Annotated in this window: 58 protein-coding genes (1 of these 58 only partly in view); 30 read left to right on the top strand and 28 right to left on the bottom strand. The window is 42.1% G+C overall.

Features of this window, described 5'->3' with window-relative positions; translation table 11 throughout:
- Positions 1-560, bottom strand: the start of a protein-coding gene (locus RMY32_RS09885) for an amidohydrolase (RefSeq protein ID WP_322710934.1). Its footprint begins 895 nt before the window's first position; 560 of the gene's 1,455 nt are visible here — the first part of the coding sequence; the start codon lies at positions 558-560; its stop codon lies off the left edge, out of view.
- A 213-nt stretch (positions 561-773) separates the two neighbouring features.
- Here RMY32_RS09885 and RMY32_RS09880 point away from each other — a divergent pair, with 213 nt between their 5' ends.
- The gene (locus tag RMY32_RS09880; protein WP_322710933.1) at positions 774-962 is read left to right on the top strand and encodes a hypothetical protein; all 189 of its coding nucleotides are present in this window, start codon (positions 774-776) and stop codon (positions 960-962) included.
- Positions 963-988: 26 nt separating this feature from the next.
- Here RMY32_RS09880 and RMY32_RS09875 read toward each other — a convergent pair whose 3' ends face one another.
- The 3 genes from RMY32_RS09875 to RMY32_RS09865 all read right to left on the bottom strand — a co-directional run bounded on the left by RMY32_RS09875 (position 989) and on the right by RMY32_RS09865 (position 3,231).
- Positions 989-1,555 carry a PEP-CTERM sorting domain-containing protein gene (locus RMY32_RS09875; RefSeq protein WP_322710932.1) on the bottom strand — a complete coding sequence of 189 codons (567 nt, stop codon included), beginning with the start codon at positions 1,553-1,555 and terminating at the stop codon, positions 989-991.
- 151 nt (positions 1,556-1,706) lie between these two features.
- The gene (locus tag RMY32_RS09870; protein WP_322710931.1) at positions 1,707-2,519 is read right to left on the bottom strand and encodes an alpha/beta hydrolase; all 813 of its coding nucleotides are present in this window, start codon (positions 2,517-2,519) and stop codon (positions 1,707-1,709) included.
- A gap of 217 nt (positions 2,520-2,736) precedes the next feature.
- The gene (locus tag RMY32_RS09865) at positions 2,737-3,231 is read right to left on the bottom strand and encodes an NUDIX hydrolase (RefSeq protein WP_322669806.1); all 495 of its coding nucleotides are present in this window, start codon (positions 3,229-3,231) and stop codon (positions 2,737-2,739) included.
- An 854-nt stretch (positions 3,232-4,085) separates the two neighbouring features.
- Between RMY32_RS09865 and RMY32_RS09860 the strand changes: the two genes are divergently transcribed.
- The gene (locus RMY32_RS09860) at positions 4,086-4,250 is read left to right on the top strand and encodes a hypothetical protein (protein ID WP_322697982.1); all 165 of its coding nucleotides are present in this window, start codon (positions 4,086-4,088) and stop codon (positions 4,248-4,250) included.
- A 161-nt stretch (positions 4,251-4,411) separates the two neighbouring features.
- Here RMY32_RS09860 and argH read toward each other — a convergent pair whose 3' ends face one another.
- The 6 genes from argH to trmD form a co-directional block, all read right to left on the bottom strand.
- A complete protein-coding gene (gene argH, locus RMY32_RS09855; RefSeq protein WP_322710930.1) occupies positions 4,412-5,797 on the bottom strand; it encodes an argininosuccinate lyase in 1,386 nt (461 codons plus the stop codon).
- Between the two features lie 104 nt (positions 5,798-5,901).
- Complete coding sequence (locus RMY32_RS09850) at positions 5,902-6,108, bottom strand: hypothetical protein (RefSeq protein ID WP_322710929.1); 207 nt, start codon at positions 6,106-6,108, stop codon at positions 5,902-5,904.
- Between the two features lie 107 nt (positions 6,109-6,215).
- Complete coding sequence (larB, locus tag RMY32_RS09845) at positions 6,216-7,004, bottom strand: nickel pincer cofactor biosynthesis protein LarB (protein WP_322710928.1); 789 nt, start codon at positions 7,002-7,004, stop codon at positions 6,216-6,218.
- Positions 7,005-7,112: 108 nt separating this feature from the next.
- Positions 7,113-8,894 carry an ABC transporter substrate-binding protein gene (locus RMY32_RS09840; RefSeq protein WP_322710927.1) on the bottom strand — a complete coding sequence of 594 codons (1,782 nt, stop codon included), beginning with the start codon at positions 8,892-8,894 and terminating at the stop codon, positions 7,113-7,115.
- 62 nt (positions 8,895-8,956) lie between these two features.
- On the bottom strand, positions 8,957-9,442 hold the full coding sequence (gene ispF / locus RMY32_RS09835; protein ID WP_322710926.1) for a 2-C-methyl-D-erythritol 2,4-cyclodiphosphate synthase: 486 nt from the start codon (positions 9,440-9,442) through the stop codon (positions 8,957-8,959).
- A gap of 38 nt (positions 9,443-9,480) precedes the next feature.
- Positions 9,481-10,191 carry a tRNA (guanosine(37)-N1)-methyltransferase TrmD gene (gene trmD, locus RMY32_RS09830; RefSeq protein WP_322710925.1) on the bottom strand — a complete coding sequence of 237 codons (711 nt, stop codon included), beginning with the start codon at positions 10,189-10,191 and terminating at the stop codon, positions 9,481-9,483.
- Positions 10,192-10,845: 654 nt separating this feature from the next.
- Between trmD and RMY32_RS09825 the strand changes: the two genes are divergently transcribed.
- Positions 10,846-11,709, top strand: coding sequence for a cyanophycinase (locus RMY32_RS09825; RefSeq protein ID WP_322669800.1), 864 nt, complete (start codon positions 10,846-10,848; stop codon positions 11,707-11,709).
- 174 nt (positions 11,710-11,883) lie between these two features.
- Positions 11,884-14,589: a cyanophycin synthetase gene (cphA, locus tag RMY32_RS09820; protein WP_322710944.1), complete on the top strand. Its 2,706-nt coding sequence runs from the start codon at positions 11,884-11,886 to the stop codon at positions 14,587-14,589.
- A 48-nt stretch (positions 14,590-14,637) separates the two neighbouring features.
- Here the strand turns inward: cphA and tatA are convergent, their stop codons facing one another.
- Positions 14,638-14,811 carry a twin-arginine translocase TatA/TatE family subunit gene (gene tatA, locus RMY32_RS09815; RefSeq protein WP_094348761.1) on the bottom strand — a complete coding sequence of 58 codons (174 nt, stop codon included), beginning with the start codon at positions 14,809-14,811 and terminating at the stop codon, positions 14,638-14,640.
- An 83-nt stretch (positions 14,812-14,894) separates the two neighbouring features.
- Positions 14,895-16,298 (bottom strand): serine/threonine-protein kinase, encoded by a 1,404-nt coding sequence (locus RMY32_RS09810; protein WP_322710924.1) that lies wholly within the window; start codon positions 16,296-16,298, stop codon positions 14,895-14,897.
- Positions 16,299-16,391: 93 nt separating this feature from the next.
- Here RMY32_RS09810 and cbiT point away from each other — a divergent pair, with 93 nt between their 5' ends.
- A complete protein-coding gene (gene cbiT / locus RMY32_RS09805) occupies positions 16,392-16,994 on the top strand; it encodes a precorrin-6Y C5,15-methyltransferase subunit CbiT (protein ID WP_322686646.1) in 603 nt (200 codons plus the stop codon).
- Positions 16,995-17,132: 138 nt separating this feature from the next.
- Positions 17,133-18,020 carry a phosphatidate cytidylyltransferase gene (locus RMY32_RS09800; RefSeq protein ID WP_322707807.1) on the top strand — a complete coding sequence of 296 codons (888 nt, stop codon included), beginning with the start codon at positions 17,133-17,135 and terminating at the stop codon, positions 18,018-18,020.
- Between the two features lie 355 nt (positions 18,021-18,375).
- On the opposite strand, the gene RMY32_RS09795 is transcribed toward RMY32_RS09800, so the two are convergent.
- Positions 18,376-19,089, bottom strand: a complete 714-nt coding sequence (locus tag RMY32_RS09795; protein ID WP_322710923.1) for a DUF2993 domain-containing protein — start codon at positions 19,087-19,089, stop codon at positions 18,376-18,378.
- 134 nt (positions 19,090-19,223) lie between these two features.
- Between RMY32_RS09795 and RMY32_RS09790 the strand changes: the two genes are divergently transcribed.
- Positions 19,224-19,982 carry a pseudouridine synthase gene (locus RMY32_RS09790; RefSeq protein WP_322710922.1) on the top strand — a complete coding sequence of 253 codons (759 nt, stop codon included), beginning with the start codon at positions 19,224-19,226 and terminating at the stop codon, positions 19,980-19,982.
- A 29-nt stretch (positions 19,983-20,011) separates the two neighbouring features.
- On the top strand, positions 20,012-20,824 hold the full coding sequence (locus RMY32_RS09785) for a RodZ family helix-turn-helix domain-containing protein (protein WP_322710921.1): 813 nt from the start codon (positions 20,012-20,014) through the stop codon (positions 20,822-20,824).
- 173 nt (positions 20,825-20,997) lie between these two features.
- Here RMY32_RS09785 and malQ read toward each other — a convergent pair whose 3' ends face one another.
- A complete protein-coding gene (malQ, locus tag RMY32_RS09780) occupies positions 20,998-22,512 on the bottom strand; it encodes a 4-alpha-glucanotransferase (protein ID WP_322710920.1) in 1,515 nt (504 codons plus the stop codon).
- 323 nt (positions 22,513-22,835) lie between these two features.
- Here malQ and RMY32_RS09775 point away from each other — a divergent pair, with 323 nt between their 5' ends.
- Both RMY32_RS09775 and RMY32_RS09770 read left to right on the top strand, forming a co-directional pair.
- Entirely contained in the window at positions 22,836-23,267 is a 432-nt protein-coding gene (locus RMY32_RS09775; RefSeq protein ID WP_322710919.1) for an NUDIX hydrolase, read from the top strand.
- 128 nt (positions 23,268-23,395) lie between these two features.
- Positions 23,396-24,706 (top strand): Rid family detoxifying hydrolase, encoded by a 1,311-nt coding sequence (locus RMY32_RS09770; protein ID WP_322710918.1) that lies wholly within the window; start codon positions 23,396-23,398, stop codon positions 24,704-24,706.
- 31 nt (positions 24,707-24,737) lie between these two features.
- Here RMY32_RS09770 and tumE read toward each other — a convergent pair whose 3' ends face one another.
- Together tumE and tumA are read right to left on the bottom strand one after the other, a co-directional pair.
- Entirely contained in the window at positions 24,738-25,142 is a 405-nt protein-coding gene (gene tumE, locus RMY32_RS09765) for a toxin TumE (protein WP_322710917.1), read from the bottom strand.
- Positions 25,132-25,362 (bottom strand): antitoxin TumA, encoded by a 231-nt coding sequence (gene tumA / locus RMY32_RS09760; RefSeq protein WP_292701384.1) that lies wholly within the window; start codon positions 25,360-25,362, stop codon positions 25,132-25,134. The genes tumE and tumA overlap by 11 nt, the downstream gene beginning before the upstream one ends.
- 103 nt (positions 25,363-25,465) lie before the next feature.
- Here tumA and RMY32_RS09755 point away from each other — a divergent pair, with 103 nt between their 5' ends.
- The gene (locus tag RMY32_RS09755; RefSeq protein ID WP_174708314.1) at positions 25,466-25,939 is read left to right on the top strand and encodes a hypothetical protein; all 474 of its coding nucleotides are present in this window, start codon (positions 25,466-25,468) and stop codon (positions 25,937-25,939) included.
- A gap of 680 nt (positions 25,940-26,619) precedes the next feature.
- Complete coding sequence (locus RMY32_RS09750) at positions 26,620-29,466, top strand: pentapeptide repeat-containing protein (protein ID WP_322710916.1); 2,847 nt, start codon at positions 26,620-26,622, stop codon at positions 29,464-29,466.
- A gap of 127 nt (positions 29,467-29,593) precedes the next feature.
- Here the strand turns inward: RMY32_RS09750 and RMY32_RS09745 are convergent, their stop codons facing one another.
- Positions 29,594-29,722 carry a hypothetical protein gene (locus tag RMY32_RS09745; RefSeq protein ID WP_322710915.1) on the bottom strand — a complete coding sequence of 43 codons (129 nt, stop codon included), beginning with the start codon at positions 29,720-29,722 and terminating at the stop codon, positions 29,594-29,596.
- On the opposite strand from RMY32_RS09745, the gene RMY32_RS09740 reads away from it, so the two are divergent.
- The gene (locus tag RMY32_RS09740; RefSeq protein ID WP_322669784.1) at positions 29,716-29,970 is read left to right on the top strand and encodes a hypothetical protein; all 255 of its coding nucleotides are present in this window, start codon (positions 29,716-29,718) and stop codon (positions 29,968-29,970) included. The two genes, RMY32_RS09745 and RMY32_RS09740, sit on opposite strands and share 7 nt — an antisense overlap.
- Positions 29,958-30,371 (top strand): putative toxin-antitoxin system toxin component, PIN family, encoded by a 414-nt coding sequence (locus RMY32_RS09735; protein WP_322710914.1) that lies wholly within the window; start codon positions 29,958-29,960, stop codon positions 30,369-30,371. The genes RMY32_RS09740 and RMY32_RS09735 overlap by 13 nt, the downstream gene beginning before the upstream one ends.
- A gap of 55 nt (positions 30,372-30,426) precedes the next feature.
- Here the strand turns inward: RMY32_RS09735 and RMY32_RS09730 are convergent, their stop codons facing one another.
- Positions 30,427-30,672: a toxin-antitoxin system HicB family antitoxin gene (locus tag RMY32_RS09730; RefSeq protein ID WP_322710913.1), complete on the bottom strand. Its 246-nt coding sequence runs from the start codon at positions 30,670-30,672 to the stop codon at positions 30,427-30,429.
- 496 nt (positions 30,673-31,168) lie between these two features.
- Here RMY32_RS09730 and RMY32_RS09725 point away from each other — a divergent pair, with 496 nt between their 5' ends.
- The gene (locus tag RMY32_RS09725) at positions 31,169-33,142 is read left to right on the top strand and encodes an ATP-binding protein (RefSeq protein WP_322710912.1); all 1,974 of its coding nucleotides are present in this window, start codon (positions 31,169-31,171) and stop codon (positions 33,140-33,142) included.
- Positions 33,143-33,427: 285 nt separating this feature from the next.
- Here RMY32_RS09725 and RMY32_RS09720 read toward each other — a convergent pair whose 3' ends face one another.
- The 3 genes from RMY32_RS09720 to RMY32_RS09710 form a co-directional block, all read right to left on the bottom strand.
- Positions 33,428-33,850, bottom strand: a complete 423-nt coding sequence (locus RMY32_RS09720; RefSeq protein ID WP_322710911.1) for a hypothetical protein — start codon at positions 33,848-33,850, stop codon at positions 33,428-33,430.
- A 288-nt stretch (positions 33,851-34,138) separates the two neighbouring features.
- Complete coding sequence (locus RMY32_RS09715) at positions 34,139-34,807, bottom strand: (2Fe-2S) ferredoxin domain-containing protein (protein ID WP_322710910.1); 669 nt, start codon at positions 34,805-34,807, stop codon at positions 34,139-34,141.
- A gap of 63 nt (positions 34,808-34,870) precedes the next feature.
- On the bottom strand, positions 34,871-35,128 hold the full coding sequence (locus RMY32_RS09710; protein WP_099102114.1) for an Asr1405/Asl0597 family protein: 258 nt from the start codon (positions 35,126-35,128) through the stop codon (positions 34,871-34,873).
- Positions 35,129-35,583: 455 nt separating this feature from the next.
- Here RMY32_RS09710 and RMY32_RS09705 point away from each other — a divergent pair, with 455 nt between their 5' ends.
- From RMY32_RS09705 to nblB, 7 genes are all read left to right on the top strand, one after another.
- Positions 35,584-36,138 carry a Dps family protein gene (locus tag RMY32_RS09705; protein ID WP_322710909.1) on the top strand — a complete coding sequence of 185 codons (555 nt, stop codon included), beginning with the start codon at positions 35,584-35,586 and terminating at the stop codon, positions 36,136-36,138.
- Between the two features lie 569 nt (positions 36,139-36,707).
- A complete protein-coding gene (carB, locus tag RMY32_RS09700) occupies positions 36,708-40,061 on the top strand; it encodes a carbamoyl-phosphate synthase large subunit (protein ID WP_322710908.1) in 3,354 nt (1,117 codons plus the stop codon).
- A gap of 584 nt (positions 40,062-40,645) precedes the next feature.
- The gene (locus tag RMY32_RS09695; protein WP_322686662.1) at positions 40,646-41,602 is read left to right on the top strand and encodes an RNA polymerase sigma factor, RpoD/SigA family; all 957 of its coding nucleotides are present in this window, start codon (positions 40,646-40,648) and stop codon (positions 41,600-41,602) included.
- Between the two features lie 237 nt (positions 41,603-41,839).
- Positions 41,840-42,184, top strand: a complete 345-nt coding sequence (locus RMY32_RS09690; protein WP_322669773.1) for a DUF760 domain-containing protein — start codon at positions 41,840-41,842, stop codon at positions 42,182-42,184.
- Between the two features lie 542 nt (positions 42,185-42,726).
- Positions 42,727-43,143, top strand: a complete 417-nt coding sequence (gene mutT / locus RMY32_RS09685; RefSeq protein ID WP_322710907.1) for an 8-oxo-dGTP diphosphatase MutT — start codon at positions 42,727-42,729, stop codon at positions 43,141-43,143.
- Between the two features lie 249 nt (positions 43,144-43,392).
- Entirely contained in the window at positions 43,393-43,857 is a 465-nt protein-coding gene (locus RMY32_RS09680; protein ID WP_322669771.1) for a CBS domain-containing protein, read from the top strand.
- Positions 43,858-43,949: 92 nt separating this feature from the next.
- Positions 43,950-44,615 carry a phycobilisome degradation protein NblB gene (gene nblB / locus RMY32_RS09675; protein ID WP_322710906.1) on the top strand — a complete coding sequence of 222 codons (666 nt, stop codon included), beginning with the start codon at positions 43,950-43,952 and terminating at the stop codon, positions 44,613-44,615.
- A gap of 353 nt (positions 44,616-44,968) precedes the next feature.
- Here the strand turns inward: nblB and RMY32_RS09670 are convergent, their stop codons facing one another.
- Positions 44,969-45,634 carry a PEP-CTERM sorting domain-containing protein gene (locus RMY32_RS09670; RefSeq protein ID WP_322710905.1) on the bottom strand — a complete coding sequence of 222 codons (666 nt, stop codon included), beginning with the start codon at positions 45,632-45,634 and terminating at the stop codon, positions 44,969-44,971.
- A gap of 553 nt (positions 45,635-46,187) precedes the next feature.
- Complete coding sequence (locus RMY32_RS09665) at positions 46,188-46,706, bottom strand: DUF456 domain-containing protein (protein WP_322687717.1); 519 nt, start codon at positions 46,704-46,706, stop codon at positions 46,188-46,190.
- Between the two features lie 154 nt (positions 46,707-46,860).
- Between RMY32_RS09665 and RMY32_RS09660 the strand changes: the two genes are divergently transcribed.
- Positions 46,861-47,775: a M48 family metallopeptidase gene (locus RMY32_RS09660; RefSeq protein ID WP_322710904.1), complete on the top strand. Its 915-nt coding sequence runs from the start codon at positions 46,861-46,863 to the stop codon at positions 47,773-47,775.
- A gap of 202 nt (positions 47,776-47,977) precedes the next feature.
- Here the strand turns inward: RMY32_RS09660 and RMY32_RS09655 are convergent, their stop codons facing one another.
- Together RMY32_RS09655 and rpaB are read right to left on the bottom strand one after the other, a co-directional pair.
- Positions 47,978-48,637, bottom strand: a complete 660-nt coding sequence (locus tag RMY32_RS09655; protein WP_322710903.1) for a cofactor assembly of complex C subunit B — start codon at positions 48,635-48,637, stop codon at positions 47,978-47,980.
- 105 nt (positions 48,638-48,742) lie between these two features.
- Positions 48,743-49,471, bottom strand: a complete 729-nt coding sequence (rpaB, locus tag RMY32_RS09650) for a response regulator transcription factor RpaB (protein ID WP_292866575.1) — start codon at positions 49,469-49,471, stop codon at positions 48,743-48,745.
- Positions 49,472-49,642: 171 nt separating this feature from the next.
- Between rpaB and radA the strand changes: the two genes are divergently transcribed.
- The 3 genes from radA to RMY32_RS09635 all read left to right on the top strand — a co-directional run bounded on the left by radA (position 49,643) and on the right by RMY32_RS09635 (position 52,625).
- Positions 49,643-51,172, top strand: a complete 1,530-nt coding sequence (radA, locus tag RMY32_RS09645; RefSeq protein WP_322710902.1) for a DNA repair protein RadA — start codon at positions 49,643-49,645, stop codon at positions 51,170-51,172.
- A 154-nt stretch (positions 51,173-51,326) separates the two neighbouring features.
- Positions 51,327-52,076: a Uma2 family endonuclease gene (locus tag RMY32_RS09640; protein ID WP_322710901.1), complete on the top strand. Its 750-nt coding sequence runs from the start codon at positions 51,327-51,329 to the stop codon at positions 52,074-52,076.
- A gap of 273 nt (positions 52,077-52,349) precedes the next feature.
- On the top strand, positions 52,350-52,625 hold the full coding sequence (locus tag RMY32_RS09635) for a hypothetical protein (protein ID WP_322710900.1): 276 nt from the start codon (positions 52,350-52,352) through the stop codon (positions 52,623-52,625).
- Positions 52,626-52,707: 82 nt separating this feature from the next.
- Here RMY32_RS09635 and RMY32_RS09630 read toward each other — a convergent pair whose 3' ends face one another.
- From RMY32_RS09630 to RMY32_RS09620, 3 genes are read right to left on the bottom strand one after another with little or no spacing between them, the layout of a single operon-like run.
- Positions 52,708-53,016 carry a hypothetical protein gene (locus tag RMY32_RS09630; protein WP_322710899.1) on the bottom strand — a complete coding sequence of 103 codons (309 nt, stop codon included), beginning with the start codon at positions 53,014-53,016 and terminating at the stop codon, positions 52,708-52,710.
- Positions 53,017-53,019: 3 nt separating this feature from the next.
- Positions 53,020-53,478, bottom strand: coding sequence for an HNH endonuclease signature motif containing protein (locus tag RMY32_RS09625; protein ID WP_322710898.1), 459 nt, complete (start codon positions 53,476-53,478; stop codon positions 53,020-53,022).
- Positions 53,475-53,711 (bottom strand): hypothetical protein, encoded by a 237-nt coding sequence (locus RMY32_RS09620; protein ID WP_322710897.1) that lies wholly within the window; start codon positions 53,709-53,711, stop codon positions 53,475-53,477. The genes RMY32_RS09625 and RMY32_RS09620 overlap by 4 nt, the downstream gene beginning before the upstream one ends.
- Before the next feature lie 125 nt (positions 53,712-53,836).
- On the opposite strand from RMY32_RS09620, the gene RMY32_RS09615 reads away from it, so the two are divergent.
- From RMY32_RS09615 to RMY32_RS09600, 4 genes are all read left to right on the top strand, one after another.
- Positions 53,837-55,876, top strand: a complete 2,040-nt coding sequence (locus tag RMY32_RS09615; RefSeq protein ID WP_322710896.1) for a protein kinase domain-containing protein — start codon at positions 53,837-53,839, stop codon at positions 55,874-55,876.
- Positions 55,877-55,974: 98 nt separating this feature from the next.
- Entirely contained in the window at positions 55,975-56,223 is a 249-nt protein-coding gene (locus RMY32_RS09610; RefSeq protein WP_322710895.1) for a hypothetical protein, read from the top strand.
- A gap of 4 nt (positions 56,224-56,227) precedes the next feature.
- The gene (locus RMY32_RS09605) at positions 56,228-56,557 is read left to right on the top strand and encodes a DUF433 domain-containing protein (protein ID WP_322710894.1); all 330 of its coding nucleotides are present in this window, start codon (positions 56,228-56,230) and stop codon (positions 56,555-56,557) included.
- On the top strand, positions 56,544-56,981 hold the full coding sequence (locus RMY32_RS09600; RefSeq protein ID WP_322710893.1) for a DUF5615 family PIN-like protein: 438 nt from the start codon (positions 56,544-56,546) through the stop codon (positions 56,979-56,981). Before RMY32_RS09605 ends, RMY32_RS09600 begins: the two co-directional genes overlap by 14 nt.
- Positions 56,982-57,096: the final 115 nt, after the last annotated feature.

Genomic DNA, 57,096 nt, shown 5'->3' with positions numbered 1-57,096 from the left:
GCGCGTAAGCCGCATTCACTAACGACTTTGGCAGCGACATCTGGCTGAAAGTACATATCAACAAACGTTGTTGTACCACCACGTATCATCTCCCAGCAAGCAAGCTGTTCGCCAACGCGGACAAAATTTTCATCAACGAACTTTCCTTCTGCTGGGAAGATGTAATTCTGGAGCCAATCCTGCAACGCTAAGTCATCCGCAAGACCACGAAACAGAACCATTGCTGAGTGAGAATGACCGTTGACCAGACCCGGCATCAGCACCAGACCGTCGCCTGGCAGCGTCCTGTCGGCTGTGTAAGATGCCATGATTTTGTATTGTGTATCTACCGCAACAATTTTGCCATCCCTAATGGCGATCGCCCCATTCTGGATGACGGGTTGTGCCTTGTTCATCGTTACGATAAAATCACCACCCACAATCAGTTGTACTCTTTGCTTCCCTTGAGCGACTAGATTATAGTTACTTTGAGCAATAACTATCTGACCGAAAAAGACAAACAACGTCGTACAGACAAAAAGAACTAATAGCTTATAGTATTTTGTTAGATGAGGTTTCACACTAAAATATCCTTGTTGAATTTTTGTTGTGACTTTATCATCCGTCTAATTGCTACTAATTTCACAATTAAAATTCTGGTTTATATCAATTTATCTGTAAACATTCTTCACAAATTACTAGTCTTAAATAGCGCCCTTTAATCGCTTCTTAATCACTCTTTATGGAGAAAAATACTCGTTCCTAGATAAGACTTTCATTAAAAAAGATCATTAATGAGAAATATAATATTAAGAAATAAACCTTTAAACTCAGTTATTGTTTTAATTTTAAAAATTGTTTTTGAATTTTATTCTCCCAGAACAATTCAAGCTGATGGCAAAAGCTTTGGATTTCCTTTACCAGCTTTTATCAATCTTGGAAAAGTTAAAGAATTTTTGATATTTCAGCCAACGAAAAATTAAAGTTTTATCAGAGTGACCCAAGAGGGTTAAGCTTTGGTTTTCTGAGCAGCAACTTGTCTACGCTTTATTAACCAGGCGATGCTACCAGCGAGAACTGTGCCACTTGTTGTTAATGGTTCAGGGACTGGAGTAGTAGAGGTAATATTAATTAATCCATTGTTTTGATCTATTGTTCCCTCAGTAGGATTTCTCAAAGTAAGGCTTAAACCAACAGTTCCGAACAGATAATAATCTGTACTTTGCGCGTTATCCTGACCTACATCAAAGTACCCAAACAAAGACTTAGTGGCTGTATCGTAGTTGAAGTCTAAAAAATCATAAACAATACTCGCATTAGTAATCGGAGCAAAACTATTCAACAATTTTTGACTTGGGTCAAAAAAAGAAACTGCGATGGATTGAACTTTTGAATTGTTTATGGTTCTATAACCTTGAGTTTCATTATAGGAAAATGAGCCTCTAGCTGAATACCCAGCATTACCATTCCAGTTAAAGTTGAGTGTAACTGCCTGGACTGGGACAGCTTTTAATAAACCCAAGCTCATCACTACTCCAGCAGTAATAGCGATACAAAGCTTTTGAGTTAATTCCATCAAAAAAGTTTTTCCAATTTAATAATCTGTATGAAGCCGCTTTGGGCTTAGTATAGATTATTGCATTACTTTGTTAAAAAATAATAATACCAATTCTTTGTAAAATTGCATACTTTACGGTATTGTTCAGCAACACAGTAAGTCCAAATGCTCAATTCTCTTTAATAAACTCCCGAATCTCGATCGCCACTACTTCAGCAGAAGATTCTGGTAAGTCATTTCCGGCATGGGCAATCATTTTCAACTCGACTTTTGATATTAGTTGAGCATAAACACGGCTTCTGGCTAAAGCATCTGGTGTATCTTGGCCACCTTGTAAAATAAAAACTGGGACATCGATCATATAAAGCTGCTTTTGCAGTAATTCCGCCTCAATTTCTACTTGTCGCCGTTTGAAAAGTAACTGGCAACCTATGGGATACGGCAATAGCGATTGACGCAACTGCAAGTCTTGGGCAATTTTTTCATGCCAACCCAGGATTTTAGTCAAAGGACTGAGCGATCGCAAAAATTTAACTATTAGTGGTGGATAATTCAATAATCGCCGCATCTTCTGGCAATACTCTTCTTGTCCTGCTATCTCTACGCCCTCTGGTGCTAGCAGTACCACACCATCAACTTTCTCTGGATACTTTAAAGCATAGCTAGCAGCAATCCAACCCCCAAGAGAATGCCCCACTAAATATACTTTTTCTAGCTTCACAGCCTGCAAAAATTCAGCTAGACATTCAACTTGTAAATCTATCGAATGGTGGATATTAGGATTTTCTGATTCACCAAATCCTAGCAAATCAGGTGCAAAACAATGAAAATCTTGTGCAAGGGATTCCATCACAGATAACCATTGACTGCTCTCATTCCAAGCACCATGTAAAAAAATTATAGGAGTTTTTTCACCGACTTCACGCCAGAATAGTAGCCCTTGAGAGAGCTTTCTCCGGGAGTTACGCAATAGTGTATCCATTTTATTTAGTAGTTAATTTTTAGCACCATAATAAATAGTCATTTGTCATTGGTCATTAGTCATTAGTCATTAGTCAAATTACAAACACAAAGGTGTGGTGCAATTCGTTTAGCGTCTCCTTGGGGAAGCCTATCGTAGAGGAGAGAGGATTCCTTAAATCATAACCTTGGTGGAAATAACCAATGACAAATGACAAATGACAAATGACAAAATATTATTATGCCAGTGTTGTCAAGCCATTCAAGTAGTCTTGTAACTGCCGAGTATGGTCGTGAGACATCTTTCCTGAAGGTAGTAAACTGGGAGAGAAAGCTTGGATTTCCATGACTTCTAAAGTGTCTTGAATCTCCATTGTCCCATGCACCTCGGCTTCAACCACAATACAAATTGAATGGATTCTGGGATCGCGGTCTGGTGCAGAGTAAACTCCTACTAAACGGTTAATTTTCACCAATTCTAGCCCGGTTTCCTCCATTAATTCCCGGCGCACTGTATTGGGAATATCTTCTCCCCAATCTACAATCCCTCCAGGCAATGACCAAAGACCATTGTCGCGCCGTCGGATCAGTACAATCCGACCATCGGGTAAAATTGGGATGATACTAGTGCCAGTAATGGGATGACGAAATATTATACCCAATACTGTTTGTCCAATACGCCATAAACTACGTGTGGACTCTACTGCTGCCGGAAAAAAAGCAATAACGTTCAATCTTCAAAGTTTTGTGTTGTATTCTATAGTTCCCTACCACTTACATAAGCTCAACTAATAAAAATTTTATTGAGTTTTGTTTTATACAAAAATGTTTGTGGATTGAGATTTTATTCTCACGATTTACGTAGAATATTATCAATTCTAACATCAAGTTTAATGAGAAGCACTGTACTTATATATACATGATATTTCTTGAAGCAGGTAAATTTTCAGTTTATAGCTATAGCAATCCTATTTGAGTTGTAAAAATTAACGAACCGCCAACACAAAGCATTTTGTAGAGAAGATGCCAAGAGCGCCAAGAAAAGAAAGAGAAGTTTTCACAATTAATTTAGGACTGCTATAGCATTAGTATTGCTGAAACTAGCTGTTAATAATAGATTTTTATAACACATTAAAAAAATAATATGAATAATAAGTCAAAATTCCAAATTCTGAATTCTGAACTTATAATAGGCACTTAAGTAGGGTTTAAAACCTACAATTAATTAAAGACCACTAAATCAAAAATTATACTCTATGCTTAAACTTACCTATGCTTATTGAATTTTTATAACCCACTCCTGAATTATTTCTTGATAATATTGGTTAGTTGCAAGAACAACAACTGATGAGCTAATTTACAGTCAGTTGACAGATTAAAATCTCAGAAAAGATATTTTTCATCTTACTGGCGAGGATAATTCAGAATTTTTATTGACAAGCTTATGTATAATGCGATAGACTAGTACACTGTTTAAAGCGTATTCATTGCTGCACTAGGCTAAAATTATATCAATAACATTGGTAGCTAATATTGCCTATGTGATGCCTAGTTCCTACTTTTTTGTTGTTTATTAATAGAGGTGAACATGGCCAAGCGCCGTAACCCGAAAAAAGAAAAGGCGCTACGTAACCAGGCGTATGCCAGAAAGTTTCGTAAACGGACTACGACAGGAAGAATGCAGAGAAGGTTCCAACAAAGACCACCAAAGAATGAGGAAGAAGAAGGCGCAGCAGCAGCTGACACTGAATAAGTTGTCTGCCTAAATCCTTATTGTTTGGATTATTTACCTTTTGGGGCGCACATTTATTTGTACGCCCTTATTTATATTGGGCATTGGGCATGGGGCATGGGGCATGGGGCATTAGTTATTCCCCTTGTCTCCCTTGTCCTACTCCCCAGTTCCCCAATCCTCTATTGAGCAATTTGAGCGCGGGCAGCTACGAGGGCTTTGTTTACCTGTACAAAGCCAGTACCTCCGTAACTGTTGCGGGCAGCAACAACTTGACGGGGGGAAATCGCCTCATAAATATCTGCTGCAAATGCTGGGTGTAGTTGTTGCCACTCTTCCAATTTCAAATCTTTTAGGAGTTTACCTGCGGCAATACTAGTTTTTACCACCTTACCCACAAGGTTGTAAGCTTCTCGAAAAGGAACGCCCCGTGCTGCCAAATAATCTGCTACATCGGTAGCATTAGAAAAATCCTCCGCTACAGCTGATGCTAACCGGTGGGTACGAAATTCTAAGCCTTCCCTGAGCAAAATTGTCATCGCTTCTAGAGAAGCTTTGACTGTGTTGACGCTATCAAATAGACCTTCTTTATCTTCTTGCAAGTCTTTGTTATATGCCAGGGGTAGCCCTTTCATGATGACTAACATCGCCTGGAGATGACCGAATACACGTCCTGTTTTCCCCCGCACCAATTCTGGGACATCGGGGTTTTTCTTTTGGGGCATGATACTGGAACCTGTAGCACAGCTATCTTTGAGGGTGACAAAGCGAAATTCTTCAGATGACCAAAGAATGACTTCTTCTGCAAGACGGCTGAGGTGAACCATAATCAAGCTAGCAGCACACAAGAATTCGATCGCAAAATCGCGATCGCTCACTCCATCGAGGCTATTAGCATAAATATCGTCAAAATTCAATAGTTTGGCTGTGTAGTGGCGATCGATGGGGAAAGTAGTTCCCGCTAAAGCACCACATCCCAAAGGTGAAATATTTACGCGGCGAGAAACATCTCCTAAGCGTTCCCAGTCGCGTTGCGCCATTTGAAAGTATGCCAAGAGGTGATGAGCTAAACTCAAGGGTTGGGCGCGTTGGAGGTGGGTATAGCCAGGAATCAGGGTTTCAACGTGCTTTTCAGCTATATCCAGCAAAACACCTTGAAATTCTCGCAATTGGCTTTTGATTTGTTGGATTTGGTCGCGGAGATAGAGTCTAGTATCAGTGCCAACTTGGTCATTACGCGATCGCGCTGTATGCACCTTCTTACCTACATCGCCAACAATTTCTGTCAGTCGGCGTTCAACTGCAAAATGCACATCTTCAGCATCGACACCGGGCTGAAATTTCCCCTGGCGGTACTCTTGGCGAATTTGTTCTAAACCGGCAACCAGTTGCTCTCCTTCTTCTGGGGAGATAATGCCCGTGTGAGCAAGCATTTTGGCATGAGCTTGAGAACCAGTGAGGTCATATTCGATTAATTCAATATCAAAACTTATACTGGCATTAAAACGAGCGATCGCTGGATGCAACGCTGATTCAAACCGCTGGCTCCAAGTTTCTTTTTTGGTCATAAATTATCAAAAGAATGGGCGAGAGTTAAGAGTTAAGAGTGAGGAATTATGAGTTTTTGACTCCTAACTTCTCACTCCTCACTTTCAACTCCTAACTTTTAAATTTAACCGTAGCTAGTTAGATTCCGAATCATATAGCCAATGACTAAACCAATCAACAATGCCCAGACTTGACCTGTTTGTATAAAGTGGCTCCAAAATTTTTGAATCTGACCGAGAATGTTTGGATCGGTAATTGTTTGTGCTAATGCCGTTAAATTGACAGGCAAGTGCCAATATAACTGAGATATCAAATCACTGTAATGGCTCATATTTGGTAATTAAGAGGTTGGGGCTGGCAAATTTCATTATCAGTTTATTTTTTACATCAATTACTGATAATCTACTGAAATACTGCGTATAACTTTAATGTCTTAACTCAAGATCCAGCCGATGCCAACCGCAATTTCTCGGCAGTTCGCAAAATTTGCCCCGCTAAAACTGCTGCACCAAAACCATTATCGATATTTACTACACCTACTCCCGTAGCACAAGAGTTAAGCATTGTCAATAGAGGTGCTAAACCACCAAAACTTGCCCCATAACCAATGCTGGTTGGTACGGCAATCACGGGACAACTTGCTAAACCTGCGACAACGCTGGGTAAAGCGCCTTCCATCCCCGCCACGACAATCAACACTGATGCTGACTCAATCAGGTGGCGGTTACTTAATAAGCGGTGAATCCCAGCAACGCCAACATCCCAGAGGCGCTGTACCTTAAAACCAGAAAGTTCAGCAGTGACAGCTGCTTCTTCAGCAACGGGTAAATCGGCAGTACCAGCAGAAAGAATGCCAATTTCACCCGCAAATTGTGGTTCGATAGTAAGGGGAGCGATCGCACAAATTCGCGCCGATTCATAATATTGCAAACCGTTAACTTTTGATTGCAGTGTGGTATAAACTGCTGGTTCAATGCGGGTTGCCATGACTACAGGCTTACGGAGGCGCATCACCTCGATAATTTGAGCAATTTGATCGGGAGTTTTACCAGGGCCCCAAATCACCTCTGGGAAACCAGTTCTTAGCTGGCGATGATGGTCAATTTTGGCAAACTCACCTACAGATTCATAAGTTAAATCTTTGAGTGAGTCTAATGCCGTATCTGGCGTAACTTTACCATTGGCAACCGCAACGAGGAGCGATCGCAAAGTTTTGTCATTTGTCATTGGTCATTTGTCCTTTGTTACTTATCAGTTGTCAGTTGTCAGTTGTCAGTTGTCAGTTGTTAGATGCTACTAATTACTAACTAATGACTATTGACTAATGACTAATGACTAATCCGTTACTTTAATTTGTTCGATATTCCAGAATGCGCCACCAAGAGCAGAGAATTTTATTCCTTCAAAACGATTACGCACCGCTGACATTGAATAAGGATTAACCAGGTAAATAAAAGGTAAATTTTCCTGAGTAATCCGCTGTGTTTCGGCATAAATCGCTTTAACTTTAGCTTCGTCTAATTCTCGTGCCGCTTGAATGTAAAGATTCCCTATTTCTGCTTCCCAAGGAGCAATCTCCCAACCCTGAATAGGTTTTTGTCCTGCTTGGGGTTTCTGATTAAACATGTGCAATCCGCCTTCAGGTGCCCAGACGTTAGCACCGTCATTCGGTTCTAATCCACCAGTCAAACCCATCAAAGAAGCTTCCCAATCTAGGGAGTTAGAAATTTTATCAGTAAAAGTATTCCATGCCAACGGAGTGAAATCAACTTGAATACCGATTTTGCTCAAGTCTTGTTTAATCTGCGATCCCATTGCTTCACGGATTTTATTTCCAGCATTGGTAAGCAAAGAGAAACGGACACGATTTCCGCGATCGTCTACTAACTGATTGTTGTTGTACTTAAATCCTGCTTTTAGTAGTAATTCCTTCGCTTTTTGCTGATTATAATCGTAAACTTTTAACCCCTCTTTAAGGGAAAGATAATAGGGGCTTTGTACAGAAATCGGTGAATTTTGTGGCACGCCCAAGCCGCGAAAAGTGTTATTAATCATCGTTTGGCGGTCAATTGCATAAGCTATAGCTTGCCGAAATTGTACATTATTGAACCACCGAGATTTAACTGGATCTACTAGTGGTTTTCCGTCTCTTTTACCTTTGTTAAGATTGAACCAAACAAACGATGTACTCGATGTTGGGCCACCATTATAAATTGTGAAATTACCCTGCTTTTCTTGCACTTTTAGCAAAGAAAAATAATCTGGCGACACTCCTACAGTATCTAACCCGCCAGAACGAAATTGTAGCAAGGAAGTATCTGTTGATTCCACAATTTGCCAAATTACTCGTTCAATATAAGGCTGGGAATTACCTTGAGCATCCTTGCGCCAGTAGTAGGGATTGCGCCGGAAGACCACACGCTGGCTCGTGTCGTAGCGCTCTATTTTGTAAGGGCCGTTGACAATAATTTCGTTCGGAGGAGTATCAACACCCCATTTTGTCAGAAAAATCGGACTCCCATTTTGGTCTTTGGTTTTTACTGATTGTTGCAATATGTGTGCGGGCAAAATTGGCGAACCTGTACTTAGTAGAAAAGGTCTAAAGGGTTCCGGTACGATAAACTCAACCCGACGTTCATCCACTTTTTGCACAGTAGGTAGCTTCCTACTCTCACCAATTCTTAAACCATCTCTCACATCTGTAGGAATTGCTTCGTTAAGGTAAATATCGTTGTAGGTAAACACCACATCATCTACTGTTAGTGGCTGACCATCAGACCATTTCAATCCTTCACGTAGAGTAAAAACAATCTTTAATTTATCATCGGAAATTTGCCAAGATTCCGCTAATGCTGGCTCGATTTTAGCAGTGATTGGATTTTGGGTAATTAATCCCTCGTAAATTAGAGGAAAAACATTGGGAAACTCTTGACTCAAAGGGTAGTTAAAAGTTTTGGGATCGCTGAGAATGCTACTTACCAATTGCGGTACTTGAGCAGCTGGACTTTTAAAGTTAGCTGGGTTGCAGGCAGTAACTGTAAGTGCTATTGCTGAAGTAAAAATTATTGGCAACCATAAATGTTTAATTGCCAAATATATTTTTCTAAAAAAGTTCATAATTACTAATCTATTTCCATCCTAATCAGTCTTGAATATCTTTATTAGAGGCTAAAAGAAAGTTATTCTGAAGCATCTAGTAAGACGACAGCATAAGCACATATCCCTTCTTCACGGCCAACAGGGCCTAATTTTTCATTAGTAGTAGCTTTAATGCCAATTTGATTTGGTTGTAATTCTAAAACTGCTGCTAGTTTGTCGCGCATGTTGTGAATATGCGGTTTTAATTTTGGACGTTCTGCTACTACTACCGAGTCAATATTTCCGATCTGCCAGCCTCGATCGCGAATCAATTGATGTACTTGAGTTAATAGTACTAAACTATCTGCTCCCGCCCATTGGGGATCGCTAGGCGGAAAATAATAACCAATATCCCCCAAGGATAATGCCCCAAGCATGGCATCCATAATCGCGTGCGTTAACACATCAGCATCACTGTGTCCCAATAAACCCAGTTCATGCGGAATTTGAACTCCACCTAAAATCAAAAGGCGATCGCTCACTAGTTGATGAATATCGTAGCCATTACCAATACGAATTTTTGTCATTTGTCATTTGTTATTTGTCATTTGTCATTTGTCAGGAGTTATAAATTATTATTCTCCTCCTGCTCCCCCTGCTGCAATTTCTCTAGGAGATCGGGGCGGCGATCGCGGGTTCTTTGAATTTGTTGTTCGTAACGCCATCGAGCGATCGCGGCGTGATTTCCACTGAGCAGGACATCAGGCACTTTCAAACCGCGAAAATTCGCAGGACGAGTATATTGGGGATAATCCAATAACCCCTCCTCAAAACTTTCTGCTGTCAAAGATTCAGTTTTGGCTACGGTTCCTGGTATTAGCCGCACTACGCCATTAATCAAAGCCATTGCTGGAATTTCTCCACCGGTCAGAATAAAATCGCCCAAAGATACTTCACGAGTTACCAAATGTAGCACTCTCTCATCCACTCCTTCGTAATGCCCGCAAATAACTACTAACTGGTCATAATTTGTCGCCAATTCTTTCAAAAGAGCTTGATTAATTGTTTGACCCTGTGGACTCATCAAAATTACTTCTCTTCGGGGTAGAATCGGCAGCGACTCTACAGCGGTAAAAATAGGTTCTGGCTTCATTAGCATCCCAACGCCGCCGCCATAGGGTTCATCGTCTACCTTTCGGTGTTTATCAGTGGTAAAGTCCCGTGGATTAATCAGATGCACTTCGGCAATCTGTTTGGCTAAGGCTTTACCTAGCAGCCCAGAATTGAGAACAGAGTTAAAACAGTCAGGAAAAAGCGTAACTATATCAAAGCGCACAGTTATTCGTATTCGAGGACACTAATCTTAAATTTGAATGTCTAGCAAACACCAGCAAGCCAAGGTCGGGTTAAACTCCAGTTAAACTTTATCAATAGTATCTAAAACTACCAGACCTCCTGGATTTTAGATGGGATCAAAAGTTTTTCTAATTACTTAATTTATGTTTAAATGTTGTCACAACTACATTTAAATTAATAATCATATCAAGTTAACAACTTCCAGGATGCATCGAGCCAGCCTCAGAAAAAAGCGTAGTCTTAACTGCTTTTCCCCAACTCTAAAGGGGGAATCTAGCTACTCAAAGACTATTTTGCCCTGCTGCAAGTGGACAGATGAAAAACAAGGCGTTGGCCAGAGAGGAATGGGAACAAACACGTTTAGACTGAGGCAATGCGAGCGTGAAGCGAGAATTTGGAGAGTGGCTTTCCCCAGTTCCAAACTTCCAAAAAGTGTCCTCTCAAAAGTTGCAAAGCGCAAAAATTATCAGCAACTGAACCTTGTTGAATTCACACGCCATTCGCCACAAGCCGGGGAACCATGCACGGCAGTCGCTCATGGGGGAAACCCTCTCTGAGCGACTGCCTCTCCTGACGGAGACGCTATGCGAACACCAAGGCGATGGCTCCTGAAGTTGTTGACAGGAGAACCAAAATGCCGCAATTACAAGCTAAATCGCTAGAAATGAGGACACCCCAAGCAACTAAAACCGCCGTTCTGGTTATCGGAGGTGCAGAAGATAAAGTTCATGGGCGCGAAATCCTACGAACTTTTTTTGGACGCGCTGGTGCTAGTAAGGCTTATATTACAATTATTCCATCTGCCTCTCGCGAACCTGCCATCATCGGTGGTCGGTATATTCGCATTTTTGAAGAAATGGGTGCCCAGAAGGTAGAGATTTTAGACATCCGCGAACGAGAACAGTGTGAAGCCTCCCAGATCAAAGCATCCTTAGAAGCCTGTAGTGGGGTATTTTTGACAGGGGGAGACCAGCTACGTCTTTGTGGTGTATTGGCAGATACGCCAGCAATGGAAATTATTCGTCAGCGGGTGAGGGCGGGGCAACTGACGTTAGCAGGCACCAGTGCAGGAGCGGCGGTGATGGGGCATCACATGATTGCTGGCGGCGGGAGTGGAGAAACGCCCAATCGCTCCCTAGTGGATATGGCAACGGGTTTGGGATTTATTCCCGAAGTAATCGTTGACCAACACTTTCACAACCGGAATCGGATGGGGCGACTGATTAGTGCGATCGCAGCTCATCCCGATCGCTTAGGTATTGGCATTGACGAAGATACTTGTGCAGTGTTTGAACGTGATGGTTGGCTACAAGTTATGGGCAAAGGCAGTGTCACCATTGTCGATCCCACCGAACTCACCCATACTAACGAACCCCATGTCGGTGCTAATGAACCTTTAACCGTACATAATTTACGTCTTCATATCCTCAGCTTAGGCGATCGCTTCCACTTGTACCAGCGGACTGTATTGCCTGCTGTACACCGAATCTCCAGCTGACGGGATAGAGTATCTGAGGTTACACTGAGTTGACCGCACATTTATTATTTCTTACCGTAGAAAAATGATAAGAATACCATGTAAAAAGAAAAAACTGTTCATTGTAAACAGTTTAGCGGTCAATTCCAGTAAGAAACTAGAATTTTGGTTCCGAATCTCCATCTACCTATTCCCATGAGAATTCTCAAGATCCAGACATTACGCGGCCCAAACTATTGGAGCATTCGACGCCACAAACTGATCGTCATGCGCCTCGATTTAGAAAACCTTGGCGAGACGCCCTCGAATGAAATCCCTGGCTTTTATGAAGGATTAGTTGAGGCGCTGCCAAGTCTGGAGGGCCACTATTGTTCCCCTGGCTGTCGTGGTGGTTTTCTGATGCGAGTCAAAGAAGGCACTATGATGGGCCATATAGTGGAACACGTAGCCTTAGAACTCCAAGAATTAGCTGGGATGCATGTCGGCTTTGGTCGCACCCGCGAAACTGCCACACCCGGAATTTACCAAGTAGTAATCGAGTACCTGAATGAGGAAGCGGGACGCTACGCTGGACGAGCCGCAGTACGGCTGTGCCAGAGTATCGTCGATCGAGGCCGTTATCCCAAGGCAGAACTAGAGCAAGATATCCAAGACCTGAAAGATTTTTCCCGTGATGCTTCCTTAGGCCCTTCTACGGAAGCGATCGTCAAAGAAGCAGAAAAAAGAGGTATTCCCTGGATGGCGCTAGAAGCCCGCTTTTTGATTCAGCTAGGGTATGGCGTGAACCAGAAGCGGATGCAGGCGACAATGACGGACAACACCAGCATTCTGGGCGTAGAACTAGCTTGCGATAAAGAAGCCACTAAACGTATCCTTGCTGCTGCTGGTGCGCCAGTACCCAGAGGTACAGTAATCAACTTCTTAGACGATTTGGAACAAGCCATTGAATTCGTTGGCGGCTATCCCATCGTCATCAAGCCTTTAGATGGCAATCACGGACGTGGGATCACCATTGATATCAGAAGTTGGGAAGAGGCTGAGGCTGCTTATGAAGCTGCTAGACAGGTTTCTCGGTCAATTATTGTCGAAAGATATTACGTAGGGCGTGACCACAGGGTACTGGTGGTAAATGGCAAAGTAGTAGCAGTAGCCGAACGTGTCCCAGCTCATGTGATTGGCAACGGCAGATCCACCATTGCCGAACTGATTGAAGAAACAAACCTCGATCCAAATCGCGGTGAAGGACATGATAACGTCCTCACCAAAATTGAACTAGACCGCACCAGCTACCAGCTGCTAGAAAGGCAAGGTTACACCCTAAATAGCGTGCCACCCAAAGGCACTATTTCTTATCTCAGGGCAACAGCCAACTTGAGTACAGGTGGTAGTGCCGTCGATCGTACCGATGAAATTCACCCAGAAAATCTGTGGTTGGCACAACGAGTAGTCAAGATCATCGGTTTGGATATCGCCGGACTCGATATCGTCACCACAGATATTAGCCGTCCTCTGCGGGAAGTGGATGGCGTGATTGTCGAAGTTAACGCTGCTCCCGGTTTTCGGATGCACGTTGCCCCAAGTGTAGGTATTCCCCGCAATGTCGCTGGTGCAGTGATGGATATGCTGTTTCCTAACGAGCAATCTAGCCAAATTCCCATTCTCAGCATCACGGGTACTAATGGCAAAACCACCACGACTCGACTACTAGCACATATTTATAAACAAACGGGAAAAGTAGTAGGTTATACTACTACCGACGGAACATACATCGGTGATTACTTAGTAGAAGCTGGCGATAATACAGGCCCTCAAAGTGCCTATCTCATCCTCCAAGATCCTACGGTAGAAGTAGCAGTACTAGAAACAGCCCGCGGTGGCATTCTCCGCTCTGGATTGGGCTTTGAAGCCGCAAATGTAGGAGTAGTATTGAATGTAGCCGCCGACCACTTAGGAATAGGCGATATAGATACCATTGAACAGTTAGCTAACCTCAAAAGTGTAGTGGCAGAAGCTGTATTCCCTGATGGCTATGCGGTACTCAATGCCGACGATCGCCGCGTCGCTGCGATGTCAGAAAAAACTAAAGCTAATATTGCTTACTTCACCATGAACCCCGATTCGGAATTAGTGCGGAAGCATATCCAAAAGGGTGGAGTAGCAGCAGTATATGAAAATGGCTATTTGTCAATTGTTAAAGGTGATTGGACACACCGCATCGAAAGAGCTGAAAATATACCTTTAACAATGGGCGGACGTGCGCCGTTTATGATTGCCAACGCTTTAGCAGCAAGTTTGGCAGCGTTTGTACAAAACGTCACAATTGAGCAGATTCGTGCTGGTTTGAAGACCTTCCGAGCTTCAGTTAGCCAAACACCGGGACGAATGAATCTATTTAATTTGGGCAACTACCATGCTTTAGTAGACTATGCCCACAACGCAGCCAGTTACGAAGCGGTAGGTTCCTTTGTGCGGAACTGGACTACAGGACAACGAATTGGCGTAATTGGTGGACCAGGCGATCGCCGCGACGAAGATTTTGTTACTTTGGGTAAATTAGCAGCGCAAATTTTTGATTACATCATCATCAAAGAAGACGATGATACACGCGGACGCTTACGGGGTTCAGCCGCCCAGTTGATTATTCAAGGCATTACAGAAGTTAAGCCTGATAGCCGCTATGAATCAATTCTGGATGAAACCCAAGCAATCAATAAAGGCTTAGATATGGCTCCTGATAACAGCCTAGTGGTCATTTTGCCAGAAAGCGTTACTCGCGCAATTAAGTTAATTAAGCTGCGTGGTTTAGCCAAGGAAGAGACACACCAACCAAATCCCGGCACAACTATCATCGATTCCCAAAATGGGATCGCGCCTTCTTCTGTGGTGAATACCTTGCTGTAGCCAGGAATCAGGAGAAAGCAGGATGCTGGCTCCTCCTGACTCTTTTAATTACTGTTTTTCTTCTTCCTGATTGGTTTCCTCGCTGGGAGTTTTCATCTCCTCCTTAAAACCTCGCAGGGTTTTGCCCAGTGCAGTTCCGAGTTCAGGAATTTTTTTTGGGCCGAAAATTAGAATAGCGACTATGCTAATTACAGCTATTTCTGGCCATCCCAGTCCAAACATATAATTTCCTCTAAAGCATCTGTAATTAAATATAGACATTGATGGCTCACATCCCATAAGTTCGCCACAAAGCGGCGGCGCAACTAACTTCTAATTGGATTGGTAATTGGCAAACCTAACCAATCGCTTAATTCCTGAGCCAGCCATTCCAGTTCCGCTTCCGATTTAATTGCACCATCACTACCACCAAGTTGATATTTTTTTACTCCTACCCAAATATCCAATTGTGCGGGAACGGCAATTCTCGTACCTTCAGAATCTTTCGTAAAATGTTTGGGAATATAAACTAATTTATTAATACTTTGCCTTGGCGAGGCACGGGGACGATAAAATTTCCAAGCAAACAATTCCCAAGTTAGGGAAATTTGTTCTGGATTCAGGCGTAAGCAGATGCGTCCAAAAAAATGAAAGAAAAATTTATACACCATCATCAAGCCAGCACCCCAAAATGGAAGTGAAAACATCGCAAAGGGGATGTTGACAGGAAAAGGTGCTGAAAGTGCGCCAATTGTCCAAAAGAGAATAAATGAATTCCAGACGATCGCAAACAAACCTGTAAATATTATTGATGGATCAAAACCAGATGGTGGAACGATAATTTCTAGAGAATCTCCATTTTTGGTTAGTTGAATCTTACTCCCATCTGGTTTGCCAACAACCAAAATCGGCAAGTTTGTTGGTTGTGGTTTCTCTAAAGCGGCGAGTGCTTGGTCAGCTGAACTCAAACGCCGTTCTAAATTAGGTTCAATCATCCACTTTAACCACTTGCTAAAGCTGGGACTGAGATTAGCCAGTTGTTCAAACTGAATGCGAAAATCTTTTTGGGGTAAATCGGCTGGGTGAGTACCCGTCACCAAGTAAATTAAAGTTGCGCCTAAACTATAAAGGTCTGATGCTGCAACAGTGCGTCCGCCAAATTGCTCTGGTGGCATATAGCCATAGGTTCCCACCACAGTTCTTGTCCCGGTTTCGCTAGCCAGGACTGTTTGCACTGAGCCAAAATCTACCAAATAAACTTGACCGACACTATTTCCAGAACGCTCCCCCAATAAAATATTGCTAGGCTTAATATCACGATGAATTACAGACGGATGTAGTTCATGTAGGTAAACCAGAATCTCTAAAAGTGCTTTGGCTATCTGTTTGACTTCAGCTTCGGTAAAAGTCCGCCCAGTCTGTAAACATTGCTCTAAGGTTTGTGCAGGAATATAAGTTTGTACTAGAGCAAATCCTTTGATGGTTGGTAAATTTACCTCAAAATAGTTTAAATAGCCAGGAATTGAGGGATGTGCTAGGTTTTTTAAAGTTTCAGCTTCTCGCTCAAACAACTTGAGTGAATCCCACTCAAAGTCACTACTAAAAGAGAGTAATTTAATGACAACTAATTTCTGAGTTTGCAAATCACGAGCTAATAGCGTCCGTCGCCCTGCTTTTTTTCCTAATAGCTGCTGAACTTCGTAGCGATCGCTTAATATTTCACCAATCATTATGTTTTCTTATAATGCTACCGTTGAAAAGTTTTATAGCTGATAGCTTTTCAATTTGGCAAATCGATATCTTTAGTATAATTGCGTAATTCTATGCCCTCCCAACTTTGGCCTTATATTACCCCCGGTATTCCTGATGAATTATTCGAGCATTTGCCAGGAATTCCTCTGAGCCAGCGAGAAGTCCGACTGCTATTGATTGCCCAACTGCGGCTGAAATCAGATTCCGTTTTGTGGGATATTGGTGCAGGGACGGGTACAATTCCGGTAGAGGTGGGGCTATTGTGTCCAAGCGGACAGATTATCGCTATCGAAAGAGATGAAGAAGTAGCTAGTCTGATCAAGCGTAACTGCGATCGCTTTGATGTGAAAAATGTCGAAGTTGTTGAAGGCAGCGCCCCAGAATGTTTACATGACCTCAAAATTACCCCTCATCGCGTTTGTATCGAGGGAGGTCGTCCCATTCAGGAAATACTGCAAGCAGCTTGGCATTATTTGCCGCCATCCGGTCGGGTTGTAGCCACAGCTGCTAATCTAGAAAGTCTGTATGCTATTTCCCAAAGCTTTTCCCTATTAAGGGCTAGAAATATCGAAGTCGTCCAATCTGCGGTTAACCGCCTAGAGACACGTGGCTTTTCTCAAACCTTTACCGCCGTCGATCCCATTTTTATCCTCAGTGGTGAGAAACTGGATTAGGGAATGGGGCATGGGGACTAGGGACTAGGGACTAGGGACTGGGGACTAGGGACTAGGACTAGATGGGAAAAAGTTTTCCAAATACTCAATACCCAATACCCAATACCCAGTACCCAATACCCAGTACCCAATACTTCTATGCCTTGGTCTCGGATTATTAGTGGAATTGTTGCGATCGCTCTTGCTCTTTCTGCAACCCTTTTTGGGGGTTGGTACTTTACCATCATCTTTGCGGTTATCATCTTTTTGGGTCAACAGGAATATTTTAATTTGGTGCGAGCTAGAGGCATCGCTCCTGCCGCTAAAACCACTATGGCTGTCAGCCAAGTATTGCTGGTGATTTGCACCCTTGATGGCAGTTTAGCTGACGCAGTGATGCCAATAGCTGGCACACTTATTTGTTTTTACCTGCTGTTTCAACCCAAATTTGCGACGATCGCTGATGTTTCCGCTTCTATTATGGGGCTATTTTACGTCGGTTATTTACCAAGTTACTGGGTGCGGTTACGAGCAATTGATAGCGCTGCTTTTAGCAATCTCCCTTTGGGAGGTTACTGGCCCACAACCTGGACAGATTTCTGGGAAAAAGCAAATTCCGCTTCTTTAGCACAAGGTTTTACAGCCACATTACTAACTTTTTTGTGTATTTGGGCAGCTGATATCGGTGCGTACACCATTGGCAAATTTTTTGGGAAAACGCGTCTATCTGACATTAGCCCGAAAAAAACTGTTGAAGGCGCTGTCTTTGGTATTACTTCCAGTGTTGCCGTAGCCATAGCAGGAGCCTATTATCTCCACTTGCCCAAATCCCCTTTCACAGGTTTAGCATTGGGTTTGCTGATTGGCATTGCTAGTCTTTTAGGGGATCTTACTGAATCTATGCTCAAACGGGATGCTGGAGTTAAAGATTCTGGGCAATTAATCCCCGGTCATGGTGGTATTTTAGACCGTACCGATAGTTATATTTTCACAGCTCCTTTAGTTTACTATTTTGTGACATTACTTTTGCCACTACTTAGTAAATAGGTGAGTTGGGCATTGGACATTGGGCATTGGGTATGGGGAAAGGGGAAAGGGGAAGGGGTAAGGGGAAAAGGGGAAAGATTAAATTTATTCCTTTTCCCTTTAACCTTTAACCTTTTCCCCTGCTCCCCTGCATCCCTGCTCTTGTTTTGAGAGACGCCACATCATTTAAAATAATGTGAGTTCAACGAACCTCTCCTTCCCAGCCTTCCTCTTTGAAACCCAAAGACAGGAGCAATGAAAAATTCAGCTTTTGCTCCCCTCTCCGTGTCGGAGAGGGGTTGGGGGAGAGGTCAAATAATACTTGTCCAACTCACGTTAAAATAAGGTATTAATATTTTTTAATTTGTGAGATCCGTCAAGGGTTAACGTTAATCCGCCCACGACACACCAGCTTTCCTGGGATCAGCGTTAATTCTTGGATATCTACATCTGAGCCAAGATCGAGATTGTAATCATAATTATTTTTTAATATATTTCCTTGGTCTGGCTTGATTGAGATATCTACCAGTTGCAACTCATGTCCACTAAGTAATTGTAAGCCCAGACAAATCTCTAGAGGCGTTGTTTCACTATTGGTGACTCTCAAACCTCGCAGTATAATTTGGTTGTTCCCAAGGATAATTTCTTGCCACTTGATTGGTGGTGACTGTGAATAATTTGTTGGTAAAACCTTAACCAATAGATCGCTCAATGCAGTCGATAATAAGTCTGATGAGAGAGAAGCATTAAGATCCTTCTCCATTACAATCAAATCGCCAACCACTGGTACTGTCTCTAACAATCGCAGGGGTTTTCCCTTGAGTACGGAGCCAAGATTGATCCGAATATTTTCTGCTATTAATTGAATTTGGGTAATTAGGAGACCTTGATAAACTGCATGAGTAGCAAAAACAGATACCGAAGGAATGCGTCCAGAGAAAAGTTGGCGATCGCTAGCTTTAATCTCCACTTCTAGTTCAGAGATTTGGCTGGTCTGCGATCTCAACCAAAGCTTGACTGCTGTTGTGAGTACTTGCGTAATTATGCGGATTTTATTTCCACTTGTTGTTTGGGGATTTTGCTCTGGCATTTAACCAATTTGTTTAAGAGTATTTGCTCAACAACCGAATCGAAATTAAATAAGCTTTAAATGTAACATTTATGCCTACTCGCTACAAAATGCAAATATCATTTAATTGATAACAATAAATAAGCAATTTCCACATGGAGGTACGGTTACAAAAAATTCTTGCTCAATGGGGTATCGCCTCACGTCGTGAAGCCGAAGAAATGATTAGGCACTCACGCGTGCGGATTAATGGGGTATTGGCACATTTAGGCCAAAAAGTCGATCCCGAAAAAGATGCGATCGCAATTGATGGTAAGCCTGTATCCGAAAAGCAGCGTCCGGCTTTAATATATCTATTGCTGCACAAACCTGCGGGAGTGCTTTCTACTTGCTACGACCCTCATCGCAGACCAACAGTCCTGGATCTACTACCGAAAGAATTACGGGAGGGTTCAGGTATTCACCCAGTTGGCCGTCTAGATGCAGACTCTACAGGAGCATTAATCCTGACTAATGACGGAGAACTGACATTTGGACTAACCCATCCACGTCACAGTATTTCCAAGACATATCATGTTTTGGTCAAAGGACATCCTCCAGAAACGGTACTACAGATGTGGCGTCAAGGTGTGATGTTGGAGGGTAGAAAAACCAGAGCTGCTAAGGTACACCTCATAGAACGTCATACCGAGCAAAGTGTTTTAGAAATAGTGTTGCAGGAGGGAAGAAATCGTCAAATTCGCCGGATAGCTCAACAGTTAGGATACCCAGTAATTAAGCTGCATCGGACTGCGATCGGCCCAATTCAATTACAAACTCTCAAAGAACCCTTTTTGTCAGAGGGTAAATATCGTTCCCTCAAAGATTATGAAATTCGCTTTTTGCAAGATCAAATAACGCAACCTAATTATTGATTCAGTGGAGTTAAGGAGTGTCAGTAGGCATGAAATGGCTAAGAAAGAAGAATAAGCACCAGCCATCACTTTCATTAGAGGAACAACGAGCCGAAAAGTTGGCAGAATTAGGCGCTCAACTTTGGGCATTGCGTCAAGAACAGGGTTTATCTCTAGAGCAAGTGGTTGCATTGACCAGGATTCCCCGACGATTATTGCAGGCGATCGAAGAAGGTAATTTAAACGATCTACCAGAACCAGTCTATATTCAGGGTTTGATCAGACAATTTGCCGATGCACTAGGCTTAAATGGAGTAGAATTTTCTGGCACTTTTCCGGTCAGTTCTGCACAGGTTAGTCCTCTAAGTAGGGGGAAAACTTCACCCCTAGCTCAACTACGTCCGATTCATCTTTACTTTCTTTACATATTGCTAATAGTATGCTCTGTAAATGGGTTATCTCAGTTATTAAATAACGCCTTACTACAAGCAAGTAATAGCCCAAACCAGCAATATCCAAAACAAAAGTCTGTTGTTAAACCAGAAATAGCTCAACTAAAAGAGTCAACACAGGTACAACCTGTCAGCGATACCCTGAGCGGTGTCCAAAAAAGACAGGTTGTACAGGTTGGTGTAACTTTGAAAGCCTCATCTTGGATTCGTGTAGTAGCCGATGGCAAAACCGAGTTTGAGGGTATTCTGCCAGAGGGAACTCACCGAGTTTGGAAAGCCCAAGAGCAACTGACTGTGAAAACTGATAATGCTGGTGGGGTGTTGGTGAGCGTCAATCAAGAGAAAGCTAAGGAAATGGGAGAGCCAGGGAAAGAGGAAGAAGTTAGGATTGCTGCGAAACCTAAATTTTGAAATATGGGGCATAGGGCATTGGGGATTGAAAAGAGACAGGGTAGACAAGGAAGACGGGGAAGAACAGGAAAAGATTTATTCAATAATTCCTCCTTGTCCCCCTTGTCCCCCTTGTCCCCCTTGTCCCCCTTGTCCCTTGCTCCCCTGCTCCCCTGCCCACTCAGCTCCACTCCTCACTGGACTTGCTCTTCCGGGGCGCGTCCATTGAGTTTAGTAAGAGCTTTCAAGCGATCGCGCAATTCGTCTGTTATCGCTCCTGCTTGATAGCGCCACTCCCAGTTCCCCTCAGCAACACTGGGAAAATTCATCCGCGCTTCGTTTCCTAATCCCAAAATATCTTGCAAAGGAATAATCGCTTGGTTGGCTACAGAACTCAAAGCTAGGCGAATCAAATCCCAGTGAATGCCATCAGGGCTGATAGAACCTAAATAAAGCAACAAGTTTTGCTTTTCCTCATCTTCAGCTGTATTGAACCAGCCTATGGTTGTATCATTATCGTGAGTTCCGGTATAAACTACAGCGTTGTGCGGATAATTGAATGGTAAAAATGGATTAGCAGAATCAGCACTAAAGGCAAATTGCAAAATTTTCATCCCCGGAAATTCATACTTGTCTCGCAGCGCTTCTACCCCCGGTGTAATTACTCCTAAATCTTCTGCTAAGACGGGTAGCTTGCCTAACTTTTGCCTAATCACTTCAAAAAAAGCATCTCCAGGCGCTTCCACCCATTTACCATTTATGGCAGTTTGTTCACCTTGCGGCACAGCCCAATAAGCCTCGAAGCCGCGGAAGTGGTCAATGCGAATTATATCTACATAATCCAGCATTGCCTCAAAGCGCTGTACCCACCACTTAAAGTCTTGTTTTTGCAATTCCTCCCAGTTGTAAACCGGGTTGCCCCACAATTGACCGGTGGCGCTAAAGTAATCTGGTGGAACTCCTGCCATTAGGGCAGCAGCTCCTGTCTCTTGATCTAAGCAAAACATGTTAGGATGCGCCCACACGTCGGCACTATCATGAGATACGTAGATGGGGATATCGCCAATAATGTGAATACCGCGCATATTAGCGTAGCTTTTAAGCTCTGACCACTGGCGGAAAAACTCAAATTGCACAAATTTGTAATAATAAATCTCTCCGTTGAGCCGATGCTGTGCTTGCTCCAATGCTTGGGGATCGCGCTTGACAAATTCTGGCTTCCATGAGTGCCAGTTTGCATTCTCATTGGCATCTTTCAGCGCCATAAATAAGGCGTAATTATCTAGCCAATAAGCTTTACTGTCGCAAAAACCTGCAAACTCTTTCTGCTGAATGGGCGTAGCATTGGTTCTAAAGTTGTCACAGGCTTTTTTGAGTAGCTCAATCTTAATCGGCACAACCTGCTCGAAATCTACCTTTTCTACCGGGAATCCTGGTAAATTAGCAAAGTCTTCCTCAGATAGTAAACCTTCTTCTAAGAGCTTTTCTGGGCTGACTAACAGAGGATTTCCTGCCATTGCTGAGTAGCACATATACGGAGAATTGCCGTATCCAGTGGGGCCCAGTGGTAAAACTTGCCAATATTGTTGATGGCTTTCTTTAAGAAAATCAATGAAGTTATAGGCTTCTAAGCCTAAATCCCCAATGCCAAATCGACTGGGAAAGGAGGTAGGATGCAGCAAAATGCCACTGGATCTAGGAAAAGGCATAAGTAACCTGAATTATGAAAGGGAGCAATTGTCTGATGGAAACGCTAGGCGATCGCATCGAATTTATCACGGAACGGTATTTGCAGGGTAAATCAAGTAAACTCATTTTGTTTGTCATTTGTCCTTTGGGAATAACCAATACAACTTTTGGAGAGGCTGTACTTAGACTATGCTCAGTGACTAAGCCAATGACTACGCGGTAGTTGAATCTCGACTTACTTCGACTACGCTCAGTACAAGTCGCTCGATTACCGCGCAGTCGAACTCAGTACAAGTGACTAATGACTAATGACCAATGACCAATGACTAATGAGTAAATCACTATGACTTACCGAAATCCTACACCGACAGTTGATATCATCATTGAACTAGTAGATCGACCTCATCGGCCAATAGTGTTAATCGAAAGACATAATCTACCTTTAGGTTGGGCTATTCCTGGTGGTTTTGTAGATTATGGCGAAGCGGTGGAAGTGGCGGCACGGCGAGAAGCTGAGGAAGAGACAGGTTTACAGGTGGAATTAGTTGAACAATTACTGGTATATTCTGACCCCAATCGCGATCCCCGTCAGCATACGATTAGTATTGTGTTTTTGGCTACAGCTGCGGGGGAACCGGTGGCCGGAGATGATGCTAAGGGTGTAGGCATTTTTGAGTATTGGCGTATGCCTGGTAATTTATGTTTTGACCACGATCGCATTCTGCGCGATTATTGGCGATATCGGCATTATGGGATACGTCCGAGGTTGGGGTAAGAGGGACGAACCGCTTAGACACCAAGGACGCGTTCGCGCAGCGTCTCGAAGAGAAGGAAGACGGGAGAAATACCTGTGACACAAAGTTTTTGTGATTATACTGTGTCAGTGGTATTTAAAGGTGAATTATGGATGCTGAGACACTGTTGGAGAAATACGCCGCAGGAGAACGGAAATTTCACAACGAGAATCTTAGAGGAGTAGACCTCAAATATGCAAATCTGAGTGGAATAGACCTAACAGGTGCAGATTTGACGGGTGTAGATTTAAATGATGCGAACCTGAGTAAAGCATTACTTCAAAATGCAAACTTCACTAGAGCTTCTCTAACAGGTGCAAATTTGAGTGAGTTGGGCGAAAGTTCTAGTTTAAATTTGAGTTGGGCAGACCTAAGTAGTGCTGACTTGAGTGGAGCAAAACTAAGTAGCGCTAACTTTAGTAACGCTAACCTGGATAATGCCAACTTGAGTAAAGCATACTTGAATAGCGCTAACTTTAGTAATGCCAATCTAGATAACGCCAATTTGAGTGATACAACACTCAATTCTGCAAACTTAACTGACGCATCCTTAAATGAAGCAAAAGTCGTTAGAGCTAACCTTACTAGTGCTAATTTAAGTGGAGCTAACTTGTTTGCAGCTGATTTGAGTCAAGCAAACTTAGCTCAAGTGATACTCAAAGGTGCTAATTTGCAGGAAGCCAAAATTCGGGGCGTTAATTTATCTCAAAAGGATTTGTCAGGTATGAATCTGACTCAGGCTGATTTAGGTGCAGCAAATCTCATAGGTGTCAATTTCAGAAAAGCCTGCCTTGAGGGGACAAATTTAGAGAAAGCAGAACTACAAAGAGTAGATTTGATCAACGCGAATCTGAAAGAGGCAAAACTGAAGAAGGTAGATTTAACAGGGGCAAATATATATGGTGTCAACTTTAAAGATGCTGACCTAACTGGTGCGATAATGCCTGATGGAGAAGTCTACAAGCCGATCGCAGCTGAAGCAGAAATCGCTAAACAGGAAACATTGTTAGAGAAAGTAATATCTATGACCCGTAAAGTAATTAATACTGAAAACGCACCCGCACCAGTCGGCCCTTATAATCAAGCGATCGCAGCTTCAGGTCAATTTATATTTATAGCTGGACAAATTGCCATCGATCCCCGCCTTGGTGATGTCGTCTATACTGATGATGTCAAAAAGCAAACTGAGCAGGTATTAGCTAACCTTGAAGCCATTCTCATAGCAGCCGGGGCGACTTTTGAAGATGTGGTGAAAACCACTGTATTTTTGGCTGACATGAATGATTTTGCGGCGGTGAATGCCGTTTATGCTAAATATTTCCCGGAAAATACAGCCCCAGCGCGGGCTTGTGTGCAGGTATCGCGCTTACCTAAAGATGTGTTGGTAGAAATTGATGCGATCGCTGTGATTAGCGGTTAGGAGGAACGCATCAATGAGCAAATTTTAACGGTTACATTTGATTGTTTTGTTTTGACTCTAAAAACTCCATCACTTCTTGTAGCACATCGGCTATATGTGGCTTTTCGCAAGCAATTACGTTATCGAAAAGATGTTTATGGTGCGGGAAGCTAGGCAAGTTGGGAAAGTGTGGTGTACTGTCATAACGAAAAATCAAACTATTTTGCTCGTTTTGAAAGTGATAACGGTAATCGATATATGTAATCTGATTATCTACAATAATAAAGGCTTCACTGATTGCTAGTAAATATTTGAGAGCGAAACGTATTCTAATGCGGAGATTAGCTCTCTCTGTTGTTAAAATTACGGCACTATATTCTTCAACGTATATGTTAGAGCATCTGAGTAAAAGTTGATCGATTTCATTTAAATATGCTTGGATGACTTTACGCGACATCTCTAAGTTTGCTCTTTATATCTTGGTGTAGAGCTAGATAATGTTGGTAGTTTGCTGCCCATTCGACAAACACTTCATCGTCAGAAGTTTCGCCTTGGCTATATTTGGCAAAAAAATCTTCTGAATTCATTTGGTACTTTATTTCATAAGTATTTAACTGTTTGGTAAGGGCAATCAGCGCATCTAATGGAGATGTATATTCAATGATTTGTTTACGCATTGATTTCTGCATTCAGTTTCATCGTTAATTATCTCTCAACAAAGGCGATCGCCTCTATAACTTTGGGAATACTGAAATTAAGTACCATAAAGGAGTATTAAAAATGGCAGAAAATCGTATCAGTGCCAGTTTAGCCCCAGCAGATAAAGAAGCAGTCATGCAGGCGATCGCTACAATTAGAGAAAAGTTACCGTTTTTGGTTGATTTGACCCCCGAAGATCGGCGAACAATGCTGAAGATGGGAGATAAAAGTCGGGCTTTTGTCAGCAAAGCTTTAGAAGTAGCGACACAGAACCCTAACTTTTTGCCTCGTTATTTTGATTTAGAAGAGATGCGCCGGGATTTGGAAATATATGAGGATTTGTATCCAGTGCTGTTGTCTCTAACGCAACTGCAAGAACTGGTGGATGATACCTGTATAACTGCTGCTAGCGAAGCCTATGCAGCAGCATTAGCAGTTTATAGCTATGCCAAAGCTAGCGGTGATGTCGCAGGTTTAGATGCAGTAATTGATGAGATGGGACGCAGGTTTAACCGCCGCTCCAAGAAAAAGCAATCCGAAGTTCCAGTTAGCTAAACCTTGAAACAGGTAATTATACCAGTTGTCAACTTGGTAAAATACACGTCATTTGTAGGGGCATAACAATGTTATGCCCTTTTCGCGTTTTAAATTCAAAGATTTTTGAAACCCGTGCAGGTGGTCACTGAGCTTGCCGAAGTGCAGGTTTTGCCTGTATAGCCGCGATTTGTATAACGCATCTCGTTTATCTAAAATATACTTTGACCTCTCTCTAAACCTCTCCCCTACAAGGGGAGAGGCTTTAAATCTTACTCTCCAACGCTAGTAGGGAAGGGGCTGGGGGTTAGGTCTATATTAGACTCTACCGATAAGCGCTAAGTCGTCAGGGCATTTTTGAGCCTCAGAAGTTCAACGTCGAGCTTCAGAAGGTCAACGTCGAGCTTCAGAAGGTCAACGTCGAGCTTCAGAAGGTCAACGTCGAGCCTCAGAAGGTCAACGTCGAGCCTCAGAAGGTCAACGTCGAGCCTCAGAAGGTCAACGTCGAGCCTCAGAAGGTCAACGTCGAGCCTCAGAAGGTCAACGTCGAGCCTCAGAAGGTCAACATTGAGCCTCAGAAGGTCAATTCATAAAAATATCCAGATAAATTATTAAATTTACTGCTGGTTTTCAGTAAAAATCCGATCAAACCTTGTTGAAATATATTAACTCAGTACATCTACTAGCGTCATACAAGAGTTATGAGCAATACCTCTGGATTTTTAGTTAGCAAACCTATTGCATTATGGAATAAACCCATTAAGGCTGACTTTAAAGAACTATTTAAATCACTAGGGAAAGTTGCGATAGATGGGGCCTTGGGTAAGTGGGAAGAGGTAGCCAAAGGTGCTTTAGATGCTACAGCAGCACTAGGTTTAGGATCGGCACCAGAGGAAGTTGCTTGGTTACTAATTTACCGTTCTTTGGTAGAAGCAATAGTGAGTTTGGTAAAAGGAAATCAAGAGTTACTCTTTGAAAAACCAAACGAAAGCGATCTTGAGCTATTGTGCGATCGCCTCAACGATTCCCTAGAAAGTATAGAATTGCGTATTGACCAAGATTTTTTTAGCCGTCCCAAAGATTTGCCCATTCTGGAAGCGATTAAAGCTGCTTTTGCCGACTGGTTAAAATACTTTAGCGTCAATCAAGCCCAGGCACAGACAATTAGTCATCGTCTTCCTACGTATTTTGTGTATGCCTTACATGAAGAGTGGGCAAAACATCCAGAAAAATATGCTTGTTTAAAAGAAGAACTCGATACCCCCTTTACTCAAGCCAATGAACGGGAACAGTCATGGCAGCGTTATTTAGCTTGGCTACAAAAACAGGTTGAAGAACCAATGCTTTTAGAAGCTTTTGGTTTAAAACAGGTTTATGTTCCTTTACACGCCTACTATAAGCAGAAAGTTGGGGGTGAAAAGTCAGAAGAATTTGAACGCCGCGTCAGAGAAGATGAGAAATATCAGCGCATTGTTCTTGACTTAGAAATTGAACTAGAAGCTTGGTTAGAAAAAGACGATCGCAATGATGCCATTAGAGTGATTAGTGGTGGCCCAGGAAGTGGTAAATCTTCCTTTGCCAAAATCTTTGCAGCTAACCAAGCAGAAAAAGGAAAAATTCCAGTTTTATTTATTCCTTTGCACCATTTTGAACCCTCGGAAGACTTAGTTGAGGCAGTTGGTAAGTTTGTGCGAGACGATGGCTTTCTCAGACATAATCCCCTAGATAAAGATAAGGCTGATTCACGCTTACTGATTATCTTCGATGGTTTAGATGAGCTTGCCATGCAGGGCAAAATTGCTACTGAGATCGCTCAACAATTTGTGCGTGAAGTCCAAAGAAAAGTAGAGCGGTTTAATGTCCGTGAAACTTGCTTACAAGTATTAATCGGCGGTCGAGAATTGGTAGTGCAAGCAAATAGTAGCGACTTTCGCCAACCACAGCAAATATTGCATATCTTGCCTTATTTTGTTAATCAAGATGAGAGAACCAATTACATTGACGATCAAAAGTTGTTGCAGCAAGATCAACGTCAGATTTGGTGGCAAAAATACGGCAATGCTAGCGGACGGGGATATCGTCGCTTACCACAACAGTTAAACCAAGATAACCTTACAGAAATTACTGCCCAACCTTTGCTAAATTACCTAGTAGCATTGAGTTTTGACCAGCAAAATAAATTTCCTACAGACGGCAACCTGAATGCAATTTATGCAAATTTGCTCACAGCAGTATATCAGCGCGGTTGGGCTGGTTATCAACATCCAGCTATTCGTGGAATTGAAGAAAAAGACTTTGTTCGCATCCTCGAAGAAATTGCTTTAGCTTCCTGGCATGGAGATGGACGAACAACAACAGTAAAAGAGATTGAAGCCCATTGTGAACACAGTAGTTTAAAGAGTCTTTTAGATAAGTTTCAGGAAAGTGCAAAATTAGGCGTAACTTGTCTTTTAACTGCCTTTTATTTTCGTGAGAGTGGAGTTAAGGAACAGGAAAAAACTTTTGAAATTACTCACAAAAGTTTTGGTGAATATTTGACAGCAAAACGCATAGTGCGAGAAGTTAGACTCATTCATAAAAAGTTGAAGGATCGCCAGAACGATCCAGATGATGGATGCGATGAACGTGAGGCTTTAAAAAGGTGGGCAATTCTGTGCGGTGCATCCCCTATGGATGAATACCTTTTTAACTTTGTTGCAGATGAAATGTGTTTACAGGATGCATCGGATGTTGGCAATTGGCAGCAGATATTATGCCATCTGATTGGTTTTATGTTGCGTCATGGAATGCCGATGGAACGCTTGAATCCTAGACCTGATTTTCAAGAAGAAAATAGACAAGCACGAAATGCAGAAGAAGCGTTGTTGGCTGTGTTAAATACTTGCGCTAGAGTGACAAAGACAGTTTCAAAGATTCAATGGCATACTCCAGAAGCCTTTGGTATCTGGATTTCTCGCTTGCAAGGGCAAAGAATCAATGGTGATACTGATGTGTTTTGCTTGAATTGCCTTAGTTTTTTGGATTTACAAGATTGCGTTTTAGTTTTTAAAGACTTTTATCAGGCAAATTTTGAAGGAACAAATCTTGTACGAGCGGATCTTGTAGGGGCAAATTTTGCACGGGCGAATCTTGTACAGGCGAATCTTATAGAAGCAAATCTTGTACAGACGAATTTTGCACGGGCGAATCTTGTAAAAGCTAATTTTGTACAGGCGAATCTTGTACAGGCGAATCTTGTATGGGCGAATCTTGTAAAAGCTAATTTTGTACAGGCGAATCTTGTAGAAGCTAATTTTGAAGGAGCGAATCTTGTACAGGCGAATCTTGTACAGGCGAATCTTGTAAAAGCTAATTTTGAAGGAGCGAATCTTGTAGAGGCAAATTTTGAAGGAGCGAATCTTGTAGAGGCGAATTTTGAAGGAGCGAATTTTGAAGGAGCGAATTTTGAAAGGGCGAATCTTGAATGGCCAACACTAAAACAGACAAATTTTGAGGGTAAAAATTTAGCAGACTTGAATGAGGGTTCAGGTTCAGACTCCGATGAGTAATTTACAAACATTAAGAATTTGTAGAGTCCATTACATTATTAATGTATCATTCTAGATACTTTTGGTGCGTTACACTGCTGCTAACGCACCGTACCAAACCAGCGCTCAACTCAATTGCACAAAAATATTAAGCGATCGCTACTACTACTTTGTCTTGCTCATGACAAATCGTAGGCGATCGCAAGTCAAATCTCTTGATACGCTGAAATAAGAATTGAGAAAAACTAATCCAGTTTTCCGGTAACAACCATGCCAAAGCTGACACTGAGCGATGAACAAGTAATTGAATTAGTCAAGCAGCTACCTCCAGAAAGTAAACGAGTAGTATTATTAGCCCTAGCACAGGAAAGTGAGCAAGAGCGAAATTCTCGTATGGAGTATGCCCAAACCCAATTACGGAACTTGTGTGCTGAACGTGGTTTAGATTGGGATAGTATGTCAGAAGATCAACGTGAGTCATTTATAGATGACTTAGTGCATGAGGACAGAGAGTGCGACCAATAGTAGTGTTTGATACAAATGTTTTGTTATCTGCTATTGGCTGGAAAGGTAGTCCTTATCACTGTATTGATTTGGCACGCCAAGGCCGGGTAAAAGGTTTAATTTGTCCAGAAATACTTGATGAACTAACCGAAAAGTTAGAACAGAAGTTGAAATTTACGCCTATTCAAGTAATTGAGACAATAGCTGATTTGCTTACTTTTCTACGATTAATCACAATTGCCAACACTTTAAATTTTCTCACTACTGACCCAAACGATAACATGGTACTAGAATGCGCCGTTGTTGGGAATGCAACTCATATTGTCACGGGCGACAAGCGGCATTTGTTACCTCTGGGCAGTTATCAAGGTATTGCAATTGTTAGTGCCAAAGATTTTCTGACGTTGGTTATACCTGAATAATCAAATGAACTTAACACTGAGGTTGAGGACTCTACACATCCCCTGCATTGTATTGTTAGCCTGTGGGTAAGCGATCGTAAGATTCCGGTTCAATATCTGGTACTTTCGCTAAAACTGCGTCGTATTTTTCTCGACTGCCTCGCTTTGCTAACTCCCCTAGATAAATTTCAGTTGTGAGTGCAGCGATTTTCTCCGCAACTGCTATCGCCACAAACTGATCGATAGAAATGCTGTCTTGTTTGGCAAGTTCCTGCAAACTTTTGTACAAAGAGTCAGGAAGGTGGATGCTCAGGTTGCTCATGACATGCTCTCGCTAAACCCAAATGCATACAAATATTAAGCGATGCCTGCGGCGGGCTACGCCTACGCTACTACTACATTGCCTTGCTCATGACAAAGCGTAGGCGATCGCTTTGTTATGCATAACAATGTTATGCCGTTTTTGCATTTTGTTTCCAAAGATTCTTGAAACCCGCGCAGGCGGTCACTGAGCTTGCCGAAGTGCGGGTTTTGTCTGTATAGCCGCGATTTCTAATCGCCAAGGTATTTTTGACCCTCAGAAGGTCAACGTCGAGCCTCAGAAGGTCAAAGTTGAGCTTCAGAAGGTCAACATTGAGCCTCAGAAGGTCAACGTCGAGCCTCAGAAGGTCAAAGTTGAGCCTCAGAAGGTCAAAGTTGAGCCTCAGAAGGTCAACGCATAAAAACTATCTCGAAAAAGTTGAGTAAATTCCGAAATACATTTTGTATATTTGGTAGTTCTGTTTATAGACATTAACGCCTCAAAATTAAATCTTGTTATGAATACCCAAGACAAGCCCAAGAGTTTACAAGATATTGTTAAGCAACGTCAACAATCAAATTTTGTCGGTCGTGAAGACCAAATAAACCGATTTCGCCAAAATTTAGCATTACCAGTAGAAGATAATCGCCATTGTTTTCTGTTTAACGTTTCTGGTCAAGGCGGAGTTGGTAAAACTACTTTGCTGCGGCAGTTTCGGAAAATTGCTGACGAAGCAAAAATGATTTCGGCTTACATCGATGAAGTTGAAAAAACTATACCAGAGGTCATGGGTCGTATAGCTGAGGAGTTAGAACAGCAAGGTTACAAACTAACGCAGTTTAGCGATCGCTACAAAGTTTACTGCCAAAAGTGCCAAGAATTAGAAACAGATCCAGAAGCTCCTCAAGGTTTTTCCGCTTTTGTTGGGAAAACTATGGTAAAAACTGGTGTGCATCTGGCGCGTCGAGTTCCCGTTGGCGGTGCTGTATTTGACTTTGTAGATGAGGATGCTTTGGCTACCCAAGCCGGAGAATGGGCATCTTATGTTGCAAAGAAAATCACAAATAAAGATGAGGTACATTTAGTTAAAGAACCTAAAGAAGTTCTGACCCCGCTATTTTTGCAAGATATTTCTAAAATTGCTGATAAAACTCCTGTTGTCCTGTTTTTCGATACCTCAGAACGCACCGGAGAATTCCTAGAAAACTGGCTACGGGAAATTTTTGAGAACCAGCACGGTAAAGTATCTGCCAATATATTAATGATCGTTGCCAGTCGGCAAGAATTAGATAAAAATGACTGGGCATCCTACGAAGGATTAATAGTTCGTTTGCCTCTAGAACCGTTTACAGAAGAAGAAGCCAAACAATATCTAACTCACAAAGGCATTACAGACAGTCGCATTGTTGAAGTGATTTTAAACGTTTCTGGAAACTTACCCCTGCTAATGGAAATGTTAGCAGACGCTCATCCCAATCACCCCAACCAAATAATTGAGCCTAGCAACAGTGCTGTAAAAAACTTTTTAAAATGGATTGACGATCCCAAACGGCGACAAGTGGTGCTTGATGCTGCCATTCCTCGGTGCTTGAACCGGGATGTTATAGCCAAGTTAAGAACAGAAGAAGAAGCTGATGAGCTATTTTCTTGGTTGAAAGAAACATCTTTTATCAACGAACGTAGCAACGGCTGGGTTTATCATGATGTCGTCAAAACCCAAATGTTATGCCACAAACGCCTTTCATCACCGCAAGGTTGGGCTGACATACATGGTAAGTTGGCACAATATTATGACAGCCTGCGGAACGATTTGCAATTGGATGAAGACAACAAACAGCGCGATCCTAGCTGGCAAAGTCACACATTAAATGTTTTGTACCATAAATTATGTCAGTCACCGCAAAGGAATTTACTACTAGCTCTGAATGAATTTCTTGCTCTCCTCAAAAATCAACCTACTTTTGCCCAACAATATGCAAAAACAATGCTTCAAGCTGGTAAAGATGGGGATTCTGCTGAAGTTAAGTACTGGGGTAAGCAATTAGCAAATGGGTTAAAAGCTTATGAGGAAAAACGCTATGAAGATGCTAGATATAATCGTGCTTTAGTCTACTTAGCCCTTAACCAACCACGCAAAGCACAAAGTATCTTAGTACCTGCTATCAAGCTGGCTACAGAGCATTGCAAAAAAGATGCTAAAGACTGGCGTAATACTTTTAATTTAGCCCTTTACTATTTAGCTGCTCAATACACTCAACAAGCAGACCATTTATATCGCTATGCCTTATCAAAAGGTGCTTCCTCAGAATCTATTGGTAAAGCTATCCAAGACCTAAATGACTTTTTAACTGTCTTCCCTTGCCATCTGCAAGCTACATCTATCCGACAGTTGTTGCAGTCTTCTCTAACTAAATCATGTAATTCTCAACCTACCCTTGAGCAAACCCACAAGTCCCAACAAGAAACTGCTAATCAATTTCCTCTCTCATAATGCAAGTCTACTCAAATAGACTTGCACTATGAGCCTGAGATTTCAACCTCTGACACAGAAACGGGTAAGCGCAATATCTCAGCTAACTTGCATTCGGGAGACTGGCGGCTGAACGCAATTACATAAAAATATGAAGCGATTTTTCTTTCTTATGAGAAAGTGTGGCGATCGCTCAATGTAATTCTGTATTAAATGAGAAACTACGCATTGCTTGCTTCACATTAAGAAACATAATCCAAAATTTAAAATTCAGAATGATATCAGCCAGCTAAAAACGGGATTTGTCTAAATCCACTCAAATCCCTTTGTGGCTAAAAATTCTTTAGCTGGTTCCAAAATATCTTTGCTTAAAATCAGTTTGACTTTTGGAGAACCAAGATATAAGCGAAAACGCTCAATAAATAGTTGGTTAGCAGGTTCAATCTTGCTAATGGCACTCCAGGGAATCAACAACGGCGTAAGTCCAAAGCTAAACAACGGGAAAATACTCAAATAAATCCCTTGAGAATTTGTACCAACATTTAAAGTTCCTTTGTAATACACTAAACCCACAGAACCACTTTGCATTCGGGAGAAGTTTTGTGGCGGTGCTTCTTGGGTGCTGTAGAGTTTAGCGAGGCGATTCCAGTCATGACGGAATACAAAAATCATGACTATCGTAGAAAATGTCCAAAAAACGATGTATATCCACTGCGGGGTGTGTGGCATTTGTTTTTAAGTCATTGATGATTGACGCTTCCACAAGCGATGTCTAACAACAAGCCTCAGTGCGTCTACGTACTCATCAATCAATCACATTCCCTTGAATCTTTTTAAATTATCGAACCATCCCAATTAAAAATTGCTTAATAAAAATCCTTTTCATTCAAAAAACTGGCCTTAATTAAGGCCAGTTTTTTGATTTTATTACAAACTTCTAGCGGGCTTTACAGCCGAGTCTTAACGGAACACACTTGAGAAGATATTATTAAGCTTTCTCATCGAAATGTCAAGATTTTATGAATTTTTTCCCCAAAGCTTGCCATTAGATATCGCTACTTCCCTTAAATTCTCAGGCTGCGTTGATAAACTCTTGTCACCAAAATGCTTATCCATTAACGCTGGAACCTGTGCAGCTTGAATTCGACTATGGCGGGTTTTATCTGGCATTACTAAATTCGGCCCGGCTTTACAGTTCTTCATACAACCAGTGCCCTTGATTGTAACTTGGTCTTCTAAACCGCGATCGCTTAAAGCCGCCTCCAACGCCTGACAAACTCCTTTACCACCACGTTTCATACAATCAGACTTTTGACACACCAAAATCGTAGCCTTAGTCTTAGCTGGTTTTACCTTGACATTATCAATAGATGGGGGTTCTTGTGGTGCTGCGATCGTTTGAATTGTTGCTGTTTCAGAACGCGCCGCCATCACACGTTCAGCTTTGAGTGTAACTTTGTCTTTTTTTATATCGTATTCTCTATAACCAACAACTTGTAGCCAAGTACCTGCTGGTAGCCGCAAATCAAAAGCAGCCCGTAAATGTTTAGCGAGTTTAACGTAGCATTCACCCTCATGAGTACTTAGCAGTAAACCTTTCAGCTTATAACCGTCTTTAATAACAAAATCTATAAATCTGCCCTCAAGGCAAAATTTTGATACTTCCAGATTGTGAGATGCACCCATTTTTTAACCTCCTTTTAACTAATACAAACTGTCAAGCGAGATATTCTCAGCAGTAGCAAAAAATTAGAACTGTTGATAGCGACTTTTCCAGCAACACTCAAGAGTCCAAATTTGGTCTTGACGAGAGGCTGTAAATCGCCGTACTACACTCCAAAGTTGAACAGCCGCAGTCGGATTGCTAATTTCAACTTTTAATGGCTGGTTAGCCGCACAACTACAGGGAATGTCTAACTCCTCTAAGCGTTGATAAACTTGCCAGCGGTCTACCCAATTCACCTCTACAAGGTGGTTTATTTCTATTTCTGAACTATACGATTTCAAGAGAATTGCCCTCAAAGTGCAACAAACTTGTAGTAACTACGGCCATTTAACTTCCTGCTTTTTGAAAATCTTAGTAGTCTAGCCTCTTAAAACCAGCATACCTTAAGTGCAAACAATTCTCATTAATTTTGCAAAAAAAATAAAATTCTTGCGATCGTCCCATGAAAGAGATCCGGGAAATCACAAGGAGTATTAGGGCAAGAAGGCATTTACTCCTCCATCTCCCCTCACTCACTTCGGGAGGCATACACACTTAACTACTTATGTCAATAGTAATGAGAAAGATACACAACTTGATGAGTGTGCCATAATCCAGCAAACAATAAACTTAAGAATTTTAGTAAACAAAAATACAAAATCTTGTGATGGCAAATTGGCTTGCTCTTATTGTGAAAATGTTAATATGTAAAGAATAAGCAGTTAAAATCTATAATTGCTAAATAGCGAGGAGAACAATGTCTGAAACGCAAACTTTGTTACGGAATTTTGGTCATGTATATGACAATCCTGTGTTGCTGGATCGCAGTGTAACTGCTCCAGTTACAGAAGGATTTAACGTTATATTAGCTAGTTTCCAGGCACTGTACTTGCAGTACCAAAAGCATCATTTTGTAGTTGAAGGTTCAGAATTTTACTCTCTGCATGAGTTTTTTAACGAAAGCTACAACGAAGTACAAGACCACGTTCATGAAATTGGAGAACGTTTAGATGGACTAGGTGGTGTGCCAGTAGCTACCTTCAGCAAACTAGCAGAATTAACCTGTTTTGAGCAAGAATCTGAAGGCGTATATTCCTCTCGCCGAATGGTGGAAAACGATCTAGCTGCCGAACAAGCAATCATTGGCGTAATTCGTCGCCAAGCTGCTCAGGCAGAGAGTTTAGGCGATCGGGGCACACGCTATCTGTACGAAAAGATTTTGTTGAAAACTGAGGAACGTGCGTATCATTTATCTCACTTCCTCGCCAAAGACAGCTTAACTTTAGGGTTTGTCCAAGCAGCTCAAAGCTAAAATTCTCATAATCTAGATTTGTCTACCTAGACTGAAAAAAAACTTGGCAGCACCAACTCTTAAAATAATATAAAAAATGGCAGAGAATGGTATCCCTATTTCTCTGCCATTTTTAATTTAAGTAAACATATTTATATAATATTTAACGTTGAAAATTTTTAGCAATTAGCTAGTTAAAATAAATTTTTATCTAAGTAGTCTATTTGTGCATAAATAAGCAGACAGATACATACCAAAATAAACGATCGTTTATCACAAAGCTCATCAGATTAAATAATAAAGATTCGCAAAAGCTTTAGAACTTTGAGCATCATAATTAAATAAAATTAAAAATACAAAATAATCATTGGGCATTGGGCATAGAGAAAGAGACAAGGTAGACAAGGAAGAGAGGGGAGACAAGGGAGAGACTTAGTTCAATATTTCCCCTTGTCCCCCTGCTCCCTGCTCCTTGTCCCCCACTTTTTCCTGTCATCAAACTTAGAAAACTTAATAATAAAAAGCACCAGAGGGGGTAAAGACCCTTAAAATGATCAGGATTTCTATTTTCGTATTCCAAGGCAACGACTATGCCCCGCCGTGACGACCTCCAGAAGATTCTACTGTTAGGTTCTGGTCCAATTGTGATCGGACAAGCCTGTGAGTTTGACTACTCTGGCACTCAAGCCTGTAAAGCGCTCCGAGAAGAAGGCTATGAAGTGGTTTTGGTCAACTCTAACCCTGCAACGATTATGACCGACCCGGAAACGGCCGATCGCACTTACATTGAGCCGTTGACACCGGAATTGGTCGAAAAAGTCATCGAAAAAGAACGCCCTGATGCTCTTTTACCAACGATGGGAGGACAAACCGCCCTCAACATCGCCGTTGCTTTAGCCAAAAATGGGGTATTGGAAAAGTACAGCGTTGAGTTAATCGGCGCTAAACTCCCAGCGATCGAAAAAGCTGAAGATCGAAAACTGTTTGGTGAAGCAATGGCAAAGATTGGAGTAGCTGTGTGTCCTAGCGACACAGCCGAATCTTTAGAAGAAGCCAAAGCTGTTGCCCGCCAAATTGGTAGTTATCCCCTAATTATTCGTCCAGCTTTCACAATGGGTGGAAGTGGCGGCGGCATTGCCTACAACCAAGAAGAATTTGAAGAAATGGCGCAAGTAGGTATAGATGCCAGTCCTGTTTCGCAAATTCTCATTGATCAGTCTTTACTCGGCTGGAAAGAATATGAACTCGAAGTGATGCGTGACTTGGCAGATAACGTGGTGATTATCTGTTCCATCGAAAACCTTGACCCGATGGGCATTCACACCGGAGATTCAATTACCGTCGCTCCCGCGCAAACCCTCACTGATAAAGAATATCAAAGGCTGCGGGATATGGCAATTAAAATCATCCGCGAAATCGGTGTGGAAACTGGTGGTTCTAATATTCAATTTGCCATCAATCCGCTGAATGGCGATGTGGTTGTAATTGAGATGAACCCGCGCGTTTCCCGCAGTTCAGCTTTGTCTTCCAAAGCTACGGGTTTCCCCATCGCCAAGATGGCCGCAAAATTGGCTGTAGGCTATACCTTGGATGAAATTAAAAATGACATTACTAAGAAAACTCCCGCATCCTTTGAGCCGACAATTGACTATGTGGTAACAAAAATCCCCCGCTTCGCCTTTGAAAAATTCCCTGGCTCCGACCCAGTGCTGACAACCCAAATGAAGTCTGTGGGGGAAGCAATGGCAATTGGGCGGACATTCAACGAATCCTTTCAAAAGGCACTGCGATCGCTCGAAACCGGACGCGCTGGTTGGGGTTGCGATCGAGCCGAAAAATTACCCAGTGGCGAACAAATTCGCGCCCAACTACGGACACCTAACCCCGATCGCATTTTCTCCGTGCGACATGCCTTGCAACTAGGAATTAGTGCTGAGGAAATCTACGAACTGACTGGTATTGACCCGTGGTTCCTAGATAAATTTCAGCAACTGCTAGATATTGAAAAATTACTGAAGCGGACACCTTTGCAGCAATTGACAAAAGAGCAACTTTATGAAGTGAAGCGAGATGGATATAGCGATCGCCAGATTGCCTATGCCACCAAAACCACCGAAGATGAAGTTCGCGCCTACCGCAAGTCACTAAGAATTATCCCAGTTTATAAAACCGTAGATACCTGCGCGGCTGAGTTTGAAGCCTTTACCCCCTACTACTATTCTACCTACGAAGAAGAAACAGAGGTAATGCCCGCAACCAAGCCAAAAGTGTTGATTTTGGGTGGTGGCCCCAACCGCATTGGACAAGGAATTGAGTTTGACTATTGTTGTTGTCATGCCGCTTATGCTTTGAAGGATGCGGGGTATGAGACGATTATGGTTAACTCTAACCCAGAGACAGTTTCGACAGATTACGATACCAGCGATCGCCTTTACTTTGAGCCGTTAACAAAAGAAGATGTCCTTAACATCATCGAAACTGAAAATCCAGTCGGGGTAATTATCCAGTTTGGCGGACAAACACCGCTGAAATTAGCATTACCGTTACAGGAGTATTTGCAGAGGCTGGGTACTGGGGACTGGGGACTGGGGACTGGGGAGATTTCCCAATCCCCAATTCCTAATACCCATTACCCCTTATCCTCAGAGGGGGCCCCACCTTCCCCAATCCCTAAAATTTGGGGTACATCGCCAGATTCCATAGATATGGCAGAAAACCGGGAGCGGTTTGAAAAGATTCTCCAACAGTTGAATATTGCCCAACCACCTAATGGCATTGCGCGGAGTTACGAAGATGCGCTGGTTGTCGCCAAACGTATTGGCTATCCAGTGGTGGTGCGTCCCAGCTATGTGTTGGGGGGACGGGCGATGGAAATCGTTTATTCCGATTCTGAGTTGGAACGCTACATGACCTTTGCGGTACTCGTAGAACCAGAACATCCGATTTTAATTGATAAGTTTTTGGAAAACGCGATTGAAGTCGATGTCGATGCGATCGCCGACCATACAGGAAGAGTAGTTATTGGTGGTATTATGGAACACATTGAGCAAGCAGGGATTCACTCAGGAGATTCTGCTTGTTCCTTACCTTCCATTTCCTTATCACCAGCAGTTCTCAATCAGATTCGTACTTGGACGATACAGCTAGCACAAGCATTGTCAGTCGTAGGGTTGATGAATATTCAATTTGCCGTTGTTGGTGCAAGCAGCTATTCTCCCCAAGTTTACATTTTAGAAGCCAATCCCCGCGCTTCGCGCACAGTGCCTTTTGTATCTAAAGCTACAGGCGTACAGCTAGCGAAATTAGCATCCTTAATTATGTCGGGTAAAACCTTAGAGGAGCTAAATTTTACAGAGGAAGTCATTCCTATACATATTGCTGTAAAAGAAGCTGTATTACCCTTTAATAAATTCCCAGGAACTGATACAATATTGGGCCCAGAAATGAGATCCACTGGTGAGGTGATGGGGATTGACAGCGACTTTGGCCGTGCCTATGCCAAAGCGGAAATGGGTGCTGGGGAGCGTTTACCACTGGCGGGAACTGTATTTGTATCAATGAGCGATCGCGATAAAGCTGCTGCAAGTGGTGTGGTGAAGGAATTTATCGATTTGGGCTTTACAGTGATGGCTACCCTTGGTACACGTCGAGTTCTTCTGGAACATGGGTTAAATGTTGAATTAGTCTTAAAACTCCATGAAGGTCGTCCCCACGTCCTAGATGCGATTAAAAACCAGAAAATCCAACTTATTATCAACACACCTTCCGGCGAAGAAGCCCAGACTGATGCTAGGTTAATCCGCCGCACAGCTTTAGCTTACAAAATTCCCATCATTACTACCATCGCCGGCGCAAAAGCTACCGTCGCCGCCATCCGTTCCTTACAAAATACCACTTTGGATGTAAAAACTATCCAAGAGTATTGCCCAATTATAAGGGACTAGGGACTAGGGACTAGGGATTAGAGACTAGGAAAAAGTTTTTTGAATACTTAATACTTAATTACCCAGTCACCAATCCCCAGTCCCCAGTCCCCAATCCCCAGTCCCCAGTTCCAGAAAAATTAAACAATTGTTAGAAGAGAATGAATATAGTTCTCATTGAGATACTTTAACAAATATGAGGAAAATTATTTGAATCAGATCGTTTCTTAAATTAACTTTTAGTCAGTCTTAAGATAGAGGCCAAGATTCGATGAACTGGAATAACCAGGAAATTTCATGTCGCCATCTAGCCAAAATCTTCTCATAAATGTTACAATTATTAATAGGAGTTTCATAAAAAATGTTTAAAAAGCAACTTTTTATCTAACTGTAGATACTTGTGAAAAATAGAAAATAACTGTAGTTTTAGCAGTTAAGAAGCGTAAATTTGATTATTATGAGCAGCCGACGACTTTCTCAGGCGCGTAAGTTGCAAACCATAGCATAGGTTCCCAGTCTGACTGGGTAGCACCCTAATAAATAAAGAAAGCATCTATCCCTTAATGACCCTACCGCCAACCCCATCATTACCAAAGAGTAGCGCCATGAAGACCGCTCAGACAGCCACAGACCTCGTGCGGACTTACCTGCGTGAGATTGGCCGCGTGCCACTTTTAACCCACGAAGAAGAGATTTTCTATGGTAAACAGGTGCAACGTTCCTGCGCTTTGCACGAATCAAGGGAATCTCTTGCCACCCAGCTAGGTTATCAACCGACTCTAGAAGAGTGGGCCAAAGCAACAAACCTAGAACCAGCAGAGTTGAACGAAGCGATCGCAGATGGTGAAATTGCCAAGCGCAAGATGGTAGAAGCCAATTTGCGGCTGGTAGTCTCCGTTGCCAAAAAATACATCAAGCGCAACGTCGATTTACTGGACTTGATTCAAGAAGGTAGCATTGGTATGCAACGGGGCGTAGAAAAGTTTGACCCCACCAAAGGGTACAGATTTTCTACTTATGCCTATTGGTGGATTCGGCAAGCTATTACTCGTGCTATAGCCGAAAAAGCTCGTACCATTCGGTTGCCGATCCATATCACCGAAAAATTAAATAAGATAAAAAAGGCACAGCGCCAATTGTCTCAAAAGTTGGGACGCGCTCCTACGGCTGGGGAGCTAGCTCAAGAATTAGAATTGACCCCCAAACAAGTACGAGAGTATTTAGAAAAGGCGCGTTTGCCTCTTTCCTTGGATTTGCGGCTGGGTGATAACTACGACACCGAACTAGGAGAAATGCTGGAAGATCCAGGAGCTTCTCCCGAAGAGTTTGTTATGCAATCTTCCCTATCTTATGACTTAGATCGGCTGATGGGCGATCTCACGCCACAACAGAGGGAAGTAATCACACTGCGCTTTGGCTTAACTGATGGGCAAGCCCTGACTTTGGCTAGAATCGGTGAAATATTGAATATCAGTCGAGAACGAGTCCGACAAATTGAGCGCGAAGCCTTAAGCAAACTTCGCAAGTCTAAAGCCAACATGGATGAATATTTGGCAAGTTAGTCATTTGTCATTAGTCATTTGTCATTAGTTATTAACAAAGGACTAAAGACCAATGACTACTGACCAATTGGTGAGAAAATACGCTGACTTTGGTACGGTTACACCTACTTCCACTCTGACGCTTGGCTGTTACATTAGTTGACAGGAAGACAAAATAACTAAGTCAAATCCAAAACAAACATTTAATATTCAAATCACAAGCACCGCAGCTAATAGTGGTAGTTAAGGAGCTAAAAAATGAGTAACCCATCCAATCGTGTCTCAGAATTTTTTAATAGTGAAGCAGAAACTAACGATTTACTATGGCAGTACGTTAAATCCTTGAGTCCAGAGACAGTTACCCAGCTATCCAAACCCACGTCTGCCGAAGTCTTTCAGGTGATGGAACGAAATATTACAGGACTATTAGGTAATCTACCTTCAGAACACTTTGGTGTTACTGTCACTACAAATCGGGAAAATCTAGGTAGACTTCTTGCTTCGGCGATGATTAGTGGTTATTTCTTGCGTAACGCTGAACAGAGAATGAATTTTGAAATGGCTCTACAAGGATCTGAAACTAACAACAGTGATGTTGATTAGAAATTTAAAATTTGGGAAATTCAACATAGTTGGGCTGATAGCTAGTCAAAGTTACAGCGATATAAATTGAAAATAAGTCTCTGCGAAATCTTTGCCGCTAATTCCCAAATATGTATCAACTAAGTTTTGTCAAATATCCAAAATAGTGAAGAATTAAGGTTGAGATTTAAACGCAGAGGAACGCGGAGGTTGACGCAGAGTAACGCGGAGTCTTTGATTTCGCCTCTCTGTGAACTTCTGTAGTTTTTTGATTAGTTCAATCAATTATATGATATATGCCTAGTTAGTTATAATTGCTGAACTATGCAGAAAGTATAAAAATTTCCTTTCTCTAAACTTCTGCGGTCTTAATAATAAGTTTTAACCGGACACGATATTAAAGGCGTATTTATAAATGATTAATGCACATTTGTGGATAAACGAACAGTGCTAAATGACCTTTGCAATAAATTTAAACTCGGCAGAGTTACAACTAATCTGCCGAGTTTTGTTATTAGTCAAGAATCAAAATTCAGGAATTTTTCCCTACTCGCCATTCAACTATGAGTGAAACTAGTTCTTTCCCACCCCATAAAATCATTGGTGTTGCAGTAATTTGGAATGACCAAAAGCAAATTTTAATTGACCGCCGTCGTCCAGAAGGAGCAATGGGTGGTTTGTGGGAATTTCCTGGTGGTAAAATAGAGCCTGGTGAAACCATCCAAGAGTGTATTCAACGAGAAATTTCCGAAGAACTGGGAATAGTAATTGAAGTGGGAGAGCATCTGATTACTATTGACCACAGCTATACAAACTTGCGCGTTACCCTCACAGTACATCACTGCCGCCATCTTACAGGTATCCCCCAACCTTTAGAATCCGATGAAATTCGCTGGGTAAATTTGGAAGAACTGGAACATTTTACTTTTCCGAAAGCAAATACTCAAATTATTGCTGCATTGAAAGGAAGTAGGGGCTAAGAAAGAAGCAGAGGGAGAAGGGGTGCAGAGGAGCAGAGGAGAATAATTAATAACCAATGCCCAATACAACTCTTGGAGAGGCTGCGCCAACGGCTTCTCTACAAGACGCTATGCTCAATCCAAGTGCCCAATGACAAATGACAAATGACAAATGACTAATCCCGTAACAATCTATTAATTGCATCAGGTTGAGTCCCGCAATTTTCTACAATAGGCGCAGGGACTTTGATTTAAGGTGTCAGCAAATAAATGCCTAAAACCGTTGCCGATGTGATGAGCCGCGATCCTATTGTTGTCCGGGAGGAAACTCCACTCAAGGAAGCTATTCAAATTCTCGCAGAACGCCATATCAGCGGACTACCTGTTGTGGACGATCTTGGTAAATTGGTAGGCATTATCTCGGAAACCGATTTGATGTGGCAAGAAACTGGTGTTACTCCACCTGCGTACATTATGTTTCTTGACAGTGTTATCTATTTAAAAAATCCTGCTACGTATGACCGTGATTTGCACAAGGCTCTAGGGCAAACTGTTGGGGAGGTGATGAGTAAAAACCCGATCGCTATTTCCCCTGATAAAACTTTAAAAGAAGCAGCTACAATCATGCACGATCGCAGCGTTCACCGCTTGCCAGTACTTGATAGTACAGGTCAAGTAATTGGTATCCTGACTCGTGGTGATGTTATTCGGGCTATGGCTGCTAGTCAAGATTAGTCAGCAGTCATTAGTCATTAGTCATGAGTTCTTGATACTTAACTGTTGACTTTTGACTCTTTTTTATACATTTGAAAATCAAGGATAACTAAATGAGTATTACTCCGGAGTCTGTTAAGCAATTGCTCAGTTCTGAGGATTTAGGCGATCGCTTACGTGCTGTAAATCAAATCCGCGAATTGGAACCTGCGGTTGGCTTTGAATTAATTCAAAGTGCTATTGGCGATCGCAATTCCCGTGTTCGTTACTCAGCAGTGAGTCAAATGGATACACTTGGAACCCAAAATTTACAGTTATCCTTGGATATCTTGCGCGATCGCTTGCTTCATGACTCCGAAGTAGATGTACAAGCAGCAGCAGCAGACTGTTTAGGCGCTCTAAAGTTGCGTGAAGCTTTTGAAGATTTACAGCAGCTTTATCATACAACCGGTGAATGGCTAATACAATTCAGTATTATTGCTACATTAGGAGAGTTGGGCGATCCGCGAGCCTTTGAACTACTCAAAGAGGCACTCTCATCAGAAAACGAGTTAGTCCAAACTGCTGCTATTAGTTCTTTGGGTGACTTGGGAGATGTACAAGCAATTCCTCTCTTGGCTCCCTATGCTACCAACCCAGATTGGCAAATTCGTTACAGACTTGTACAAGCCTTGGCTCGTTTGGGTAATCCAGAAGCCAAATCTATATTAGAAACTCTGGCTAATGATGAAGTAGATGCGATCGCAAGCGAAGCGAAACAATCTTTGCAGTCTGTTTAAGTCTATCTAATACCAATTTGAAAAAAGAATGCGACAAATAGACCATTTGTAGAGACGCGATTCATGAGCCAGCGCGTTGCGAGGGTTCCCACGGCAGTCGCTCATGGGGGAAACCCCCAAGACCGCGCTGCCTCCCCGTTGTAGCGACTGGCGTCGCGTCTTTACCCAAGAATGTGTTGCAATCATTAATTGAATTGGTATAAGGATAAGAAAATTCACCATTCATATAGATTTATCTGGCAGTATAAAAAATTCGACCTGGTTGGGAGAATTTGCATTCCAGCCAGATCGAAATAGATTAATTAGAGTTACTTTTAGCAATTAAAAGTAACTTTTTTATATTTAGGATAGGACTATTGAATGGCACTTTTGCGGCGGCGAGACATAACCATGCCAGCACCAACTAAACCTAAACCTAGCATTGTGGTTGGCTCAGGAACGCTAACTGCTTCGAGAGTTAAGTGGTACTCGCTTGTTTTTCCATTGAGAGAAGCACCCAAATTGCCAACCCCAATAGTTTTTCCATTGAAATTAAATTTCCCCGTAATCCCATCCAATATTACGTCATTAATGTTGGTAGCCGATTTCCGAGTTCTGGTAACTACAGAATCATCTAGATCAAAGGTCAGAAGCGCAGTAGTACTACCCAAGGTTCGCGAACCGAAATTAATGAACGGGGTGTATACACCTGTAGAATATGTGGCTGTTGTGCTTGATATATTAGCTATCTTGGTTAAATTTAGAGTGTTAATGGTAATACCTGTGCCTGATAAGCTTGGTAAGAAAGCTGTAAAATCACCATCAGTATCAATACCATCAATATCGACAAATTTAATACTAGTAGTAGCTGGATTGACTCCATCATTAGGAACGAGAGATGTACCAGTAAGACCAATACTTCCGTTCAAGGTTACAGCTTGAGCCGAACCAGCAGATGTAAACATCCCAGCAGTAGCCAAGGGGATTGCAAAACTAGCAGCCAGAGTAGCGTTTAGTAATTTAGATTTAAAATTAATCATGAGTGTTTGAGAGTCCTAATAATAACCTGGAACAGAGAAATTGATTGCTTAACCTTTACTATCAGTAATCTATTTAAAATACTGTCAGTGAAAGCGAAATTTGCGTGATGTATTTCTTATCTCCATAAAATCACATAGATTTAGAACCTGCAATATTTACTGAGTGGTCTTCATCACATCTTCAATTAACAAATAGTCTTCATAAAATTTTAATTTCTTACATATCTGCACTTCGTATATCTCTTACTTTCTAGGGTTTAAATTATGGGCAATAGCTCTGACTTTCATAAAAAATATTTACGTAAACCGATTTAAAAGTATATTATTATACTTATCTTGCTTAAATAGATTTTAGAGCGATCAAGTATACAAAGTATCTAATATTTCTAGTTGCCAGTATTTAGTGAAACGGTTCCTCTCATAGAATAAATGGGAGGAACCGCTGTATTTGTTTACTATGGATAGTCTTGGCGATCAAATTGAATGTTTATAACAAACTAGCTAATTACTAGCTATATAATACTGTTCTCAAATCTGTCAGATTTTTTAAATGCTAAGAGCCATATACCTGTGGCCAGGTTGTGATAACAAAAACTACAACTGCGGCGATCGCTAACAACCCTTGAATCAAATTTCCAACCAAAGACCCAACTACAATTCCTATACCTGCTTTAACCGCTAACCCAAATTCGCGTCGGTAAAGATACTCACCAATAATTGCTCCCAAAAGCGGGCCTAGTAAAATTCCTAACAGTGGCCCCCCAAAAGGTAAAGTTGGCAATAATCCCAAAAATCCTACCACCAAACCAACAATTGCGCCAATTTGCCCCCACTTGCTAGCTCCAGCTTGTTTTGCTCCTACATAGCTAGCTAAAAAATCTACTCCGACACTGAGCAGTAAAACTATAATTGTCACAATTAGTGGAATCTTGATAGCTGCAAAGGAACTACTAACGATGCCCCAGACAATAATTGCAATTAAAATTAAGCTGCTACCAGGAATGGCTGGAACTACAGCACCAATAATACCCACAACCATTACAGCAACTAATAGCCAATAAATAATTTGCATAGATTAATTGTAAATTTCCAAATTTTCTCATAAAGGCGCACATCTGTGCGCCCTACTGTATATTCTATCTGGGTAAGATAGCGAAAAATACTTAGTACACTGTGGTGTAAGTTTGCCTAATGCTTCTAAACTGCTATTAAAAAGCTCAAAACCCATGACGAGAAAAATATTAACTGGACTAAGTTCGGAAGCCTACGAACACCCCTTCGATCGCAAAGCCTTGGCTTCTTTACAAAATATGCCCGGTGTCTCTTTGCTACTCAAAAAAATTAACGAATACGGCATCGATCGCTTACTCAGACTGCAAAGTCTTGGTAGTGAAATCAGAATTTCACCCCGTAATTTTCCCGAATTACATCAAGCATTTGTAGAAACCTGCCAAATTCTTGATGTTGCTCCACTTCCTGAATTGTATCTATTTCGAGGCACAGGTCACATTCAAAGCTACATTGTTGGCGTAGAAAAACCCATTGTCGGTATCAATTTAGATGCAATGGAGTGGCTTGGCGTAGATGAGTTGCTTTACATTTTCGGACATGAAGTCGCTCGCATCAAAAGTCAGCACATGGTGTATCACCAAATGGCAATTGTTATGCCAACTTTGAAAAATTTGTTGAGCAGTACCACACTGGGAGTTGGTGGCTTGGTAGCTGGCGGAATGGAACTAGGTTTGTATAATTGGCGAATGATGGCTAGGTTCACTGCCGATCGGGCTGCAATGCTTGCTTGTCAGGATATTGACGTAGCAACTACTACACTGATGAAACTTGCGGGTTTACCAGATGAGTACTTGACTAGTGCTGTAATTGAAGATTTCCTCATGCAAGCTCGTGAGTTTGCATCCAATAACTTTGATAGCGTGGATAAAGTCACTAAAATATTAAGCTATACAGAGCCTGGGCTTTCTTGGATAGTTATGCGGGCTGGCGAATTATTAAAATGGGTTGATTCAGGAGCTTATGATAATTTAATTCAACAGACAAATCTAAAGACAGCGGCAGAACTAGAAGAAAAAGAAGCAAAGACACTAGATGAAAAGGAAGGTTGGAATTTTTTGACTTCTTGGTGAATTAATATAGCAAGGACTGGGGACTGGGGACTGGGGACTGGGTGAAAAGCCTTTTTGTGTTTAAGTTTTATCGTCTGTTGATGTCCTAACTACCAAGGCTTATGCTGTAATTCGTAATTAACTTGTAAATACGAACAAGTCAATTTGAGGTAGTAATTACAAATTACGAGTTATTCTCACAGATGACAAACCTAAATTTAGATTAAGTCGTTTGGTTGGATAAATTTGAGCTAAGAGTAACGGCTAATTTATCAGCAATTCCTGCAATCCAGTTTTCATCTTGTTTGGTATAACTGCGAGGAGCATTTGCTCCCAAAATTAATGCACCTTGGTTGCCAATAGGTTGACAAATGACACCTTGAGTATTTTCTGGTAAATAATCAAATTCAAGCCTACCTGGATATATTTTTAGAGCAACCAAATAAATCGGCTTTTGTTTTTCGAGTACCTGTTTTAAGATTACTCCTGGCATAACCTCAGATTTAGTACCCAGAATCCCGCGACGCAGCAAAACTTTACCTTGATAAAAAACCACAAGCGATCGCGTTACTGTATTAGTCAACAATAAATGAGATGCCCAGGCTAGCTCTGTTTTTACAGCTTCGGGTAAATCTGGTGCGAGTACAAAACCTTCTTCTCCAATTAGTTCTACAGTATCAGGCGATCGCGGCTGAACTTGTTGCCAAATTAAACCCGTCAAAATTAACACCGCACTCAAAATCACGCCCACTACATCACCACGCGATTGAGACTGGGTTAATTCCGGTGTTAATAAACGGTTAATCAATAAAAGTACAGCGCCTAGACCACCTACAACAATGGGTAGACGCCGCAAAACGCGATTAGGATCGGGTTTAGTCATTTGTCATTTGTCATTTGTCATTTGTCATTGGGCATGGGGCATTAGTTATTATTATTTTCCTCTGCCCCCTGCTCCCCTGCTCCCCTGCCCCCCTACCTCATCTCCTCACTCTTCCCCTGGTTCAATAATCCGCTGGAAAAGATAACCAGTACCCCGCGCGGTAAGAATCAATTCTGGGTTGCTAGGATCGTCTTCTAATTTTGCCCGCAAACGCGATATATGCACATCTACTACGCGGGTATCTACATGACGTTCTGGTGTATAACCCCATACTTCCTGCAAAATTTCCGAACGAGAAAAAGCTTCTCCAGAGCGACTGACTAACAACTCTAACAAGCTGAACTCCATACCCGTCAATCGAATCCGCTCATCGCCTTTGTAGACTTGTCGCTTATTCGTATCGATTTTAATATTCGCGACATGAATTACCCCAGAACTGGGAATTCCAGAAGCACCGTTTTTATCTACTCGCCGTAGCACCGAGCGAATCCGGGCTTCTAGCTCCTTGGGGGAAAATGGTTTAACTACATAGTCATCAGCACCCAATTCTAAGCCGGTGATGCGATCGGCGACATCACCCAAAGCTGTTAGCATAATAATGGGGACATCTGATTCTTTTCGTAGTTCTTGACATACACCATAGCCGTCTAGCTTTGGCATCATTACATCTAAAACTACTAGGTCAGGCTCAGTTTTGCGAAAAGTATCCAAAGCTTCTTCCCCGTCGCCAGCGGTCACTACATCGTAGCCAATCATGGAAAGGCGTGTTTCCAAAATCCGGCGAATGCTGGCTTCGTCGTCTACCACCAAGATTTTTTCTTTATGGCTTTCCAAGTTTCTCTAGGCTCCTTGACTAAAAATTTACATGATTAATTTTTAATACCATAATATTAAGATATCATTCCATGAATTGATTTGGAAAAAGCTCTAAATACCACATATTATTAGTTTTTAGTTTTTTTCAAGAATTAAGTAAATATTAAGATTATTTAATAAGATTTAAGAATGGCAAAGCCAAAAACCTTTTTTGTTTGTAATGAATGTGGAGCAGAATCGCCCCAATGGTTTGGTAAGTGTCCAGCTTGCGGTACTTACAACTCTCTAGAAGAACAAATTTCGATTCAATCCTCAGTAGATGTACCCAGTCGGGGGGGAGTGAGTGGTTGGCAATCAACTCAAGGCAATGGTAAATCTCACGCTAAACCAGCTAAAGCGCGAGCCTCCTTAACATTTAACCAAATTACCGATCGCCAAATCGCTCGCTGGGAGTCTGGTTATGGAGAATTAGATCGAGTACTTGGAGGTGGGGTTGTCCCTGGCTCTATGGTGCTGATTGGTGGCGATCCAGGTATTGGGAAATCGACTTTATTATTGCAAGTATCTAATCAATTAGCACAGAAATACCGCATTCTTTATGTAACTGGTGAAGAATCAGGACAGCAGGTAAAATTACGAGCTTCTCGGTTGGGAGTATCAAAACCCCTAGATATGGTAAACGAGGAGAAGGTAACAGTAGTACTAGAAGATACTACGATTTCTATAGACCCTGACAGTATAGGTGCAGATTTATATGTACTGCCAGAAACAGATTTAGAAGAAATTTTACGGGAAATAGACTCTCTAAAACCAAATGTGGCGGTAATTGATAGTATCCAAACAGTGTTTTTTCCAGCGCTGACTTCTGCACCAGGTTCAGTAGCTCAGGTACGAGAATGTACCGCAGCACTGATGAAGGTGGCGAAGCACGAAGATATTACCATGCTGATTGTGGGACACGTCACCAAAGAAGGAGCGATCGCAGGGCCAAAAGTTTTAGAACATTTAGTCGATACAGTGTTGTATTTTGAAGGCGATCGCTTTGCTTCCCATCGGTTATTACGGACAGTCAAAAACCGTTTCGGCGCAACTCACGAAATCGGCATCTTTGAAATGGTGACAGATGGATTGCGAGAAGTCTCCAATCCCTCAGAGCTATTTTTAGGCAACCGTGACGATCCCGCACCCGGTACTGCCATTGTGGTAGCTTGCGAAGGCACTCGCCCGATCGTTGTAGAATTGCAAGCTTTGGTGAGTCCCACCAGCTACCCCTCACCCCGTCGTGCTGGTACTGGTGTAGATTACAACCGCTTGGTGCAAATTCTTGCCGTCTTAGAAAAACGGGTGGGAATTCCCATGTCTAAATTAGATTCCTACGTTGCTTCTGCGGGTGGGTTGAATGTGGAAGAACCAGCAGTAGATTTGGGAATTGCGATCGCAATTGTCGCTAGTTTCCGCGATCGCATCGTCGATCCCGGTACAGTATTAATCGGTGAAGTTGGCTTAGGTGGACAAGTGCGATCGGTTTCCCAAATGGAACTGCGGTTAAAAGAAGCTGCTAAGTTGGGATTTAAAAGAGCGATCGTCCCTAAAGGACAAAAATTCCCCGATCTTGATATCGAGATTTTACCCGTTGCCAAAGTAATAGATGCGATTATTGCCGCCATTCCTCATCAAGAATTGACAGCCGACGATTTAGAACCCGATGAAGATGAGTAACTACTGGGTACTGGGTACTGGGGAGTGGGGACTGGGGAGATGAGGGAGCAGGGAAGCAGAGGGCAAGGGGCAGAGAAGAATAATAATAACTAATACCCTATGCCAAATGACAAATGACAAATGACAAACGCCCAATTCTAAAGGAAAACCCATTATGACAACCCTCACTCAAGACTACCAAATCACTTGGGAAAAACTACCCGACGATTACAAACTCCCCGGCGATCCAGTGGATAACATCAACCAACCAGCCTTAGCTGCTGCACTTACAGAAAGCCTACAATTAGCCGGAAAAATTTCAGCTAACGTCCTAACAACAACTAATTACGGCATTTGTGCCACTCTAAACAACAAAATGGTCATTAAAGCTCCTGATTGGGCTTTCATTGCCAAAATTAATGTTAGTAGAGAAGAAGTAATACGCAGTTATACACCTCAATTACAAGGTGACATTCCCGTAATTGTGATGGAATTTGTTTCCGATACACAGGAGACAGAATATTCTATCAAAGCGACATATCCCCCAGGAAAATGGTTTTTCTACGAGCGCATCTTAAAAGTACCAAACTACATTATTTTTGAGCCAGACAGCGGCAGTTTTGAGATATATCGCTTGCAGAATACAGAACAATACATTTTGCAAGAGCCTGATGAAAATCAACGCTACTGGATAGCAGAAATGAATCTTTACCTTGGGGTGTGGCAAGGTACTCGTGAAAATCGCCCAGGAAATTGGTTACGGTGGTGGGATGAACAAGGAAACCTTTTACCTTGGGGTTCTGAGTTAGCCGAACAGGAACGCCAACGCGCCGAACAAGAACGCCAACGCGCCGAACAAGAACAACAACGCGCCGAACGACTAGCAGCACAATTGCGAGCGGCAGGAATTGAACCTAAAGATTAGACTTCTTGTAAATAATTTAGGATTGCTAGGTTTAGTTAAAAATTTGCTAAATCTAGCATTTTTTTATAGCAATAAAATCTTAAATAACTCGAATTAGACCTAATTTATTGACATTAAAATTTCGGAATTATTGATATAAATTTTTGAATTCATAGTCAAAAAGTATAATTTTATACATTGGAATAAAACTATGATAAAGGCGATCGCTCAATCCCGCAAAAGATGAATGCGATCGCCCTTATCTGGCCCCCTTATCAGGAGATAAATACAATCATGGCACAAGAAGAAGATTCCGCCCAGTCAAAGTTAAAGCAGTTCTTAGGTGAATATTTAGATACACCTACTGTCAAACAATCAACTGAACAGCCATTTCCCAAGAGAGAACCGATTAAGCATATATTGATTGGTTCAACCAAAGCTGTTACCAGTACAATTCACTATTTGCAAGTAATTGGCTACGCCAGCGTAGGGGATTGGAGTCCACTGGTACCAACTGGCAACCCAGATGAGGTAATGAATATTTTAATCCGGCAAATTCTCATGCAATAAACCCTAATTAGATCCCCGACTTTTTTAAAAAGTCGGGGATCTGAACAGTGTAAATTTTCACAAATTAGATAGGATTATTGGATTAATTTCTGTCTACTCCCATGTCCCTGTTTTCTGGATCGTTGGATTCTTGCGCTTCATTAGCAATCATCCCATTGATGTAGGTAACAATGATCACTAATTCACCAATTGCTTCCAGTTCCGCCTCTTCTTCTGGTGTCTGAGAATTAACTGTTTTCTTATCAACAAGTTCTTGCATCCGATTTGATAATTCGTCTGTAATTTTAAATAGATTAATATTACTGACTTTTTCAATTTTAATACCTTTCTCTAGCCAGGATGAGGGTTTAATAGGTGCGATCGCCATAAATATTATTACAATTGAATACACTGCTTATTGTAGGTTTTCCTGTCGCGGATCTTCAAAAGAGGGATGGAAACCTCCTTTAACCCAAAGCTGACGAGATTTTTGAATAAAGCGATCGCTACGGCGTAGATCGTTCAAGTCTAATCTATTACAAGTTGCCCGACCTGTGGAAGTAATTCCAATAACTTGTGTAGCGTCTGCTGACCAAATGAAGTGTTCACACCACTGTTGCTGACGGGGATTAAATAAGGCGACTTCTTGCTGAGTTTCTGGATCGATTCCAACTGTAAAATTATAATGACGTTCGTTACAGCGACGACAAGCTAAAGCCAAATTATTCACATCATCGAAACCACCTAGAGATTGTGGATAAATATGATCGATTGTCAGAGGAGAAGTGCTTAAGGATTCAGGATAATGGCAGTATTCACACTTGAAGTTAGCACGTTTACGAACCAACTCTTGCATATTATTAGGAATTGTCATCTCTGAGAAGCAATCACCGCATTGATATAGCTAAAAATCATGTCTAATTCTCCAATAGCTTCCAACTCAAATGCTTCTTCTAGTGTCAGAGAGTCTGCTTTTTTTCTATCTAGGAGTTCTTGCATCCGCAAACCCAATTCGTCTGTAAACTTAAACAGATTAAGATTATTGACTTTTTCGACTTTGATACCAGTCGTTAGCCAGGATGAGGGTTTAACTACTACGGTTGTCATAGGTTTGTGGCGATTGAATATATTGCTATTGTAGGCTCCATCCACAGCAACTTAAATCTTCCGCCTATGAGACTGAGTTTTGCGTATGTCAAAATAAAATATCAGTAAAACTACGGTTTTGACCAATGGCGTGGAATCCAGGGCAGGAGTTATTTGGTAGTCGCTACATTATCGAGAGAAAATTGGGCGAGGGTGGAGTTGGTATTACCTATCTCGCTAAAAATCGAGGCGGCGAGTTGCGAGTCATCAAAACCCTCAGAGAACAAATCCTCAATCATCCTGACTGGATACCAGATCAAGATAAATTACGGCATGACTTTCGAGATGAAGCTTTGCGACTGGCTTTGTGTCGCCATCCTCACGTTGTGCAGGTAGAAAACGTCTTTGATGAAGGTAATTTGCCATGTATGGCGATGGAGTACATCGAAGGCGAAGATTTGGGGAAGCTGATAACCGAAAAAGGGGCGTTACCAGAAGCAGAAGCACTACTATATATTAGGCAAATTGGCGAAGCTTTGATATTAGTTCATGAGAAAGGCTTGCTGCATCGGGATTTGAAGCCCAGTAATATTATGATGCGGGCGGGTAAACCAGAAGCGGTGCTAATTGACTTTGGGCTTGCGAGACAATTTATTTCTGGTGGAGTTTTAAAGCATACAGAGAATCATACCCCTGGTTATGCCCCACCAGAACAATATGCACCCATCGAACAACGGGGAGAATATATAGATGTTTACGCCTTCGCAGCTACGTTATATTCTTTAGTGACTGGACAATTGCCGATGCCAGCACCAGCTAGGCTGCAAAATTTTACGCTACAAGCACCCAAGGAGTTGAATGGCAGTGTTAGCGACAGGGTGAATGAGGCAATTATGAAGGGGATGGCGCTAAATCATAGGTTTCGCCCCCAGTCTGTGCAGGAGTGGTTGGATTTGTTGGGTGCAAGTCCCATACCGCCAACACAACCAGTAATATCTCGTCCGAATACACGCCCATCTTGGGAATGCGTCTACATCATCCCAGGGATTTCTGGCACAATAGCCCTTAGCCCCAAGGGAGAAATCTTAGCAAGTGTGGCAGGTGAAGTTATTCACTTATTTTCATCAACTACAGGTGAATTTCTTTACACTCTCACTGGTCATTACGACAAGGTTCATTCCGTAGCCATCAGTAGTGATAGTCAAATTCTCGCTAGTGGTAGTCATGACAAGACGATCAAACTGTGGTCGGTGACAACAGGAAAGGAAATTCGCACCCTCACTGGTCATTCCGACTTTGTTTATTCCGTAGCCATCAGCAGAGATGGGCAAATTCTCGCCAGTGGTAGTTATGACAAGACTATCAAAATGTGGTCGGTGACAACAGGAAGGGAAATTCGCACCCTTACTGGTCATTCCGATGAGGTTAATTCCCTAGCCATCAGTAGTAATGGGCAAATTCTCGCTAGTGTTAGTGATGACAAGACTATCAAACTGTGGTCGGTGACCACCGGAAAGGAAATTCGCACCCTCACTGGTCATTCCGAGTCGGTTTATTCTGTAGCCATCAGTAGTGATGGGAAAATTCTGGCTAGTGGTAGTTGGGACAACACCATCAAACTGTGGTCGGTGATCACCGGAAAGGAAATTCGTACCCTTAGTGGTCATTCTTCCTCGGTTGATTCCATCGCCATCAGTAGTGATGGGCAAATTCTCGCTAGTGGTAGTTTGGACAACACCATCAAACTGTGGTCGGTGACCACCGGAAGGGAAATTCGCACCTTCACTGGTCATTCCAACTCGGTTATTTCCGTGGCCATTAGTAGTGATGGGCAAATTCTGGCTAGTGGTAGTTGGGACAACACCATCAAACTGTGGTCGGTGACAACAGGAAAGAAAATTCGCACTCTTGGAGGTTGGTTTTGGGGTCATTCCGACTTTGTTGATTCCATAGCCATCAGTAGTGATGGGCAAATTCTCGTTAGTGGTAGTAGCGACAACACTATTAAACTGTGGGAAATATCAACAGGTAAAGAAATTCACAGCCTGACTCATTTTGACAGAGTTGATTCCGTCGCCTTTACCCCCAATGGAGATGGGCTGGCTGCTGGCGATGTTAGCGGAAATATCAAAATATGGAGACGCAGCCAGTTGTACAATAACAGCGTCAACACAGTAAACAGATAATTAAGGTGCGATCGCAGTTTTAATCCAAGATTAACTAGTTAAAACCTATCAAAACACTAAAATAAAAGCACATATCGATAAAATATATCGCCCTAACTATGACAACTGTAATTGCTAGACCTTCATCCTTGATTGGCAATATCAGAATAGAAAAACTGGATAAATTTAACCTGTTCAAATTCAATGATGAACTGCAAGCACGGATGGAAGAACTATTAGAACGCAAAAAAGCTGATTTACTAACTCCAGAAGAAGCGATCGAACTTGAAGAAATTGGCGAACTAGATAGAATTTTTACCCATATCAATGCAATGCTGGTAGCTCAAAAAGATGAAAGGGATCAATAAAATAATGATGAACACGCAATTGGTCGATTCACTAGTACAAATCATCGAATCCCTCACCCCAGAAGAACGCATTTTTTTGCAACAGCGACTAACCAGCCAGCCAATTCAAGTGACAGTCGGTGTCTGCGGGGGACAGCCACGCATTCGCAACACGCGCATCCCTGTGTGGACGCTGGTGGCTTTTCGCCAACAGGGAGCAAATGAGGAAGAGTTACTGCGAAACTACCCTATCCTAACCCATGATGATCTAAAAGCTGCCTGGAATTATTATGAACAGCACCAAAAACAATTAGACCGAGCAATCATCACGTTGACTGAGGATGATGACGGTTAAGCTTTACTCTAATGAGAATTTTCCTATGGATATAGTCAGAGAACTGCGCCAGTTAGGCTACGATGTTCTAACTTCCTATGAAGCAGGACAAGCAAATCAAGGTATCCCTGATGAGGAAGTTCTAATTTTTGCGACACACAACCAGCGAATCGTCATCACTCTTAACCGTGACGACTTCATTGCCTTACATAATAGCGGCATTGCTCACAACGGCATCATTATCTGCGAAACTCATAGAGACTATTTAGGGCAAACTCAAACTCTCCACGCCTACTTACAAGATATTAAGTCACAAAGTCTTGCTTGGGCGATCGCACTGCAAAATCGCCTGATTCGTGTCAAAAAGCAGAACCAACCTAAATCCAGCAGACAAGTTTTCATCATTCAAGAATACTCAAGATATAGCAACCGCCAAGGCGGTTAAGCCATAAACTGGAAGTAGACCTTGATGAAAGCTCCAGTAGAACCTCTGGGAAACTGATGCCCAAACCTTATAGTTATGACCTCCGGCAAAAAGTGATCCAAGCAATCTTGCTTGA

The organism is Nostoc sp. ChiSLP03a (assembly GCF_034531215.2).
Lineage (GTDB): Bacteria > Cyanobacteriota > Cyanobacteriia > Cyanobacteriales > Nostocaceae > Nostoc.
Note: the sequence above shows the minus strand (reverse complement) of the source record. Positions and strands in the feature narration are given on the sequence as shown.

What these genes read in the sequence shown, in the direction of transcription:
- ispF (WP_322710926.1), bottom strand. Translation starts at nt 9,442, where the DNA reads ATGACAAAAATTCGTATTGGTAATGGCTACGATATTCATCAACTAGTG.
- RMY32_RS09600 (WP_322710893.1), top strand. Translation starts at nt 56,544, where the DNA reads ATGATGACGGTTAAGCTTTACTCTAATGAGAATTTTCCTATGGATATA.
- RMY32_RS09750 (WP_322710916.1), top strand. Translation starts at nt 26,620, where the DNA reads ATGAGCAATACCTCTGGATTTTTAGTTAGCAAACCTATTGCATTATGG.
- RMY32_RS09705 (WP_322710909.1), top strand. Translation starts at nt 35,584, where the DNA reads ATGTCTGAAACGCAAACTTTGTTACGGAATTTTGGTCATGTATATGAC.
- RMY32_RS09775 (WP_322710919.1), top strand. Translation starts at nt 22,836, where the DNA reads ATGACTTACCGAAATCCTACACCGACAGTTGATATCATCATTGAACTA.
- RMY32_RS09660 (WP_322710904.1), top strand. Translation starts at nt 46,861, where the DNA reads ATGACGAGAAAAATATTAACTGGACTAAGTTCGGAAGCCTACGAACAC.
- RMY32_RS09670 (WP_322710905.1), bottom strand. Translation starts at nt 45,634, where the DNA reads ATGATTAATTTTAAATCTAAATTACTAAACGCTACTCTGGCTGCTAGT.
- RMY32_RS09840 (WP_322710927.1), bottom strand. Translation starts at nt 8,894, where the DNA reads ATGAACTTTTTTAGAAAAATATATTTGGCAATTAAACATTTATGGTTG.
- nblB (WP_322710906.1), top strand. Translation starts at nt 43,950, where the DNA reads ATGAGTATTACTCCGGAGTCTGTTAAGCAATTGCTCAGTTCTGAGGAT.
- RMY32_RS09605 (WP_322710894.1), top strand. Translation starts at nt 56,228, where the DNA reads ATGATGAACACGCAATTGGTCGATTCACTAGTACAAATCATCGAATCC.
- RMY32_RS09770 (WP_322710918.1), top strand. Translation starts at nt 23,396, where the DNA reads ATGGATGCTGAGACACTGTTGGAGAAATACGCCGCAGGAGAACGGAAA.
- RMY32_RS09695 (WP_322686662.1), top strand. Translation starts at nt 40,646, where the DNA reads ATGAAGACCGCTCAGACAGCCACAGACCTCGTGCGGACTTACCTGCGT.
- tumA (WP_292701384.1), bottom strand. Translation starts at nt 25,362, where the DNA reads ATGCGTAAACAAATCATTGAATATACATCTCCATTAGATGCGCTGATT.
- RMY32_RS09755 (WP_174708314.1), top strand. Translation starts at nt 25,466, where the DNA reads ATGGCAGAAAATCGTATCAGTGCCAGTTTAGCCCCAGCAGATAAAGAA.
- RMY32_RS09880 (WP_322710933.1), top strand. Translation starts at nt 774, where the DNA reads ATGAGAAATATAATATTAAGAAATAAACCTTTAAACTCAGTTATTGTT.
- RMY32_RS09665 (WP_322687717.1), bottom strand. Translation starts at nt 46,706, where the DNA reads ATGCAAATTATTTATTGGCTATTAGTTGCTGTAATGGTTGTGGGTATT.
- tumE (WP_322710917.1), bottom strand. Translation starts at nt 25,142, where the DNA reads ATGTCGCGTAAAGTCATCCAAGCATATTTAAATGAAATCGATCAACTT.
- RMY32_RS09870 (WP_322710931.1), bottom strand. Translation starts at nt 2,519, where the DNA reads ATGGATACACTATTGCGTAACTCCCGGAGAAAGCTCTCTCAAGGGCTA.
- RMY32_RS09790 (WP_322710922.1), top strand. Translation starts at nt 19,224, where the DNA reads ATGGAGGTACGGTTACAAAAAATTCTTGCTCAATGGGGTATCGCCTCA.
- RMY32_RS09635 (WP_322710900.1), top strand. Translation starts at nt 52,350, where the DNA reads ATGGCACAAGAAGAAGATTCCGCCCAGTCAAAGTTAAAGCAGTTCTTA.
- RMY32_RS09825 (WP_322669800.1), top strand. Translation starts at nt 10,846, where the DNA reads ATGCCGCAATTACAAGCTAAATCGCTAGAAATGAGGACACCCCAAGCA.
- RMY32_RS09640 (WP_322710901.1), top strand. Translation starts at nt 51,327, where the DNA reads ATGACAACCCTCACTCAAGACTACCAAATCACTTGGGAAAAACTACCC.
- larB (WP_322710928.1), bottom strand. Translation starts at nt 7,004, where the DNA reads ATGACAAATGACAAAACTTTGCGATCGCTCCTCGTTGCGGTTGCCAAT.
- carB (WP_322710908.1), top strand. Translation starts at nt 36,708, where the DNA reads ATGCCCCGCCGTGACGACCTCCAGAAGATTCTACTGTTAGGTTCTGGT.
- RMY32_RS09785 (WP_322710921.1), top strand. Translation starts at nt 20,012, where the DNA reads ATGAAATGGCTAAGAAAGAAGAATAAGCACCAGCCATCACTTTCATTA.
- cphA (WP_322710944.1), top strand. Translation starts at nt 11,884, where the DNA reads ATGAGAATTCTCAAGATCCAGACATTACGCGGCCCAAACTATTGGAGC.
- mutT (WP_322710907.1), top strand. Translation starts at nt 42,727, where the DNA reads ATGAGTGAAACTAGTTCTTTCCCACCCCATAAAATCATTGGTGTTGCA.
- RMY32_RS09730 (WP_322710913.1), bottom strand. Translation starts at nt 30,672, where the DNA reads ATGAGCAACCTGAGCATCCACCTTCCTGACTCTTTGTACAAAAGTTTG.
- RMY32_RS09690 (WP_322669773.1), top strand. Translation starts at nt 41,840, where the DNA reads ATGAGTAACCCATCCAATCGTGTCTCAGAATTTTTTAATAGTGAAGCA.
- RMY32_RS09795 (WP_322710923.1), bottom strand. Translation starts at nt 19,089, where the DNA reads ATGCCAGAGCAAAATCCCCAAACAACAAGTGGAAATAAAATCCGCATA.
- tatA (WP_094348761.1), bottom strand. Translation starts at nt 14,811, where the DNA reads ATGTTTGGACTGGGATGGCCAGAAATAGCTGTAATTAGCATAGTCGCT.
- RMY32_RS09715 (WP_322710910.1), bottom strand. Translation starts at nt 34,807, where the DNA reads ATGGGTGCATCTCACAATCTGGAAGTATCAAAATTTTGCCTTGAGGGC.
- RMY32_RS09810 (WP_322710924.1), bottom strand. Translation starts at nt 16,298, where the DNA reads ATGATTGGTGAAATATTAAGCGATCGCTACGAAGTTCAGCAGCTATTA.
- radA (WP_322710902.1), top strand. Translation starts at nt 49,643, where the DNA reads ATGGCAAAGCCAAAAACCTTTTTTGTTTGTAATGAATGTGGAGCAGAA.
- RMY32_RS09655 (WP_322710903.1), bottom strand. Translation starts at nt 48,637, where the DNA reads ATGACTAAACCCGATCCTAATCGCGTTTTGCGGCGTCTACCCATTGTT.
- RMY32_RS09720 (WP_322710911.1), bottom strand. Translation starts at nt 33,850, where the DNA reads ATGCCACACACCCCGCAGTGGATATACATCGTTTTTTGGACATTTTCT.
- RMY32_RS09610 (WP_322710895.1), top strand. Translation starts at nt 55,975, where the DNA reads ATGACAACTGTAATTGCTAGACCTTCATCCTTGATTGGCAATATCAGA.
- malQ (WP_322710920.1), bottom strand. Translation starts at nt 22,512, where the DNA reads ATGCCTTTTCCTAGATCCAGTGGCATTTTGCTGCATCCTACCTCCTTT.
- RMY32_RS09850 (WP_322710929.1), bottom strand. Translation starts at nt 6,108, where the DNA reads ATGAGCCATTACAGTGATTTGATATCTCAGTTATATTGGCACTTGCCT.
- RMY32_RS09860 (WP_322697982.1), top strand. Translation starts at nt 4,086, where the DNA reads ATGGCCAAGCGCCGTAACCCGAAAAAAGAAAAGGCGCTACGTAACCAG.
- cbiT (WP_322686646.1), top strand. Translation starts at nt 16,392, where the DNA reads ATGCCCTCCCAACTTTGGCCTTATATTACCCCCGGTATTCCTGATGAA.
- RMY32_RS09875 (WP_322710932.1), bottom strand. Translation starts at nt 1,555, where the DNA reads ATGGAATTAACTCAAAAGCTTTGTATCGCTATTACTGCTGGAGTAGTG.
- RMY32_RS09725 (WP_322710912.1), top strand. Translation starts at nt 31,169, where the DNA reads ATGAATACCCAAGACAAGCCCAAGAGTTTACAAGATATTGTTAAGCAA.
- RMY32_RS09625 (WP_322710898.1), bottom strand. Translation starts at nt 53,478, where the DNA reads ATGACAATTCCTAATAATATGCAAGAGTTGGTTCGTAAACGTGCTAAC.
- argH (WP_322710930.1), bottom strand. Translation starts at nt 5,797, where the DNA reads ATGACCAAAAAAGAAACTTGGAGCCAGCGGTTTGAATCAGCGTTGCAT.
- RMY32_RS09680 (WP_322669771.1), top strand. Translation starts at nt 43,393, where the DNA reads ATGCCTAAAACCGTTGCCGATGTGATGAGCCGCGATCCTATTGTTGTC.
- RMY32_RS09620 (WP_322710897.1), bottom strand. Translation starts at nt 53,711, where the DNA reads ATGACAACCGTAGTAGTTAAACCCTCATCCTGGCTAACGACTGGTATC.
- RMY32_RS09800 (WP_322707807.1), top strand. Translation starts at nt 17,133, where the DNA reads ATGCCTTGGTCTCGGATTATTAGTGGAATTGTTGCGATCGCTCTTGCT.
- RMY32_RS09615 (WP_322710896.1), top strand. Translation starts at nt 53,837, where the DNA reads ATGGCGTGGAATCCAGGGCAGGAGTTATTTGGTAGTCGCTACATTATC.
- RMY32_RS09740 (WP_322669784.1), top strand. Translation starts at nt 29,716, where the DNA reads ATGCCAAAGCTGACACTGAGCGATGAACAAGTAATTGAATTAGTCAAG.